A 57,671-nucleotide genomic window follows, 5' to 3' on the forward strand; every position below is an offset into this window, starting at 1 on the left:
AATCAAAGTTTTGCTTTTCCATATGGTCAGTTTAAAGTTAATCAACTTTTTACTGACACACTTTTTGTAATAGTCTCTATAGCGGTGACCAGCCCCCTTACCACTCGTCCCAATCCCCCTGCCTGCATTTAAGAAATTCCTGTATATTCAGCCCCCAATATCATATATAAATCTAATGAACAACAAAATCTTGATCGCTGCGGCCTGTATGGCGGTTACTACCGCTGTTGAGGCACAAACCAACCAATCATTAACCGTACAGGATTACGCACGTGCAGAAAGCATGCTGTCTTACAATACCGAAGCGCTGATCGACCGGAGCACTATTGTACCTAACTGGATGCCAGATGGTAAATTCTGGTACCGCGTATTAACCGCACAGGGAAGTGAGTTTATATTGGTTGATCCGGTGAAAGGTACCCGCGCACCGGCTTTTAACCATGAGAAATTAGCCGCCGCCATTGCAAAAGCAACCGGTAAGCCTTGCTCCGCCTCCATGCTGCCTTTCATGTCCTTTAACTTTTCGGCAGATGGGAAAGCCATTGTTTTCTCCTCCCGCGGCAAACACTGGAAATGCGGCCTGCAGCAATACAATTGCGAAGCAGATAACAATACACCCGTTATAACTAACAATAATGCCCTGCCATACAACCGCAGGAATCCTGCTCCCGGCAACGAAGTAGTATCGCCGGATGGGAAAAAAGCAGCCTTTATTAAGGAGCATAATTTATGGGTACGCGACCTGGCAACCAATCAGCAAACGCAGCTCACTACAGATGGGGTGCAGGACCTGGGTTATGCAACCGACAATGCCGGCTGGAGCAGCAGCGATAAACCCGTGCTGCGCTGGTCGCACGATTCAAAAAAGATTGCCACTTTCCGGCAGGATGAGCGTAATGTGAATAACATGTACCTGGTTACCACCAATGTGGGCGCACCCAGCCTGCAGGCCTGGAAGTACCCGCTGCCGGGAGATTCCACTATCATTACCATTCAGCGGGTGATCATTGACGTGGAGAATCCAAAGGTCATCAACATACAGGTAGGCCCGGATGCCCACCGCGGTACTTTAAGCGACGATATTTCCAGCAGCGGCACTTTTGATGATGTGGACTGGAGCGATGATAATACGCAGCTGGCATTCGTGTCTACCTCCCGTGATCATAAGGAAGAAAAGCTGCGCATCGCCGATGCCGCCACCGGCGCGGTACGTGAGGTGCTGGAAGAAAAAGTAGCTACGCAATATGAATCCGGCCAGGGCGCTATTAACTGGCGTTACCTGAAAAAGTCCAATGAAATTATCTGGTATTCTGAGCGCGATAACTGGGGCCATTTATATTTATATGATGCCGCTACCGGTAAGCTGAAGAACCAGGTCACCAAAGGAGATTGGGTAGTAACTAAGCTGATAAAGGTAGATGAGAAGAACCGGGAGCTGTATTTTATTGCAGATGGCCGTGAGCCGGGCAATCCCTATTTCAGCCATTTTTATAAAATAGGTTTCGACGGGCATCATTTAACATTGCTTACACCGGAAGAAGGCAACCACCAGGTAACGCTTTCGCCTGACAACAACTATTTTATTGACAGCTATTCACAGCCCAATATACCACCGGTAACTGTGCTGCGTAAAATGGATGGCAAGCTGGTAACCAACCTGGAAAAAGCAGACCTGAGCCGGCTCACCGCTGCCGGCTGGCATGCGGCCAAACCCTTCTCAGTGAAGGCGCACGACGGTAAAACAGAGATCTACGGTTTGCTGTACACCCCCTCCAACCTGGACCCGCAAAAGAAATATCCCATCATTGATTATATCTATCCCGGGCCGCAGGGCGGCAGCATTGGCGGCAACTGGTCGTTCGTAGCCTCCCGCATTGATCACCAGGCCCTGGCAGAACTGGGTTTTGTGGTAATGGTGCTGGAAGGCACCAGCAACCCGCTACGTTCCAAAAGCTTCCACGATATGAGCTATGGCAACATGGCGGAAAATACCCTGCCTGACCAGGTAGGCGGCATCCGTCAGCTGGCAGCGCAATACAGCTATATTGATACTTCCCGCATAGGCATCTGGGGGCATTCCGGTGGTGGTTTTGCAACTGCCTGCGCCATGTTCCGCTACCCGGATTTCTTTAAAGTAGGTATCTCCGAATCCGGCAACCACGATAACCGCAACTATGAGGATGACTGGGGCGAACGTTATAATGGCCTTACCACCAACTCCGATTACAATGCCCAGGCTAACCAGAACTACGCCGCCAACCTGAAAGGCAAGCTGTTACTGGTGCATGGCATGATGGATAACAACGTACCGCCCTACAATACCTTACTGGTGGTGGAAGCGCTGGAAAAAGCCAATAAGGATTATGACCTGATCATTTTCCCTAACAGTAAGCACGGGTATGGCGCCTATACCTATTATATGATGCGCCGCCGCTGGGATTATTTTGTGCGTAACCTGCTGCATGCAGAACCGCCAAAGGAATACGACCTGAAAATGAAGATGGACCCGCGGAATAGCTTTGGTACAAGGGATTAGAAAGGGGGAGAAGAATGTAAAATGTAAAATTTTAAATGCTAAATGTAAAAGTGGAATGCAGCGAATAAGGGACTGCATTCCACTTTTACATTTATCTCGTTCATAAAGTCTTGTCAATGGTCTCTATGAACCTCCTTTGTCGGTTTGAAATTTTACATTTATGATTTTACATTGATTTTCAACTACAACCACCCCATCCGTCGGGGCATCCGGCCGGTTGATCTTTTTAACACCGCTTTATACTGCCTGTGCCATATCTTTGCCCCTGAATTACCGATGTGCGATCATAACCTATGAAGAAGATTACACGAAAAAGACTGCTTCGTCTTATACTGATTCCTGTTGTTTGTGTGCTGGTGCTGCTGGGGATAGCAGCCGCCATTTTATACTCACAGCAACAACGCCTGGTTGGGTTAGCGGTAAAGGAGCTGAATAAACAGCTGCCTGGTGAGCTGGTGGTTGGCAGCAGCAATATCTCCGTTTTCCAGAACTTTCCTTACATCTCCATTGGTTTGCGGCAGGTGCGCTTTTACGGCAGCAAGCAGCAAACCGGTAAGCCCATCTATGAGGCAGAGCGTATGTACGTTGGCTTTAGCTTGCCCGACATTCTGCGCCAGCAATATCATGTGAAGGTGATCCGGTTAAAGAACGGTTCCCTGAACCTGGTAAAGGACAGGGCCGGCCGCCTGAATATTGTAGAGGCCAGCCGTATAGAGCAGGATACTACCGCTGTTACGGATACCACTGCAAGCCCGCTGGACCTGGATATTAAAAAAGTAGTGCTGCGCAATATGCGCATTGCTTACCTGGATAAACAAAGCGGGCAGCAGCTCAGCGTACAGATAGAACGTATACAATCCGCATTGCGGGCAGATAGCGCCCAGCTGCTGGCCGACCTGGATGGTAAAATGCTCCTGGACTTTACCCGCCCCGGTGATACCACTTTGTTCCGCCATAAAAAACTGCAAACCTCCATTAAGCTGACTTATAATAAATCCTCCCAAATGCTGCAGCTGCCAAAAGGTACCTTGCAGCTGGAAGATGCGGTGTTCAACATCACCGGCTCCGCAGACCTGCTGCATGGTAATGATGTGGACCTGCACATTAAAGGTGATAAGCCGGACCTTAAACAGCTGTTTGCCTTTGCACCGGAATCCGTAGCCAAACAGCTGGAGCATTTCAAATATGCCGGGCACCTGACTTTTGACGGTAAGGTAAAAGGTAAGCTGGCCGGCGGGCAAATGCCGCTGATAGAGCTGTCTTTCTCCTGTTCCGATGCCTGGCTGCATAATACGCAGGCCAATAAAAAGCTGGATTCCCTGGCCTTTAAAGGATATTATACCAATGGCGCAGCACGTTCCCTGAAAACATCGGAGCTGCGTTTGCTGAACATGAATGCACGTCCCGGGCAGGGCGTTTTCCGCGGCAATTTCATTATGCGCGATTTTACAGACCCCAAGGTGCTGATGCAGATAGATTCTGACCTGGAGCTGGGTTTTGTGGGCGATTTCCTGGGTATTGCCGACCTGCAGCGCATTACCGGCCGCATTTTGCTGAAAATGAACTTTAAGGAGGTGGTAGACCTGAGCGTGCCGGAACAATCCATGGGCAAGCTCACACAAGGTATTCAAAGTGAGCTCACCGTAAAGGGGCTTACTTTCCGCATTCCTTCATATCCGCATATGATAGAGCACCTGAACCTGCATGCGGATATGCGTAATGGTTTTGTAAAGCTGGATTCTCTCTCGTTTAACCTGGGGCATTCCGATTTTCACATGAATGGTTCTATCAGCGACCTGCCGGCCCTTTTTCACAAGCAGCAAAAGCCGGTGCTGGTTACGTTTAAGGCCAATAGCAATAAGATGATCATGAAGGAGCTGCTGGCCTTTGATACCGCTAAAATGCGCAAAGCGAAGGAAGAGATCTATGGCTTTAATATAGGCGCTTCGCTGGAAACCTCTGTGAATGAGCTGCAGCATCCCAATCCGCTGCCAAAAGGTAAGTTTAAGATAGAGCAGCTTCGCGCATCATTCAAACATTACCCGCATGCATTCCACGACTTTGGCGCAGAGCTTACCATCAATGATACCGCTTTGCTGCTGCGCAATTTTGCTGGCTTAATAGATAGCAGCGACATCCGTTTCAGCGGCCGTGTAATTAACTATGCCCTGTGGTTTAATAAGGTAAAGCGGGGTAGAACGCAGGTTGCCTTTGATTTTAAATCACAGCACCTGGCCATGAACGACCTGTTAGGCAGATACAGCCGCACCTACGTGCCGGCCGATTATCATAATGAAGTAGGCCGCAACATCTGGCTGCGCTCTAAAACAGACCTGCGCTATGATTCCGTATTCCGCTTTGCGAAAATTAAGATCGCGAATATTTCCGGCAGCCTGCAAAAACATGCCTTTGAGCTGGATAGTATTAGTGGCATTGTAAAAATAGGTGCAGATAATTTTATAAAGATAGATACGCTGAAAGGCAAGATAGGCCGCAGTGATTTTGACATTAACATGCGCCTGTATGCCGGTAAGGATACCACGCGCCGGAAAAGGGAGAATTTCCTGCGCTTTAATTCCCGCTTCCTGGATGTGGACCAGCTGACAAACTACCAGCTAACAGCTGCCAAAGAAGCTGCTGCGCCATCTATTTCCAACATGCCGGTAGCCACCAATGCAGTGGCCAAAACCTCTGCGCACGCCAAAGCCTTTAATATTTTTGAGGTGCCGTTCATTGATTTTAATGCCACGGTAAATGTGGGCAAGATCAAGTACCACCGTTTATGGATAAAGAACCTCTCTACCAATGCGCGGATGTTAAGCAACCAGCACCTGTACCTGGATACGCTGAACCTGGACATAGCAGAAGGTAAGCTGGCCGCCCATGCGCATTTCAACGGCAGCAATCCTGAGAAGATCTATTTAACCAGCAGGATCAACGTGCAAGATATGAACATAGAAAAGATGATGCTGAAGCTGGATTACCTGGGGCAGGATTATGTGATCAACAAAAATATCAAGGGCCGCCTCACCGGCCAGATCAAGAGCTACGTGCAGGTGCATCCTGATCTCACGCCGCTGATAGACCATTCCAAGGCGCAGCTGGATGTAGCTATTTACAACGGTGTGCTGATAAACTTTGCGCCCATGCAGGCCATGTCGTCTTACTTTAAGGATAAGAACCTGAACATGGTGCGTTTTGATACCTTGCGGAATAAGCTCACGTTCAAGGATGGGGCTTTATCCATCCCGGCTATGAATATTAATTCCTCCCTGGGCTTTATGGAAATTTCAGGGAAACAATCCCTGAACATGCAGATGGAGTATTACCTGCGCATACCCATGAAAATGGTCACCTCCGTGGGTTTCCGCATGCTGTTCGGTAAAAAGCAGGAAGAAGTGGACCCTGACCAGGTGGATGCTATTGAATACCGCGACAAGGATAAGAAAGTACGTTTTATGAACATTAAAATTACCGGTACGCCGGATAATTATAAAGTAGGTTTGGGTAAGGGTAAGAAAGCGTAAGCTGCTTATCTTACCTGCCCGATGCCGAACTGGTTGCCGGCGCGCACGGCCTTATTACCGCTGAACTGTACCTCTACCATTTTCTCGCTGGCAACGCTGTTATTAAATTCATCCGTTAGCGTTAGCAGCACCTTCCGTGTTTTTACATCAATCACTTCCCCGCTGGAAGGGTAGGCATATTTACCATCTATGCTGAAGGTAACCCAGCCGGGCATATCCTGCAGGGGAATGGTAGTAAGCTGCTGGTAGGGCGGTTTAGCACTGAATACGTGCAGGCGCATATTGTGGCCGTCGCATACCCACAGCTCTTTTTCATCCGGTGTAAGGCCAATACCATGGCTGGGATTGCCATGCCGCCGTACCGGTCCCATTTCCCAGCCTTCTACTACTACGTGCGCCAGCTTGGCGCCGGTTTTCAGATCGCCCACTTCAAAGCCCAGCAGGCTGTCAACGGTTACATATACACGATCTTCTTTTCCATTCACCGTGAAGGGACGTATGTTATTGGCAAAGGGGCCTGCTTTGCGGGCGAGGGTATGTGTTTTGGTATCCGCAATATATAACCAGGGACTGCCAATATCATCCATATACACCTGGTTGCCGGTAGCGCTGTAAATGGTGTTGTGTGCGCGTTTATATACTTCTATCTTTTTAATGATGTTGCCTGTTTTACAATCCACCACATTCCAGAAAGTATTTTCCAGTGAAGGCAGGTACATGGTAAGCCCATCCGGGGAAATAGACATACGGTCGCAGCCTTTTTCAAAAGGTTTTTCCCAGATTATTTTATCCGTAGTAAGATCTATGCGCTGCAATGATTCCAGCGTGCTTACATAAATGCTGTTAAGCGGAATGCTTACTGCTATGCCTTTTACATTGGATGGGGTACCATCCGGGTGCAGGCCTTTTGTAGGGATCCTTTTCACAAAACGGTGGTGCTCATTGATATCAAATACCAGTATGCCATGGCCGCCGTATCCCAGGTAATCGCGGATGCCGGGCGTAGCTACATAGAGGTATTGTTTGTTTTGTGCGCCGGCAGCAAAAAAGGAGAGCAGCAGCAATAAATAAAGGATACTTTTTTTCATAACCTGCTTTTGATGATACGTGGATGTACCGGTAAAATATCACATTTCAGGCAGGTTTTTATGGGAAAATAACATTCCACACAGGGGCGGAATGCTATTTATTTACATAGTAAACATTATTTGCGGCCCCCCAGGCGAAAACCGGTAACAGCATAAAAGTCTACTTCATTATCAAAGAAATAAGCTGCGTTCTTGTCATCATCAACAGTGGTCAGGAAAATATCGCCGTCTGCATCCTTGCCTATCCTGCAATCAAAGGTTTCATCCGCTTCTTTCTGATCGTTCTTATACAGCAGCAGCTGCACTTTGGCAGCGGTTTCGCTGCTAACCGTTACTATCAGTTTTCCGTGCTCCCCTTCATCATTGGGCAGGGCATGCGTGGAGGGCGGGTTATACTGCTCTACCTCGTAAAGGGTGTAAGTGCCGGCAATACCGGCTGGCGTGGGTACATCATCATGATCTTTCTTACAGGATACAAATGCAAGAATGGCCAATGCCAGAAAGGAGGTCATCAATTTTTTCATATGGTGTTGTTTAAAAGTGTTACTATCCTGCGCTTATAAGCGCGCGTGCATGCAGGTCTTGGGTTACCGGGTTACAGTACTGCTTGTGTGTTTGTTCCTATGCTGCAATTAAAAATAAGGGGCAAATATAATTTTTGCAGCAACAGGAACCAATAGGGGTAAGGCTCACAAGAAAAGAAGATGGAAAATAGTTGGTTTTAGACGGGCTGGTGTCTTTGGCCGCAAACAAACCCGGCAGCAATCACACCGCACCAAAAACCCCCTTTTAACAGGATTACCTGCTATCTCCTTTTACCCTATTTTAGATGCTATTATCAACCTTTTAACCTTATTGGATCATGAAAAAGAAAGCATCTCAAAAATTGCAGATCGTAAAGATCAAAATTTCCAAGCTGAGCAAAACCAATGCACCTGCAGAGAACAAACAACGTACTTTACCCACCACACAATTTATTTCCTGTGGTGAAACTTACTGGGTTTGCTAATTACAGCCTGAACACATTGAAGCTTTTAACAGGAAAGGTGAATGAGCAATTTTGTTCATTCACTTTTTCATTTAACGATCAACCCATAAAACCCCTTCCGGTACGTTTCTGAAACCGGTATGATCATTTCCCCGATCTTAATCCCATCCCGCTCTATAGCATCGATCTTATCAATAGCCACCATATAGGATTTATGCACCCGGCAAATAATGGCTGGCGGAATTTCCTGCTCAAACTCTTTGAACGTTTGCAGGGTCATAATACGTTTGTGCAGGGTATGAATACGGCGGTAATCCCGCATACCTTCAATGTACAGGATCTCCTGCAATAGTACTTTTTCAAGACGGTATTCTGTTTTTACAAAAATGAACTTCTTTTCCGGGGCAGCAGCCTGTTTGGAGAGGTTATGTTTCGCTTTTTCCGCAGCCTGCAGAAAACGTTCAAACGTATAGGGTTTCAGCAGGTAGTCGGTTACATTCAGGTCAAAGCCTTTGAGAGCAAATTCGTCATAGGCTGTAATAATGATCACTTCCAGCTGCAGGCGGGCGCTTTCCAGCAGCTGAATGCCGGAGAGCTCACCAATGTTAATGTCCAGGAACACCAGGTCAACCGGGGTAGCTTTCAGGAACACCAGCGCATCTACGCCATTATCAAAAACGGTTAGCAGGTTCAGGTACGGCAGCTTCTGAATATAGTTCTTCAGCCGTTCCTGTGCCAGGGGCTCATCCTCCACTATAATGCAGTTAATTTTCATGCGTATGCAGTATAAGGTTCACTTTATAAATGCCGCTCTGCCGGGTAATAGCTAAAGTATGTTTGTTGGGATACAGCAGCGCCAGGCGTTTTTGCAGCAGCGTATGTCCCAGTCCGTTAGCGCCCTTTTTGATATCAGAATCTTTTGCAGCCAATTCCTCAATCACTGATTGAGGAATTGTAATTCCTTCAGGAGAGGGGGCTAAGCTGTACCTGTTTTCGCAGTCAAATACCAGCCTGCCGTCCTCAATGCACAGCTTAATGCGGATGGCATTGGCCGTTCTTTCGTGGGTAGCATGTTTAAAAGCGTTTTCTATGTAGGGGATAAACAGCAGCGGCTCTATCATCAGGTTACCGGTTTCACCGGCCACCGTGTATTGCACATAATTCATATTGGCCGTACGGATCTTTTGCAGGGCAATATACTTTTCAATATAGGCCAGCTCTTTGGACAGCGGTATCTGTTCCGTTTTTGTTTCATACAGCATAAACCGCATAATGTCCGACAGCTTGTTCAGGTAAAGGGATGCCTGCGCAGCATCCTTTTCTATCAGCACATCTATATTATGAATGGTATTGAATAAAAAGTGCGGGTTCAGCTGCGATCTTACCAGCGCCAGCTCCGTTGCATGGTTCTTTTGCGTGAGCTCCTCTTTAATACGGATGTCGCCATACCAGGATATAAATCCCCGCATCACCAGGCCAATTACACCATGTATGCCGGCCAACAGCGCCAGGAAAATGGTCATCCACATCATTTCCCGCCAGTCTGCACGCCCGCCCCAGGTGCCGGGAATAGAAAGCATTAAAAGCGTAACAACAGCACTGCTTAACATACCCAAAAGGCCAAACAGCAATAGCGCCTGAAACCGTTTAGTTTGCAGGAAACGGGTAAACAGCAGACCATAGAAAAAATAAAAACCCAGCACCCCGGGTAAAAAGCTGAAAACACCCGCACCTGACACCAGCCATATGTACAGCATATCAGCAAAAGTTCTGTGCCCCCTGGTAGAAATGAGCATGAACAATGATACCAGCAATATATAAGTGAACCAGTATCCTAAATGCAGCAATATAACAGCGGACCTTTTCAAGCTTTCTGCTTTTTATAATAATACAATAACCAGCTTGCGATGGTAAACCCGCAAAAATAGCTGAGGGGTAAGGTATATAGCGCTGCAGCCGGTTGTTTGCCAATAAATTTGAGTGTTCCGTAAATGTAAGGAATAATGTAGCCATATTTCCACTTCGCCGCTATGATGGAAGCCGTTAGCAGGGCCAGCCCAATGCCCACCGGTACCAGGAAGTTCCTGAACTGAAGGCTTAATAAATATTGCAGCGCTACAATGGGCAGGCATGCTATAAAGAATTGACCGCTGCCCCGCAGGTAAGCTATCACCGGAAAGACTGCACCGGGAAAAGGTATCTGCCGGTTAAACAGGGCAGGTACTACCCCCGTAAGATAAATACCGATGTTGAACAGCAGGAAGAATTGCAGCAGCATTAGAAGGATCACCCCCAGCTTAGCGCTGAAAATTGTGTGCAGCTTTTGCGGGGTGCTGTGCACCAGCTTCCAGGCATTGTTCTTTACTTCCAGCTGGGTAATTAAGCTGCTCACCAGTATTACCCCCATGGGCAGTAACAATACTGCCATGTATTGCCAGTTATCTTTATACAAATGTTCCCAAACCTGGGGGGATGCATTAACCGCCGCCGAATCAGCCACATACAAAAGCCGCTGGAACAGTACAATGGCCGGGATAAAAAATGCGCCGCTTATGGTAAGCCAGGAGGCCAGGCTGTGGCGGGTTTTCAGCCATTCGCTTTTAAAGCTGTAAAAGAAGGATAATTGCATGTCAGTGATTAATAAGGTCCATAAAAGTGGCTTCCAGGTCATGGTGCTGCGTATGAATGCCATATACGTCAATGCCTGCCAATACCAGCTGCCGGTTAATAAGGGCTATCTTTTCTTTGCTAACACCCTGCATCAGCAGATGTCCGTTCGCTGCTGCAACATGTACTCCCTGTGCTTGCAGCAGCTGCAGGCTTTGGGTATTATTGTTAGTGCTGATCAATACCGGCGCCTGTTGGGTGCTGCGCATCAGCGTTTCCAGTGTATCCTGGAATAACAGTTTCCCTTTGTGAATAATACCGATATGTGTGGACAGCTTTTCAATTTCCGGCAGCAGGTGGCTGGATATAAGGATGGTAATGCCCTGTTCCCGGTTGATGGTTTTTAGCAGCTCCCGCATTTCAATAATGCCGTTGGGATCCAGGCCATTGGTAGGCTCATCTAAAATAAGCAGGGAAGGGCGGTGTAGTAAGGTCATGGCAATGGCCAGGCGCTGTTTCATACCCAGCGAGAACTGCCCGGCTTTTTTATGCCCGGTGTTAGCCAGGTCCACCAGCTGTAATACTTCGTGTATACGTTGGCTTGGGCAGCGGTAAATAGTTTGCAGCACCTGCAGGTTTTCCAGGGCGCTTAAATGGCTGTATAAAGAAGGGCTTTCGATCAAAGCGCCTACCTGCTGCAGTACCGCCATCCGGTGCTGCTCAAACGGCTTTCCGAAAATAGTAATGTGGCCCTGCTGTTTTTTCAGTAAGCCCAGCACCAGTTTCAGGGTAGTGGTTTTACCGGCGCCATTAGGGCCCAGGAAGCCGTAAATGCTGCCCTGCGGCACCTGCAGGTGAATGTTCTCCAGGGCGGTTTCCTGCCCTGTAAAGCGGTAGCTAAGTTGTGTTGTTTCCAGGCAAAAGGACATGTGACAAGGTTTGTACATTTCAAAAATAGCCGCTTTATGCAGCAGGCAGCCGCGTGTTTTGTCATATGCAGGGGTTTATCTGCAAAAGGGGTATTTTGTTCTGCAACGCATCATTAATTATCTTAGCCGCATGGCAACGATAGCAGATTTTGATAAGCTGGACATCCGCGTAGGTAAGATCATTACAGCAGAAGATTTTCCCGAGGCCCGTAAACCGGCCTATAAGCTCACCATTGACCTGGGCCCGGAGCTGGGTATTAAACGCTCATCCGCACAGATCACTAAACACTATGCCAAAGAAGCGCTGCCAGGTACCCTGGTATTATGTGTAGTGAATTTTCCGCCCCGGCAAATAGGGCCATTTATGTCAGAGGTGTTAACCCTGGGCGTGCCGGATGCCAATAACGAGGTAGTGCTCATTAAGCCGGAGCAGGAAGTACCCTTAGGTGGCAGATTGTATTAAAAGAGTTTAAACAAAACACTATCCCTGGCTGTTTATTGAGCATAACTGTTCCAAATAGTTTACCCCCAAAAAAATTACTATGGCCAGGTATGGTAACATTCTTTCCCTGTACAATTGCAGTGATACAGATGCTGCAAAGGTGATCCCTGTGCTGCAGAACAAACAGGTGATCTTTCAGCAGGTAGCGCACACCTTTTTTATAGAAAGCACCTCCAAGGACAATACAGCAGCCGTGGTAGACGGCATAAGGACATTACAGCTCAGCTTCACTTTTTTTCATGACAGCAATCCATTTAAATCAAAATTGTTTTACAGTGATGATATAGATCCGCAGGTGATTGCGGCTATCAACAAGATCTTATTTCAATAACCACCAAACCCCAGATATGAATTGTAAATATTATCTGCTGTTGTTTGCGCTGCTGCAGGCAGCTGCGGCTATGGCGCAAAAGAACGGATTCAGGGATTTTATACAGGTATATCCCGTGGGGGAGGATGCGGACATTAACTTCCGCACCAGCTACGTGAAGTATGAAAAAAATGTGCTGTTTGAAGCCAATCCCATTGTACGCTACAGTTTTTCCAACAACATTTTACAGGGCCTGGGAGACGGGAAACCACATGTACGGGCCTACTATGTTTCTTTTACACCACAGGTGCGCATGTACACAGAAAATTCCCTGCCGGTGAAAACACCCTCTTACCGCATCCTGCTAGGTACGCAGCAGGTATTCCGGCTGGGGGATAACCTTTTTACCATATCGCTTGAAAGCGGCCACTATTCCAACGGGCAGGCCGGCAGCGCATTTAGTGAGCAGTATAATGATGGCTCACCGCAAAGCGATAGCATTTACAGGCTCATTACACCTAATACCAACCTTTCCGCCATCCTGAACCGCAAAAGCGGCAACTTTTCCACCAACCTCACGGAGCTGGTATTTAACTACCGCATTAATAAGCTGGATGATGTAACCCCCAACCGTATTCACTCCCTGAAACTGGGCGCGCTGTTTTACCACGACCGTTTCCTGCAGCTGTTTAACTTTGGCGGTTTTTCTGATGCAGATATTAAGATCTATGGGCGGGTAAGATTGTTAGGCGGATATGAATACAGCATGGTAAGCCCCAAAGGCGTGCGGCATTGTTTTTTTGAAAATGCAGAATGGATCTTTGGCGCGCATAACTGGGTAAATCCCTTCCGGAGCGAAACCGGCTATCGCATTTATCCCTTTCACAACATGCGGACCCTTGGCTTTGTAGCCAAATTCATACACGGGCACGATAATTACAATTTCCGCTTTGTGGACTCCGGAACGCAGGGCAGCATAGGTTTTACCTGGAGTAATTTTCCGCCGTTCCCCATAAAGAATTTGGAGTAACGGAGCAACTACGTTTTCTGATAAAAGTCCGCCCCAACGGCTGTTTTCCGTGCACTGCCGCTGTAGCCATGTACCCAGCCCAGGCGCTGTATATCAAAGGCCAGCACTTTGGCATCGCTTTCTTCTTTTGCCAGGCCGGCATATCCTGTAGGCATTCCCACGTCTACTGCGGCTTTGAGGATATTCGCTCTACTGGGTGCTGCACTTACTACCGTTGTTGGCAGCAGGTTCTCTACCTTGATGCCCATTTTCAGGCTGATTGATTTTTCAATTTGGGCCAATGCTCCGTTCTTGAACTCAGGGGGATTAGGAAGCCCGTTTATATCATTACGTATATCCAGTAAAGTTCTTCCTTTGGTTACAATTGTTTGATTATTGGTTGATCCATGGTTTACCCCCGCATTCCAGTCTGCCTCCTTATTTTTATAAGCCACCCCTTTATCAAACCACTTACTGTAATGCTGCCCGGAGGCCCATCCTTTCCCTTCGGAGCTGGTATCATCCACAGGCTTTTGATTTTCATTGCCGGCTAAATGGTCCTGTACTCCTTTTGTAAATCCGCTTGTATAATCGCCATGGCCCATTAATACGCCGGCTTGTGTGTGCATAACATTGGCATCTCCGCCAAACTGTTCCGGTTTCAGGGAAGCGGGGTTTCCATGAACTTTCACTTCCACAATCCACTCAGGGTTTAAGTATTCCAGGAATAATTCCCTGTTCTTTACCACAGAACCTTCATAGTTATATTTTGCAGTTTTAGATGAGGGATCTCTTTTGAAGGTATCGCCGCTTACATCTTTATTGATGCCTGCCAGGTGCGCCGGGTTGTTCAGGGGAGTGTAATGGTTAATGAGCATTACCTGTTTTGGTACTTTAGCCAGGTCAATTTTAAGGCGTACGCCATCGGCTGAGGAAAACGGTTCCCCGTCATTACTATACACGGCTTTTTCCCGCGGGGAGGCTGAAAGGCTTAACCCGCGCTGGTGCAGGCCGCTTCCTTTCCAGTTATGCAGCACGGCCAGCTCCTGTACGCTTAGCGGGCCTTCCTTTTTACCCCGGATCTGTTCTATAACATCCTGCCCATCGCTGGGGTCCATCAGGTCTTTGGGTATACCCGCAGCTTTTGACAGCATTTGCCAGCGGCCGGTCATGCTGCCGGTGCTTAAAAATTCCATGAACTGGTAAAAGCTTTTCTCCACATAGGCATACCGCCGTGTAGGCACACCAATATTATCTTCTACATATTCTTTTTCAGGTTTATCAAAACGGCTATACTTGGTGCGCAGGTCTTCAGGATGGTCGTCGTCTACCAGATCCGGTAAATAACTTCCCTCGTCCGACATTAAAGTAGCTATTGTCTGGCTACTGCCGTTTTTCACCACGCGGTCGCCATGTTCATCTTTTTCACCTAATACCAGCTCCCCGTTGCTAAAGGGCGGTATTTTCCTTAATTCCGCAATAGGATCAAAACTTTGTAAAAGGGCCGGGTAATCCGTCATAACGGTTTTAACCCGCGTGTCCCTTTCCAGCTTGCCAGGTACACCTGTTACGCCTGTATTGGGCATGGTTGCCAGCGTACCGGTTTCAAAGAGCGCTTTTTTATCTTTAAATGCAGCCCGGATGGCTGCCAGCGCATCGCTTACTTTTTGTACATCCCTCGGATCAGCGCCATGTTCAGGAAAAACGCTTAGTTTTTCTTCATTCACCCGTTGTATAACAGGCTGCCGCTGAAGGGAAGTGGTGGATGTTGGTGCTTGCTTTATATAAGGCCAGGCTACTGCCGGCAGCTGCCGGCCATTTGAGCGTTGTTCCGCTGCTGCGCGGCTACCGGTATGGGCCGCTTCTCTATCGTTGTACTGCATAGGTAATTGAGGGATCTCTTTGGCCTTTAAGTTACGAATATTTAATCCTTCGCAAACTTTACCACCATTTCCACCACCTGGAAGCTGCTGCGGGCAGGCTTCTTCTCGCCCGGCACCACCAGCCGGAAAGGGCCTTTGTCCGCCGGCAGTGCATGCCCGTCTGTTTCATTGGCCAGTATCACCTGCCGGTCTGTAAAGCTGCTATCCAGCTCCGCCAGGGAAAACAGCACTTCATAACCATCCGCACATTTTACCATCAGGTATTTGCTAAGGTTCTTGCCCCGCAGCTGTTTGCCCATGGTAACGCCGGCTTTTTCCAGGATGGCCTGTATAGGCGTACCGGAATAGGAATGGTCTTTTCCATCCCGGTCTTTCAGATTCACGGTAATGCGGGGCCACTGTGCTAAGCTGTCAGCATAAATGGTAAGCGGCATTGTTACTTCCCCGGATACTTTTACAGCAGGCTTTTGCTGCGCCGGTACCGGTAATGCACATACGTTTAAGAACAGGAACAGGGTATATAATTTCATGACTATTGTTTTATAAATGGATCTGAAAACGGGTGTCTGTAATAAAGGATGAATCGGTAAGCATATGCAGAAAGGCCAGCAGATCCTGCTTTTCAGGCGTAGTTAATTCCAGCTGTATGCCCAGCAGTGTGTTGGCACGGTTGTTAAGCTAAAACGGTTAACAGCAACAGCTGCCGTGTAAGCTGCAGCTCATTTTCAATACCGGCCGTAAAGGTGCGGTCAGAGATGTTGCGTACCGGCTCTTCATTATTATACGAGTTATCCCGCCAGCCGCCGGCTTCTGTTTTAGTGCTTGCAAAATCATGGGGCAGGGGAAAGGAATCCCTTTTTAAAATGGAGGCGCCTGCCTGGGCAATGAGCAGCTTTTTGGTCATAGTCTGTTGTGATATTATTCGTTGTATTGTTAAATATATAACGATAAATATAGGATGATTTGGCGGGTTTTAATAGTCTATCATCTGAGTCTTCATTGTCCACGGTAACCTTTCATTGTTCTTTCAGCCAGGAGATCCTTGTAACCGTTCACATTCCTACTGTTCTTTCATCAGATTTGCAGGTTGTCCATTCTTACTTGCATTCGGTTGCAGTAAATAGATAAGCCCCCTATAAACCCCATATACTCCCCATGTACGCCCCCCATAAGCCCACCCTTATAAGAGGGGGCTTATCCCGTGCTTATTACCGGCTTACAGATGGTTTGCTCTGAGAAAAGATCTGGCCCCAAAAGCTCCGGGCATAAAAAAGGCCCGTAAACCGCAGTTTACAGGCCTTTTGTTTATATAAGCTTCCGTTTATGTTATTGTTTGGGGGCCTCTGCTACTTCAGGAAGAGATTTAGGCTCCTCGTTACCATGGTGGCAGGTATAGCAGGTAACGGCCATGGGCTGGTTACCTTTAAAATACTTTTTGTTGATCTTGGCGGTCATGCGCATCATGTCCCGCGCTACATCCTTGTGTTCATTGTCATCACTGGCAAAGTCCAGCTTTTGAGGATTATCTTTTTGCGGTGCATGGCAAAAACCGCATTTAACGCCCAGGGAATTTTTGAATGCCTTCATCACGTTGTCCAGCTCCTCATGGCTAATGTCTTTGGGCAGTACCTTTAAATTCTTCGCTTTGGGTGGGTCCTGTGGCAACGACAGGGAGCAAAGCGTTACGGCGATGAACAGTGTCATCAGCAATACAAAGCTTCTTTTCATAATTTCCTTATTTGATTTGACCTATGGAAAAGTAACTTATTAATTTTTTACGACTTTTAATAATAATTATGATGCCCGGTAAACATATACCTGAGCCGGGTTTGCATGGGGCCTTACTGCCTGTTGCCAGTAAAAGAAAATATATATTCGCGTTCCCAACCCATAAACCTTGCGCTTTGGAACAACAATCTTTTGCAGCATACATCAAAGACTATACGAAAGCAGAACACGCGCAGCTGGAGAAGCAGCTGATAGGTATGATACGCAGCATACGCAGCACGGAACATTACCTGGTGCTGCTGGAAATGTTCCACGGCTACTACCATTCGCTGGAGCTTAAAATGGATCAATATTTGACCAATGAAAAAATACCGGACCTGGCCGAAAGGAGGAAGTCCGCTGCTATTTTACAGGATATACGTGACCTGGGCGGCCTGCCGCCGGCACAGGTGTTAACGGCCGTTATCCCCCGTATCCAATCATATCCGCAGGCTTTGGGCGCTGCCTATGTACTGGAAGGCTCTACTTTAGGAGGGGTGATCATTGCCAGAATGATCCGGGAACAGCTACAACTATCCTCGCCGGAAGGTTTTACTTTCTTCAACGGTTATGGAGAGGCTGTGCAACAAATGTGGAGAAAGTTCCACAGCTATATGAATGCTATAACGGAGGAAGCAGCACAACAACAGGCAGCAGATGCTGCCAGAGAAACATTTTTAAAATTTAACGACTGGACTAAGAGATATGAGTCAATTCTCAAAGTATGATTCGGAATTCTGCGGAAACATCCCGATCCATATCATTAACACCATCCAGGAATATGGGGTATTACTGGTGCTGGACAAACAAACCCTGACCATTGAACAGGTAAGCGAAAATGCAGCTGAAATATTCCAGGTACCTTTCCGCGACCTGCTGGGTAAAACCATTAAAGAGCTGATAGACGCATCTGCATTTACCCTGCTTGAAAAACAGGTGCAGGATAACAATAGCATTAAGATCAGCACCGTCTGGAAGCTGGGCGCCCGGGACCACTTTACCATCCTGCATGTGCGGGAGGATATGGTGCTGGTGGAAATTGAGATTGCACAGGCGCCGGCAGCAGGCGGCGCTACCTTTACCGCTTTGTACCAGCATATCCGCAATTCCATCGACCTTATAGAACAGGCAAAGGATGTACATGAGCTGTGCAGGATAGCTGCAGAGGAGCTGAAAAAGATCACCTGGTTCGATAAGGTAATGATCTATGCATTTGACCAGGACTGGAACGGGAATGTGCTGGCAGAAGCTATGGAGCCGGATATGGAATCGTACATTGGTTTTACCTTTCCTGCATCAGATATTCCAAAACCCGCGCGTGACCTGTATTTGCGCAACCCCTACCGTTTTATACCGGACCGTGAGTTCAAACCCGTAAAGCTGTACCCTGTTATTAATCCCATCTCCCGGTCATTCCTGGATATGTCTGAATGTAACCTGCGGGGCGTGGCCGCCGTGCATGTGGAGTACCTGAAGAACATGCATGTAGTGTCGTCCATGTCAGTACGCTTAATTAAAGACAATGCGCTCTGGGGCCTTATTGCCTGCCATCATAAAACCGCCCGTGTTATTGACGGGGAAATGAGGGCGGTAATGGAGCTGTTTTCCAGTGTGATCTCCGCACGTATCAATGCACTGCATCACCAGTCGTTCAGTGATCTTAGCTCCCGCCTGAATAGCATTTACATGCAGCTGATAGAAAGTATTTACCAGACAGATAACCTGGTATCCAGCCTGCTGAGCGCAGAGCCGCATGTAATGAAGCTGCTGGATGCTACCGGTGTTATTGTTACCTATCATAACCGCAGCCATAAAGCCGGCGAGGTGCCGGATGCCGCCCAGCTGGAAGACCTGCTGTTATGGCTGCATATAAAGGACCTCAAAAAAGTATTTTATACTGACTCACTGCCATCCATATACGATATTACGGAACAGTACCGGGAAATAGCCAGCGGTATGCTGGTAATACCTATACGGCCGGAGCAGGATGAATACATTATCCTTTTCCGCAAAGAATTTATCCGTACCACCAACTGGGGCGGCAACCCGGATGAACGTATGTTCTTTGATGAAAACCCGCAGATCTATCATCCCCGCCATTCCTTTAAACTATGGCAGGAGCATGTGAAGGGTTTTTCCAAACCCTGGCTGCAGGAGGAGATCCTGGCCGCAGAGAACCTGCGCAGCTTTATTTTTGAATTTCTTACACGCGAGCATTCGAAGGAGTGATATATGAAAGGAACGCAGCAACATTTTGTAGTGGCGGTAGGCGCATCTGCAGGAGGCCTGGAGGCCATCCAGGAATTCTTTGATCACATGCCTCAAACCGGCAACCTGTCTTTTGTAGTGATCCAGCATTTATCGCCGGATTACAAAAGCCTGCTGGTAGAGCTGCTGGGCCGCAGAACCCACATGAAAGTAGTGGAAGCATCCCAGAACCTGCCGGTAATGAAGAATTATATTTATGTAATTCCCAATAACAAACAGATCCGCATACAGCGTAATAAGTTGTTGCTTACAGAAAAAACGCACGATAAAGTTCCCAACAATGCGATAGATGTGTTCCTGCATTCCCTGGCGGAGGATAAAAAATACAAGGCAGTAGCCGTTATACTCTCCGGTACCGGAACAGATGGCACCAAAGGTATCAGCTCCATTAAAGAGAACGGGGGCCTGGTACTGGTGCAGGAGCCTGCTACGGCTAAGTTTGATGGTATGCCCAACAGCGCCATCAGCTCCGGTAATGCAGATGTAGTGGCCTCACCAGCCGGCATTGCAGAAGCCATTGTGAAAGAGATCCATCAGATTGATGCAGATACGCTGGTGAAAGACCCGGACGACCAGACACTGAACCATATTTTTGAGCTGATACACCATACAGCCGGGCAGGATTTCCACTACTATAAAACGCCTACCATTCTGCGCCGTATCAACAAACGTATGACACAGCTGGGTATTAATGATCACCTGCAGTATGTGCAGTACCTGGAGCTGCACCCGGATGAATGTAAGGAGCTGGCGCATGATTTCCTGATAGGGGTAACCCGTTTTTTCCGCGACGGGGACGCCTTCCAGGTATTACGGCAAAAAGTGGTGCCGGAGCTGATAGCTAATGCAGAAGGGGAGCAGCTGAAGATCTGGGTAACTGCCTGCAGCACCGGGGAAGAAGCCTATTCCATAGCCATAGCAGTGGATGAGGTGCTGGAAAGCGCCGGCAGCAGGCTGCAGGTAAAAATATTTGCATCAGATATAGATGCCGCTAACCTGGATATTGCTTCCGCAGGCATGTATCCATTATCTATTGACAAAGATGTACCGGCCCCGCTGCTGGAAAAATATTTTATACGCAAGCACAAGGGGTACCAGATAACCCCGCGTATCCGCAAACAGATCGTATTTGCGCGGCATGATATTACCAAGGACCCACCCTTTATAAAGAACGACCTGGTAAGCTGCCGCAACATGCTGATCTATATGAACAACGTGCTGCAGGAACGCATTTTTTCTATCCTGCATTTTGCGGTGAGTAAGAACGGCTTCCTGTTCCTTGGCCCCAGTGAAAACCCGCCTTACGCCAAGGGGCCCACCATGCAGCAGATCAGCGCCAAATGGAGGATCTTTAAAAAGCTGTCGGATATTAAACCCCGCATGCATTTTGGAGAGCCATTAACCAGCCTGTTAAAAATACCGCGTGAAGAAATTAACGCTGTTAATGGTGATAAGAGCTTTGATACCAAAGGACAGAAAGCGCTGTGGGCCGACCTGCGCAGCGCGCTTACAGAAGATCTGGGGCTGATAGCGCTGTATATAGACCGCAATTTCGAGATCCGCGAAACCATGGGTAATTATGAGGACCTGCTCACTTTACCCAAACGCATCCTGAATCTGAACCTGATGCGTATGCTGCCGCAGGACCTGGCCATTATGCTGAACAAGGAAGTGCGCAAAGCCTGGAAGCTGGAGGAAAAGGTGCACCTGCACAACGTAACATTTGGCAGGGATGGTAATACCCGGGCCGTGGATGTGCTTATTAACCCTGTGGCAAAAGCCGCTGACAGCGATTATACCCTGGTGGTGCTCAGCAGATCATCCGTACTGCAGGAGCATGGCAGCGTACAACACGCCGGCGCGGAGCCATTTATGGACACCGACTATGTGCATAGCCTGGAGCAGGAGCTGGCAGAAACCCGCAAAAGCCTGCAGCTGGCGGTAGAAGACCTGGAAACCGCCAACGAGGAGCTGCAAAGCTCTAATGAAGAATTACTTTCTTCCAACGAGGAGCTGCAAAGCTCCAATGAAGAGCTGCAATCCCTGAACGAAGAATTATATACGCTTAATACAGAACACCAGGTTAAGATCAAAGAGCTGATAGAGCTGTATGATGACCTGAACAACTATTTCCGGAGCACCGACATTGCGCAGATCTTCCTGGATACACAGCTGAACATCCGCAAATTTAACCCCGCCTCTGCCAGGATGATCAATTTTATTGAATCAGACCTGGGCCGCCCCATTGCCCACATCTCCAGCAACATTAAATATGATCAGCTGCTGATGGATATTAGCCTGGTGCAGCATAGCCGCAAGGTGGTGGAAAAAGAAATAAAGCTGCGGGAAGGCCAGAACTTCCTGATGCGTATAATGCCGTACATAACGCGGGATGAAAAGTATGCAGGCATTATTATTACGTTTGTGGATATTACCATCATCACTAACCTGAATAATATTATCCGCAGCGTATTTAATGCCAGTACCAGCGCAATACTGGCGCTGCGTACAGTGTACGATGCAGGAGGCAATATCAGTGATTTTATAATAGACACTGCCAACAACCGCGCGCACGAACAGTTTGCCGACCCGGAGAACCCGCTCACGGGCAAAAGCCTGAAAACGGCGCTGCCATTGCTTGCATCGCCGGAGCTGTTTAAGGAATATTTAAGCGCATCAAAGAGTGATGTTATTGCACACAGGGACGTGTACCTGGAAGCGCAGGAAAAATGGTTTGAGCTTACAGCCGTGAAAATGCCGCATGGACTGGTAGTTACCTATGCTGATATTACCGATAAAAAGAAAGGCGAGCAAAAAATAAGACGCAGCTACAGCGAGCTGAATGAGGTAAAAGAAAACCTGAAAAGGCTGAATACTGAGCTGGAAGACAAGGTGAAGGAAAGGACCCGGGAGCTGGCCTTCAGTGAAGAACGTTTTCGCCTGGTGGCCCGCGCCACCAATGATACCCTGTGGGACTGGGACCTTACGCGCGATAAGATCTGGTGGAGCGATTCCTTTACAAAAATGTTCGGGTACAACATAGAGAACATGAGCCGTACCCGCTGGCTGAGCTATATACCCGCAGAGGAACGCAGGCAGGTGCAGGACAGCATATACGGCGCCATTAATGAGAACAGCAGCCAGTGGAGCCGGGAATACCGTTTTCGCCGTGCAGACGGGGAGTATGCGCACATCCTGGACCGCGGTTACATATTGCACAATGAGTTTGGCGTGCCTTACCGCATGCTGGGCTCTATGCTGGACCTAACCGCCCTACGCAAGGCAGAAAAAGAAATAGCCTCCAACATTGCAGAAAAAACTTTCCTGGCAGAATCCATGCCGCTGATCGTATGGACCGCCGATAACGCCGGCAATGTAGATTTTGTGAACCAGCAGTTTGAATATTATACCGGCCTGCATTACGATGAAGCGCTGGGCATGAAATGGCAGAAGGTGATCTATGAAGATGACAGCAAACGCCTGATGGATACCTGGAAAAAGGCCGCAGTCACACAGTCGGACTTTGAGTGCGAGCTGCGCATACGCGTGGCCAACGGCGATTTCCGCTGGAACCTGCTGCGCGCAAAAGCCCGCATGGATGAAAAGGGAAACCTCATAAGCTGGGTAATTACCAATATGGATGTGCATGAGCAAAAGGTGATGAATGAAGTGCTGGAAGAAAAGGTAGAGAAGCGTACCCGCCAGCTGCAGGAAATGAACCGGGAGCTGGAATCCAGCAACAATGATCTGCAGCTGTTTGCCTCCGTAGCCTCCCATGACCTGCAGGAACCGCTGCGCAAGATCCACATGTTCTCCAAAATGGTGAAGGACAAACATGAGGGCAATTTGCCGCAGGAGTCGCTGGTGTACCTGAATAAGATCATGCAGTCTGCTACGCGCATGAAAGCGCTGGTAAATAATATCCTGCATTTTTCCAAGCTCTCTGCCGACAGCTCCGGTTTTGAAATGACGGACATTAACCAGGTGCTGCGGGAAGTGCGGGAAGATTTTGAGGTGATCATCAAGGAAAAAAATGCCAGAATTATTGCAACGGGCATTTGCAATCTGGAAGTGATACGCTCCCACATACAGCAGGTGTTCCAGAACCTGATAGGCAATGCGCTGAAATTTAACCGCCCGGGCGTGCCGCCGGTGATACGGATAAGTGCCTGCCGCGTAGCAGCCTGCGCGTTTGACGCACCGGAAGATGATAACGGCCGCTGGTGCCACATTGAGATCCGCGATAACGGCATCGGGTTTAATGAGCAGTTCAAGAGCCGCATCTTTGATCTTTTCCAGCGCTTAAACCCCAAGGACAAATACGAAGGCACCGGCATAGGCCTGGCCATTGTTAAAAAAATAATAGAAAAACATAATGGGCTGATCACCGCTGACAGCACAGAAGGAGAGGGATCTGTATTTTCCATCATCCTGCCATTGGAGCAGGAGCAATAAACAGCCACAATGATAACGTCAAAGAAAATATTATTAGCAGAGGATGATGAAGATGATAAAATGATCTTTAGCGAAATACTGAATGAGCTGAAAGCCACTAACGATTTTCATTTTGATGCCGTGGACAATGGCCTGCAGATCCTGCAGCTGCTAAAGGATGATACCCAGCTGCCGGACCTGGTAGTGCTGGACCAGAACATGCCGCAGATGAATGGAAAGGAAACCCTGCAGATCATCCGGGATGATGCACGTTTGCATCACATACCCGTGGTTATTTACTCCACCTATAACGATAGCCGCCTTTCCAGCGAATGTTTCAGCATAGGGGTTACCCAGATCATTACCAAGCCTGATTCTTTTGAAGGGTTCAGGGACATGATAGTAACGCTGGTGGATAAATATCTGCCAAAAGCATAAAAGCGAAATGCAGCGGAACAAGTCCGCTGCACTTCTTTTTTACACTTAAACTCCGCTTCTTATTTAAGCTCTTCAGCCGGTGCATTCCATATGCCGGCAGCGGCAGTTTCCTTTGCATAGGTTGCAAAATCTTTGGCAGGGCGGCCCAGTACCCGTTCTATATCCCCGCTTACAGAGGCATTACGGCCGTCCAGCACTTCTGTAAATAAATAACCCAGTAACGCAATCACATCTGCCGGTACTTCATACTGTTCCATTACAGCGGTATAATCGGCTATAGGCATATATTCATACCGGATGCTTTTGCCGGTAGCTTTGGCTATCATCGCGATGGCTTCCGCAAAGCTATACATCTCAGGACCGGTTACCTCGTACAGCTGTCCGTAATGCCCGGGCTGTGTAAGGGCGGCTACTGCTACATCTGCAATATCATCTGTATCTACAAAAGGCTCTCCTACATCACCGGCAGGCAAGGCTACATGACCGGCCTGTATAGGCTCCAGCAAATAACCTTCGCTGAAGTTCTGGCTAAACCAGCTGGCGCGTACAATAGTCCAGTTAATACCGCATTGCATTACTATCTGCTCACAATCCTGCGCTTCCTGCTCACCGCGGCCGGATAATAATACTACGTGCTGAATACCTTGCTGTGCTGCCTGTTGTGTAAAAGCGCGGATAATGCTGGTAGCGCCGGGCACTGCCAGGTCGGGCTGAAAACAGATGTACACAGCCTGTATATCTTTTAAGGCAGGGGCCCAGGTATCCGGGTTATACCAGTCAAAAGGAATGCTGGCTGAGCGGGAGCCTATACGTACCGGCCAGTCCATTTGGGTTAAACGGTTTACAATACGGCTGCCGGTTTTACCGGTACCACCTGTTACCAGTGTGTGTGATTTGGGCGGGAGTTGTGTGTTCATGATCTGCTTTTTTTTCTCAAAGCTAGAACCGGGGGCAGGGAAGAAATAGAACAAAACCGACAGGAGGGGAACAAACATTTTATATTCCGCTGCCACAGCAGTTTACAGGCGGCTGTCGGTTTTGTTCTATTTTAAAAAAGCGGTGTGTTACACATTTGCAGTATCACTTAAAACAACCGCTTTATGAACATTCATAATCTTATACTCTGGGCCACAGCCACGCTTACCGCGTTGATCGCCGGCCTTTTTTATGCATGGTCCTGTTCTGTAGTGCCGGGTATTGCCCGCCTTTCCGACACACAATACCTTAGCTCTTTCCAGATGATGAACCGGGCTATCCTGAACCCCGTGTTCTTTATGAGCTTTATGGGCACGCTTATCTTATTACCGGTTTGCACTTTTATGCAATACAGCCAGCCGGTAAGCCTGCGGTTCTGGTTACTGCTGGCTGCTACCATCCTGTATGTATTTGGTGTGTTTGGCGTAACCATGTTCGGGAATGTGCCTTTAAATAATGCGCTGGATGCTTTTAATATACCGGCTGCTTCCCCGGCAGAATTAGCTGCCATGCGCCTGCGTTTAGAAGGGCCCTGGAATAGTTTGAACACCATCCGTACCCTGGTAAATATTCTTTCACTGATGCTGGTTATTGCAGCCTGCATGGTATATAGAGAAAAAGCATGAAAAAGATCCTCCTTCCGCTATTGGTGATCATGCTGTTGCTGCTGCAATCCTGGAAATGGGAGCCGGCTGCTGATAAGAGCGTACTGCTGCCCGTTTTATCCGCCTATCATATTTTTGAAGGCAGCCCGGCTAATCTTGTACCTGCAAAAGAATACACGCCCTACGAGCTGGCCACCACCTTATTCTCCGACTACGCGGAAAAACAACGCCTGGTAAAAGTGCCTGCCGGTTTCCGCCTTACGCCGAATGGGGATCAGCTGCCGGATTTCCCCGAAGGCGCTATCCTGGTGAAAACCTTCTTTTATTACACTGATAAAAGAGATACTGCCAAAGGCAGGCGTATTATGGAAACCAGGGTGATGATAAGAACGGCGGATGCCTGGCAGGCCGGCACCTACCAGTGGAATGCAGCACAAACAGATGCAGTACTTATTACAGGCGGTGCAACGGAAAAGGTACAATGGACCAATGCCAATGGGGAACAACAATCCGTACGGTATGAGATCCCGGACCAGCGCAGCTGCAGATCCTGCCACCAGGGCAATGGTATGCTGCTGCCTATAGGGCCTAAGCTGCGCAACTTAAACCGTACAGTGCTGCGTAACGGTAAAAGTGTGAACCAGCTGCAATACTTATCCCACGCGGGTTTGCTGCCGGAGCTGGATATAGCTGTTATTACCGCTTTGCCGTCCTGGGATAACGAACAGGTGCCGCTGGCAGAAAGGGCCCGCGCTTACCTGGAAGTGAACTGCGCCCATTGCCACCGCAGCGGAGGCTGGGCAGCCCGTACCGGCCTGCGGTTTTCTTATGAGCTGTCATTTGAGGATACGCATATAGAAAGGAATGGCAATAGAATGGTGCATAAAGTAGCACAGGGGCAAATGCCCAAAATAGGCACTACCATTGTGCATGCAGAGGGGCTTGCGCTGATCCGCAGCTACATTAACGGGTTGCAGCAGCAATAACTTTTTTTATGATCGCCATCTGACCTGTTTCAAACAACCCCGTTCTTTTGAGCGGGGTTTCCCTTTTGGAGTGCAGCCGCTTCCATTAGCAAAAAGGGGAAATCCGGCCGTAAAGCCCCCCTCAAATTGTCGGATTTACACCCGGAACAGCTGGTAATGTTCAGATATCTTTGTAGGGTAATAATTTAAGATATCGCAAACCTAATAATCATTATAACTGTTATGAGAAAAGTAGTTTTATTAATGCACGTATCCCTGGATGGTTTTGTTGCAGACACTAATGGCGGCATGGACTGGATCCAGCATGACAGCGAGATCTTTCAATATGTAACGGACAAAATGGAGGATGTAGATGCCGCCATTTACGGCCGCACCACCTACGGGATGATGGAAGGTTACTGGCCCACGATACCCAATGATCCTAATGCCAGTGACCTGGACCGCCACCATGCAGCCTGGGTAGAGGAAGTGCAAAAAATAGTTTTTTCCACCACACTGGAAAAAGTAACCTGGAATAATACTACCTTAATAAACGGAAACACTGCCGCGGCAGTAGCCAAGCTGAAACAACAGCCCGGCAAGAACCTGATGATCTTTGGCAGCCCGCGTTTAACACACTCTTTTATGGAGCTGGGGCTGATAGATGAATACCTGATCAATGTGAATCCTGTGTTACTGGGTACAGGTATCCCCTTATTTAAGGATGTGCAGCAAAAAACAAACCTGCAGCTGTTAAGTACTGTTACCTTCAAGACCGGCGTAGTGGGCCTGCATTATGAGACTAAGCGCGGCTAAGCCATTCACCTGTTTTACCTAAACCACAACATACCATGAAAATTATCAAGCGTATCTTACTTGTTATTGCGATCCTGATCGCTATTCCCCTGATCATAGCCCTGTTCATCCGCAAAGATTATACGGTGGAAAGGGAAGTGAATATTAACAAACCTGCCGGCGAAGTTTTTGATTATGTGAAGTACCTGAAGAACCAGGATACCTATAGCGTATGGGCCAAAATAGACCCTGCCATGAAAAAGGACTACCAGGGCACGGATGCTACGCCGGGTTTTGTATACCGCTGGGATAGCCAGAATAAGGACGCAGGTAAAGGTGAGCAGGAAATAAAAAAGGTAATGCCCGGGCAGGTGGATTATGAGATCCGTTTTATAAAACCACTCCCCGGCAAGGCCAGCGCCTTTATGAGCGCCACCCCTGTATCCGGTTCACAGACCACGGTGAAGTGGGGTTTTAGCAGCAGGATGGCTTACCCCATGAATTTAATGCTGCTGATGAACATGGAAGACATGATAGGTAAAGACCTGCAAACAGGGCTGAACAACCTGAAAGCCATACTGGAAAAACAATAAGTTTATTATTCACCCATAAAAATATTTACAATGGCAGCCGTTAATCCTTATCTCACCTTTAGTAACAATTGCGCAGAAGCATTTGATTTTTACAAGGCGGCATTTGGCACAGAATTTCTGACCCGCATGTTGTTCAGTGACATTCCTGATTCCAAATACGATGAAAAGGAAGGAAAGAAAGTAATGCACGTAGCATTGCCCATAGGACAGGGTACTATTCTTATGGGCAGCGACAGCCCTGCTGAATTTGGCCAGCTGCGGGAAGGGGATAACCTTTCTATTGCTATCAGCGCCGCCAGCGAAGAAGAAGCCAAAAAATTATTCGACAGCCTTTCTGCCGGTGGCAAAGTAACCATGCCGCTTGAAAAAGCCTTCTGGGGCGCACTATTCGGCATGTTCACCGACAAATACGGTGTGCAGTGGATGGTGAATTATGACTATGAGCAGAAAGGATAGTGAATGTAAAATGTAAAATCATAAATGTAAAATGTAAAAGTGGAATGCAGCGAATAAGCGACTGCATTCCACTTTTACATTTAGAATTTTACATTCCTTACGGCTGCCCGGTAACCTGTTTTACCGGCTTGCCTACGCAGCCATTAGGCATTTGAATACGCAGCATGGCGGCAATGGTGGGCGCAATATCTGTCATGTGTGTAATGTCGTTGCTGGCGCCGTGTTTTACATGCCAGCCCATGAACACCAGCGGAATGTGCACATCATACGCATTCCAGTTACCATGGGTAGTGCCTGTGGTGGCGCCCTGGTACCAGCCGGGTTCCGGCACTATCATTACAGAGCCTGTGCGTTTAGGATTATACCCGTTTATGATCATGCTTTTAATAGGCTCCGGTATGGCGCTGCTGCCAATATTATCCACATCCACGGCAAACTGTACGCCCGGTTGTTTCAGCAGCCATTTCACAGTTTCCTTTTTTATGGCATCATAATCCAGCTTCGCGGAATCAATGCGGCTTACGTTAAAGTTCACATGATAGTTCCAGAGGCCGCGTACCAGCCCGCCGGTGCCGAATTTTTCTTTCAGCAATCCATCCAGCTCATTTTTGTTAACCAGCAGGCCGCCGGGTATATTATGCTCTTTCATAAAACCTACGGCATGTGCCGCACCATGATCGGCGGTGAGGAACACCAGGTATTTACCTTTGCCCACGCGCTGGTCAAGATAGGTGAAAAAGGCCGCCAGGTCTTTATCCAGGCGCAGGTAAGTATCTTCCACCTCTATAGAGTTAGGGCCAAACTGGTGGCCTACATAATCTGTAGAAGCGCAGTTGATGGTCAGGAAATCCGTAGCGGCGCCTTTGCCCAGGTTATAACCTTCTACGGCTGCCTTTGCAAAATCCAGCGTAAGCGTGTTACCGGATGGTGTGGCGCGCAGGCTCACCGGGTTCTTTGGATAGATCTCCGGCATGTTATGCGGGAACACAGGTGCTGTTTCACCGGTGTAGGTGCCTTCCCATTTTGAATTATCTGCGCTGCTTTGCAGGTAGGTGTTAATGGGATACAGTGTTTCCCAGGGTTTGGACATAAGCTGTGCGGGCTCTTTTTTTGCATTGAACTTTTGCACCCACTCCGGCAGCTCTTTCATGTAATAGGTGCTGGTAATAAAGCTGGCGTTGCTGTCGTCCAGCCAGAAAGCGCCGTTGGGCGTGTGCCCGGCAGGCAGTATGGAGGCGCGGTCTTTCAGTGATACGCCTACTACTTTAGAACGGAAATTGGTGGCCAGGCGTAGTTCATCGGTAATAGTAGAGGCCAGCAAATTACGCGGCGACATTTTACCGGCTGCAGAGCTGCTGCCTACGGATTGTACGGCGGTATCTTCCGTGCAGTACCAGTGACGCCCGGTAAGCTGGTCTGTCCAGTCATTACCGGTAATACCATGAATGGCGGGCACGCTGCCGGTGTACACGGTGCTGTGGCCTACTGCCGTAAAAGAGGGCAGGTGGCTGATGTAGGTGTTCTCACAGGAGAACCCTTCTCCCAGCATCCGTTTAAAACCGCCGGCGCTATACCGGTCATAGTAGCGGTATAAATAATCCCAGCGCATCTGGTCTACCACAATACCCACAATCAGTTTGGGCTGCTCATTGGCCTGCGCCATAACGGCGCCGCCCTGCATGAGTGCAAAGGCGCCTGCCAGTAACATGGCGGAAAATGGTTTGCTCATTCCGTACGTAATTTAAAAGTTGCAAAAAGATGTGCAAATATGCAGATGCGCAAAGTAATTAAAAAAATGACTGTACATCAGCATATTGGCTCATTAATACATCAGCGGTATCTGCACATTTGCATATTTGCACATCGGCACATTAATACAGGTTATTCTGCGTAAGCTCCGGGTTCAGATCTCTTTCTGTTTGTGGAATAGGCCACCAGTAATCCCTTTGCGGGTTAAAGGCGCGTTTTTCCAGGTACTTGCCGCTCCAGCTGAAAATGCTGGTGTTCAGCTCTGTTTGCGCGGTCTTCCAGCGGCGTATATCGTTGTAATACAATCCTTCGCCGGCCAGCTCAATGCGTCGCTCATGGTGTATTTCAGTGCGCATCTGCTCTTTGTTTAAACCGGCAGTTATATGCGGCATCTTCACCCGGTCGCGCAGGGCGTTCAATGCATCATACACGGTAGCATCCGGCCCGGCTGCTTCATTCTGCGCTTCTGCATACATCAGCAGCACATCGCCTAAACGCAGTACAATAAAGTTAATGTCCGACTGACCATCCTTCAGATCTGATTTATCGCTGGGCGGTGTAATGCTGTCATAGATGCTATACTTTTTCATGCCATAACCGGTGCTGGCAAAACGGGTAGAATCTATTTTTTTGCCTTTATACACGTCACCAGGGTAGGTGAAGGTAGCATACAGGCGCGGATCGCGGTCCTTGTACGGATTGGCGGCATCATAACCGGATGCAGGATCGGAAGTAGGCAAGCCGTTTTTCATGTAGTAGGCTTTGGCCAGGTCCAGCAGCGGTGCATTGGTATTGTACTGCGTGCAGATCAGGTCAAAGGAGCTGCCCTGGTTCGGAAAAATGTACTGCACATCAAAGATCACCTCTGAATTATTTTCATTGGGCTGCAGGAACAGGCTTCTGTAATCGCCAAACAGCTTGTAGTTCAGGTTCATTACAGCTTTGGCTGCCGCCGCTGCTGCCGTCCACTTGGCTACATCGTTCGTGGTGTTTAAAAGCGGGCTGGCCTCATACAGCAGCGCTCTGGCCTTTAAAGCCATGGCTGCGCCTTTGGTGGCCCTGCCTTTGTTGGTGCCGGTATAGGAGGCCGGCAGCACCAGCGCTGCGCTGTCCAGGTCTGTTATTACCTGCGCTATTACTTCTGCGCGGGGTGTACGGGGCAGCTTACCCTGTGTTTCTTTATTGGGCGGGTCCAGGATCAGGGGCACATCGCCATAATAGGTCTGTAAGGTAAAGTAATAGAGTGCGCGCAGGAACTTAGCTTCCCCCTTCATGCGGGTTTTGTCGTCTTCGTTCATCTCCGGCACTTCATCCACCTTAGCCAGGAAGGTGTTGCAACGGCCTATGCCGGTATAACAATCGCCAAAGCGCGCAGTAACAATACCGCCGGTGCTGGCATTCTGCTGCCCGGCTGCAATAAAGTTAAAGCTCATGGTATTGCTGTAGTTGTAGGCGTTGGGCGAAAGGGTTTCGTCCCACAGGGCCGTGGCAGATCCGCCACCGCTGTTCTTACCGCCATAAATACCATCATTGCGCAATACGGAGTAACAGCCGGTAAGGCCTGCTGCTGCGGCTTCCGGGGTGGTCCAGAAGGTAGCTTCCGTATAACGGTCGTGCGGGGAGGTATCCAGCAGGCTTTTATTACAGCCCATTGCCAGGAAACCTGCACCAGCCATTAAGAGAAATATCTTTTTCATCAGTTTGTTTTTTCGTGGTTTAAAAAGTAACATTCAGGCCGCCGTTATAGGTTTTCAGCATCGGGTAGCTGTACAGGTCTGATTGATCCAGCACACTTTCCGGGTCAAAATCCTTGTACTTGGAAAAAGTGAGCAGGTTCTGCGCATTAATGAATACAGATACCTTGCTGATCTTTGCTTTGGATAACCAGCGCTCAGGCAGGGCATAACCCAGCTGTATGTTTTTCATACGTACGTAAGCGTTATCCCGTAACCAGAAGCTGGAACGCTGAAAGTTATCGGCATAGCCGGTGCTGGTAGTAACGATAGGCAGGCGTGCGTTGGGATTCTCAGGCGTCCATGCATCTGTTTCCCATTCTTTGGTGGCATTGGCGCCATTGTAGAAGGGGAAGGCCAGGTTGGCCACCGGTAATACTTTTACGCCGGAAATACCCTGGAAAGCGGCGCTGAGCGAAATACCCTTATAACCCAGGTTAAATCCAAAACCAAAAGTGAACTTGGGTACAGAGGAGGAAGTATTCACCAGCACACGGTCATCACCGTTTATAATACCATCGTTATTTACATCTTTGAACTTGATGTAACCGGGTTTGGTGTTCACGCTTTGTTTGGCGCTGTGGTCCACCTCTTCCTGCGACTGGAACAGGCCTTCTGCCTGCAGCACATAGAATGCATCAATAGGGGAGCCCTCTTTTAAAATAGTGCCGTTTGAGTTATACACTACTTCACCGTTCAGGTCTACAATTTTATTCTTGTTATAGGATACATTGCCATACACGCCATAATCCAGGTTGCCAATATTGTTCTTGTATTGCAGCACTACCTCTAAGCCGGTATTATCCACCGCGCCAATGTTCTGCTGCGGGCCGGTAAGGTTGCCTATCTGCGCGGCAATGTTCACTGCGCGCAGGATACCGGTGGTGTGCTTTTTATAGGCATCTACGGTTAAGGATATACGGTTGCCCCAAAGATTAACATCGGCGCCTGCATTATAGGTAGTGGTGGTTTCCCAGTGAATGGTAGGGTCCACATACTTTTTGGTAGCGCCGCCGGAGTTCAGGGTGCCGCCAAAGCTGTAATCTTCTCCCAGCTCCACGCTAGGCAGGTAGCTGTACAGCGGTACGGCCTGGTTGCCCATAGAGCCTACGGACACGCGCAGCTTTAACTGGTCTATGAAGTTGGACTGGAAGAAAGATTCCTTATCAATACGCCAGCCGGCAGATGCGGAGGGGAAAAAGCCCCAGCGGTATGAGCCTGTTGGGCTGAAACGGGAAGATCCATCGCTACGGAAAGTAGCTTCCAGTAAATACTTGCCGTCAAAATCATAGTTCAAACGGCCAAAGTAGGATTGCAGCACATCGCGGGTATAGTTACCGTTGGTGGCATTCCACACGGTACCGGCATCAAAGGCGTCCAGCGTGCCATCCAGGTAACCGTACATGCTGGTGCCCCAGGAATCGGAATCAAAATTATCGTAGCTGGAGCCCAGCATTAATGCTACGTTGTGTTTTCCTGCAAACTGGTGGTTCCAGTTCAGGGTGTTGTAAAAGTGGATGTTGATGTCGTTATAATCTGTTCTTTGTGAGCGGGGCGCTGTGGCCGGGCTGTTCCAGTTAATAGCGGCGCCGGTTTTAGGGTTAAAGGTTTGCATACGGGGCGTGAAGCCGGTGAGCAAACCATCGTATTTATCAACCCCGAATTTGATATTGTACGTAATGTTGAACGGCAGCTTGTATTCTGCAAAAACAGTGCTCAGGAAACGCTGTACCGTTTTGGTCATTAAACCATTATAGGCCAGCATACGCGGATTTTCCCAGTTGTTGCGGCCCAGGGTCCTGAGCCAGGAATTGCCATAGCGGCCATCCTCCAGGGTATCTGATAAAATGGGCAGCGCCCTGGCCAGGTACGACCAGGTAGAGGTATAAAATGGCGTGGTGTAATTGCGGTAATAACCATCCATGGTAACGCCTACTTTCAGCCGCTCATTTACATTCATAGATGCATTGATGCCTATGGAATATTTATTTTCATTGTTGCCGGGGCCAAAGAGAATACCATCCCTGTTCAGGTAACCAATAGAAAGGCGGTACTGGTATTTATCCGTACTACCGGCTACGCTGAGGTCATGTTTTTGTATAACGCCATTCTTCAAAGCAATATCATACCAGTTGTTGGCAGGGTAGGTGAAGTGGTCGGTGGCCATGCCTGCCTGGTATTCTGCAATGTCGGCATCTGCATACTCCGGCGCTTTGCCTTCATTTTTGTTGGCCTGGTTCTTCAGCTTCATGTAGGTAATGGGATCATCAATAATATCCGGCAGGTAGGTAGCTTTTTGCTGACCGTAATAGTAGCTGTAGTTTACACGGGAAGTGCCTTTACCTTTCTTAGTGGTCACCAGCACTACGCCGTTGGCAGCGCGTGAGCCGTAAATGGCTGCGGCCGCATCTTTCAGCACGGTTACGCTTTCAATATCCGCCGGGTTCAGCTCGTCCATGGAATATTCAATACCATCTACCAGCACCAGCGGGTCGCTGTTATTGAGGGTGCCCACGCCGCGTATGCGAATGGTGCTGCGGTCTACACCGGGCTGGCTGTTGCTGAGGTTTGCAAATACACCGGGCACGCCCTGTAAAGCGTTACTCACGTTGGTGAGGGGCTGACCTACCTTGTCTACCATTTCCACGGTAGTAATAGCGCCGGTTAAGGTAGCTTTCTTTTGCGTACCATAACCTACCACCACCACATCGTTCAGCTTTTGTACATCTTCTTCCAGCTTTATTTCCAGCGGGGTGGTGTTAGTTACCTTTACTTCTTTGGGCAGGTACCCGATAAAGGAGAATTTAAGCGTGGCATCTTTGGCCGCGCTGATCTTAAAAGAGCCGTCGGCTGTACTGGCAGTACCGCGCGAAGTGCCGGCTACCTGTATGTTTACGCCGATCAATGGCATGCCATTAGCGGCAGTGATCTTTCCGGTAATAGGCAGGTCTTGCGCCTGCAGGGATAATGCAGTAAAACATAAGATCCCCAGTAGCAACACCCGGCTTTTTAACCGGCTTGATGTGTGGAATCGTAAGAGCAGTTTCATAAACGTTTATTATTAGATAATGGTGAAAACGATTTTAATCGCGTCGCCTCGCGGCTCCCCGCAATGACGTTACTTCGGTAACCTGTTGGGATAGTCGGTGATGATGCCGTCAGCACCAAGTGCTTGCAGGTGTTTCATCTCATCGGTTGTTTCTACTGTCCAGGGGACAATCTTAATCCGTTTGGCATGACATTTATCCACCAGCTCTTTGCTAACCATATGGTATTCCGGGTTATAAAAGAACGGTGTGAATCCTAACTGTTGCAGGTGCTGTTCAAAAGTGTGCTGTTTATCGGAAGTAAGAAAACCCAGTTTTATTTGCGGGTGTGTGCGGTGCAAGATCTGCAAGGGCCGCATGTCAAAAGACTGTATGAACAAACGTTTGCCTAGCGGCGCCAGCTGTTTTACCGCCATTAGCTTTTGCAGGTATTCTGCCGGTGCAGGTTGTTCCTTACCATCTGTTTTTTCAGAAGATTTAATTTCCAGCAGGTAATATACCGGTGGCAGCTTATGCGCGGTGGTATAGGCTTCCACGGAATCTATCATATCAGACAGCAGAGGGGCGTAGCTGCGCATACGCTGCTGCTCCGGGAAGGCCGGATAAGGTTTTTCGCCGATAATAAAGGGCTTGATATCCGCATAGTTCATGTTATAAAAAATGTACTGGCTGCGTTCTGCGGATGTTATATCACTGCCATCCGGTTTAGTGGTGTAGGAGGGCGTAAAGGAGGCATCGTGGTATACCACTACCTGCCCGTCTTTAGTAATGTGCACATCAAACTCAATGGTGTTGGCGCCGGTTTCAATGCCGGTGATCATGGCAGGAATAGTATTTTCCGGCATGAGCCCGCGGGTGCCGCGGTGGCCTACTTTATAATACCCGGGTAAATCGCTGCCGGCAGCGGTGGTGGCGTGTTGCGTTGTTTTACAGGCCGTAAGGTAATAGCCGCTCAGGGCCAGTGCACAGCCCATAACGGCCATGCTGGTACGCTTTTTCATCTGCTTTATGTTTTAATAAATGGGTTGAATGCTATGTACCTGGTTTGGAATAGTTCTATGCTATTGTCTGGCTGATATTCACATGTACAGTGCATGCGTTTAAACGCTATGCGTTGATCCGTTTCCGTTAATTATAGTCCCCCCAAAGTACTGCTCGTATATTCGTATATGTTTGACGTGTTTATTTTATGAACAGGTATAAAATGGCTGCCAGTACAGCGCCAATAACAGGCCCTGCAATGGGCACCCAGGCATAAGCCCAGTCGCTGCCCTGTTTCCCTTTTATGGGTAACAGCATGTGCATAATGCGGGGGCCCAGGTCCCTGGCCGGGTTAATGGCATAACCGGTAGTGCCGCCTAACGACAAACCAATAGACCATACCAGCAAAGCCACAGGCAGCGCACCCAGGGAGCCCAGCCCTACAGGCGTTTTATCGGGTCCCAGCTCTGCGTTTGTGAAATAGAAAATGGTAAACAGCAGTACAAATGTGCCGGTGATCTCACAGATCAGGTTACGGCCAATTTTACGTATAGCCGGCTCTGTGCAGAACACGGCGCGCTGTAAACCTGCGTCGGGCGTTTCATCCAGGTGGTCTTTATAGTTAAGCCATACCAGGAAAGAGCCTGTCATAGCGCCCAGCATTTGCGCGGCAATAAAGGAGGGTACGCGGGCCCACTCAAATTTACCGGCTACTGCCAGTGAAATGGTTACAGCTGAGTTTAAATGTGCGCCGCTGTAAGGTGATGCCAGCACTACGCCTACAAACACGGCGAGCGCCCAGCCGGTGGTGATCACGATCCACCCACTGCTGTTGCCTTTTGTTTTATTAAGCACTACGTTCGCTACTACGCCGTTACCCAGCAGTATCATTAATGCAGTACCAAGGAATTCCGCTAATAAGGGATGCATGTTATTGGTTGAATTTAGTTTTTACATAACGTTTATTCTGCTGCAGCGGCCCATACCTTGGCCGTTTTTACTGCGCGGTTCCAGCCTTTGATCCACTCTTCGCGGTGGGTTTGTTCTGTGGCGGGTGTAAAGGTCTTATCTACCTGCCACTGGCTGCGGATCTCTTCCAGGTTTTTCCAGTACCCGGTGGCCAGGCCTGCCAGGTAAGCGGCGCCCATGGCGGTGGTTTCGGTAATACGCGGGCGCACTACTTTGGTGTTCAGGATATCTGCCTGGAACTGCATCAGCAAATTATTGCCGGTAGCGCCACCATCTACACGCAGCTCTTTAATGCTGATCTTTGCATCTGCTTCCATGGCTTTTAATACTTCCATGGTCTGGTAGGCAATGCTTTCCAGCGCTGCCCTGGCAATGTGCGCGGCAGTGGTGCCGCGGGTCATGCCTCCCAGGGTGCCCCGTGCATGCTGCTCCCAGTGTGGCGCGCCTACACCTGCAAAGGCAGGCACCAGGTATACGCCTTCATTTTCTTTGGTGCTGGCAGCCAGCGCTTCTACTTCTGATGAGGCGCGGATAATGCCCAGCCCATCGCGCAGCCATTACACAATAGCGCCGGCAATAAAAATGCTGCCTTCCAATGCGTATTGCACCTGCCCATCCACTTTCCAGGCTACGGTAGTAACCAGGTTGTTGCGGCTGTTGGTGGGTTTTCCCCCAATGTTCATAAGCATAAAACAGCCGGTGCCGTAAGTATTCTTTACCATACCGGAGGCAGTGCACATCTGCCCAAAAAGAGCGGCATGCTGGTCGCCGGCAATACCGGCTATGGGTATTTGTTTGGCAAACATACCGGGCGTGGTTTCGCCATATACTTCGCTGGATTCTTTTACTGCTGGCAGCATAGATGCCGGTATATCCAGCAGCTGCAAAAGTTCGTTGTCCCATGCCAGTGAGTGAATGTTAAACAGCATGGTGCGGGAGGCGTTGGTAACATCTGTGGCATGTACGGCGCCATGGGTCAGGTTCCATATCAGCCAGCTATCTACGGTGCCAAAAGCCAGCTCGCCTTTGTTGGCGCGGTCGCGTGCGCCGGGCACATTATCCAGGATCCATTTTATTTTGGTACCGGAGAAATAGGCGTCTATTACCAGGCCTGTTTTTTCACGGATCATTTTTTCGTGGCCGGCTGCTTTTAATGAATCGCAATAAGCGGCGGTGCGGCGGTCCTGCCAAACAATGGCGTTATGTATAGGTTTGCCGGTAGCGCGGTCCCATACCAGGGTGGTTTCCCGCTGGTTGGTAATGCCAATAGCGGCTATGTTGCCGCCTTCCAAACCCGCTTTGGCTATGGCTTCTGTGGCTACGCCTATCTGGCTGCTCCATATTTCTGCCGGGTCATGCTCCACCCATCCGGGCTGTGGGAAAAGCTGGGTAAATTCTTTCTGCGCTACGGATACAATGGCGCCGGAATGGTCAAATAAGATGGCTCTTGAGCTGGTGGTTCCCTGGTCCAGGGCCATAATGTATTTGTTCATGTTTTTCCTGTTTATCTACGTGGCTATTTCAGTTTATAATGGAATACGTGTATGCTATGCTGTTATTTTATGTGTTGTGTTGCTGCGCTGCAGCAGGTAATGCTGTGCCATGTTTTTAAAGGCCTGTACCTGCGCCTGCTGCCAGCTGCTGTCTCTCCCAAGCTCTGTGGCCATAAGGGCGGCTACCTGCGGGGCCATATCAATGGCTGCCTGCGCATCCAGGAACAGCGCCCGTAAGCGGCGTGCCAGCACATCTTCCACAGTGCGGGCCATTTCATTGCGTACGGCCCAGATCACCTGCGCTTTAATGTAGGGCAGGCGGGCATCCAGGGGCTGGCCAAGCTCCGCTTGCTGTGCTATCAAGGTTTGCAGCAAAGGTGCATCACTACCATATACGTTTAATGGTTCCGTGTTGGATGGATGTTCCGTATAACCGTGAATGTGCAGGTCTTTGGTTTTGCATTCCGCAGCCGGCAAACCGCCGGTGGTAATGGCCTGGTTCACGGTATCCTGCGCCATACGGCGGAAGGTGGTCCACTTACCGCCGGTAATGGTAATAAGGCGGGAGGGAGCTACCAGTATTTTATGGCTGCGGGAAATTTCCTTGGTGCTGCTGGTGTTCTTTTGCGGCGCGGCTAATGGGCGCAGGCCGGCAAACACGCTGAGCACATCGCTCCTGGCTGGCGGACGGGAGAGGTATTTAGCTGCTGTTCTTAAAATAAATTCTATTTCCTGTTCCAGGGCAATGGGTTCCATGCTGTGTTCATCCAGTGGTGTATCCGTTGTTCCTAATAATACTTTATTATGCCAGGGCACGGCAAAAAGTACGCGCCCGTCATCTGTTTTAGGGATCATAATGGCGCTGCTGCTTTGCAGGAAAGATGCATCCAGCACTACATGCACGCCCTGGCTGGGCCTTACCATGGGGCGGGCCCCCGGGTTATCCAGCTGCAGGATCTCATCTACAAACACGCCGGTAGCATTGATCACTATTTTGGCAGGAAAGTTATATACGTCGCCGGTTTCCAGGTCTTTGGCCTGCACGCCGTTAATGCGGCTGCTGCCATCTTTATGCAGGCCGGTTACTTTAAAATAGTTCAGGAGCACCGCGCCATTCTCTGCTGCGGTTTGGGCTATGTTCACGGCCAGGCGCGCATCGTCAAACTGCCCGTCGTGGTATACAATGCCGCCTTTTAATCCACGCTGCTGAATGTTGGGCAGCTTGCGCAGCGTTTCACTTTTACCAATGTGGCGGGAGCGGCCCAGGCTCAGGCGGCCGGAGAGCAGATCGTATACTTTTAAACCAATGGTATAAAAAGGACCCTGCCACCAGGTATATTGTGGAATAATAAAGTCCTGGTTATGGGCCAGGTGCGGGGCGTTGGCCAGCAGCAGGCCTCTTTCATAGAGGGCTTCCCGCACCAGGGCCACATCGCCCTGGGCTAAGTAACGTACGCCGCCGTGTACCAGCTTGGTGCTGCGGCTGGAGGTGCCTTTGGCAAAATCAGCCTGCTCCAGCAATAAGGTTTTATAGCCGCGGGTAGCTGCATCCATGGCAGTACCCAAACCGGTAGCGCCGCCACCAATGATCACCAGGTCCCACTGTTGTGCCGGCGTTTTTTTGATCTCTGCTATAGCGTCTGTTCTATTCATTTTATAATGGACTTGCTTTTGTATGCTTTCAGTTCGTATCAAATTGAATGCAAAATAAAACAAATCGAAACCAAAATATAAAATAATATGAAAAAGCAAAAATATTTTGTTTGAGCGGAAATTATGGCGGTTCTGCCAGGTAATTTTGTTGATAATGAACGATTTAATCAAAAAGGTTATTTGGATGAACGTTTCTTATTGTTTTTATTTGTGTTTCATTTGACCATATTAAATAATTATTACGAAATAAATTGAAACATAAAAAGCCGCATATTTGTGGGGTGAAGGGTATAGCGGGGTCTGCAAAAAATACGTGACAACAGAGCTGAAATGCTTTAATTTTAGGGGGTATGTCTATGATCAATATTGCTGAACGTCATAAGTTTATACTGGATAAGCTGTACGAAAAAGGTTATATCAGCGTGGTAGACCTGTGCAAAGAGCTGGATGTATCCGGCGTAACCATCCGTAAGGACCTGAAACTGCTGGAAGACAGGGCCCTGTTATTCCGCTCCCATGGCGGGGCTATGGTGAACAATCCTTATACCAACGATAAGCCGGTAAATGAAAAGGAAAAGATCCGCCGCGACGAAAAGCAATATATAGGCCAGGCTGCTGCTGCATTAATAGATCCTAATGATGCGGTGATCATTGCTTCCGGCACCACGGTGCAGGCCCTGGCCCGTAACATTCACGTAAAAGGCCACCTTACGGTAATTACTGCTGCACTGAACGTGGCGCTGGAACTGCTCCGCTTCCCGGAAATAGAAGTGATACAGCTGGGCGGCCTGCTGCGCAACAGCTCATCTTCCGTTACCGGCCCTTATGCAGAAAAGATCCTGGAAGATTTTTCCTGCAGTAAATTATTCCTGGGGGTAGATGGGATTGATACGGAATTTGGCCTTACCACTACCAACATCATGGAAGCGCACCTGAACCAGAAAATGATAGCCACTGCCCAGAAAACCATTGTGCTGGCAGATTCCAGCAAATTCGGGAAAAGGGGTTTTGGCCGCATTTGCGGGCTGGAAGAGGTGGATGAGATCATTACAGATAAAGGCGTATCCTCACACATATTAAAAACCATGGAAGATATGGGCATTAAAGTAACCCTTGTTTGATGTCGCAAAGCACCTCTATAATGTCGCGTTAACAGCCCATATAATTAACTGCATAGGCCTAGCTTTACACCATTACTAACTAATAACCATTTATAATGGCAGCAGTGAGCCCTTACCTGACCTTTGACGGTAATTGCGAGGAGGCGTTTAACTTTTACCGGTCTGTGTTTGGCGGCCAGTTCTATCAGAAAACCCGCTTAAATGAAGTTGAAGATGAAACCTATTTGCCGGAGCATGAGGGGCAGAAGATCATTTACATTTCCTTACCTATTGGCGCCCGCACCGTGCTAATGGGCAGCGACCGGCCCGCGGACTTTGGCGACGGCATTACCGGTGAAAAATTTTCCATTGCCATCAGCGTTAACAGCCGGCCGGAGGCCTTTCGCCTGTTTTACCGGCTTTCTGCCGGAGGCCATGTTATATGCTCCCTGAAAGAAGTGGTTGACGGCAGCTGGTTTGGCATGCTGGCAGACCAGTTCGGGGTGCAGTGGCTGATCAAGTATGAGGCTAACGGTTAAGCAGAAAGCATAAAGCATAAAGCGTGCTTAGGTACTCCTTTGTTCCATCATGCAGCTACATCCTGATCATACATCGTACTTCCTGCTTCATCTCATCATTTTATCATATAAAACGCGCGCCTGCTCATACGCCGCTGCAGCGGCAGGCCGCTCGCTTGCGCGGATATTATTCTGCTTCATTTTCCAGCATTGATCTACTGCTTTTCTGCACCAGGCAGCGCTTTGCGGCACACATACAGGTTTGCCGCCGATGGTTACAAACACAGGATTGGTATGCGAGGTATACAGGATGCGTAAAGCTATCCAGGCTGATTGCTGCGGGGTATAATCAAACTGTATGTTTTTCCATTCCCCGTTTGCCGTGATCTGTGCGGTATCTACTGCTACTCCGTTCACCACCAGCTCCACACCCACCTGCCGGCTGCTGCCAATGCGCGCATGCTCAATATGCCAGTAGGGTGATTGCAAAGGACGATCTGCAATGTGTTTGCCGGCAACATCCTGCTGTGCGGGTAACAGTGCGGCTACCTTAGCGCTGATATGTAAAGCCTGCGGGGCTTGCAGGTTTAGCACGCTGCTATCTGTACCTGCTTCCAGGCCATTTACCTTAAAGTCAATAATGTGCGAGCGCCCGTCAGATACATAGCTGCGGCCCTGTTTAAGCGCCTGCACATAACCATCATAGCTTAAAGGGCCATTGGGTTTGAAATAGCTGCGGGCAATGCCTACCCGCTCATCAAAAATGCAGGGAAAATCCGTTTCGCCGCTCAATCTAGTACGGAAACCGCAGTTCAGGGCATGGTACCACATGTTCAGCTCCCAGGGAACCGGTGTATCTCCTGCGCTGTAAAGGTCCACCAGGCCCTGTGTTACAGTTACCACATATTCATTGGCCCCAATGCCATCCATTTTAGGTAATACATAATTAGGCAGCTCCTGTGTAGGCTGTGTGGGTTCCAGCCCCCAGCCGGAATGTGCATAACCGGTAGCGGCGCCTTGCTTATGCGCCCATTGCAATACAGGGGCGGTCCAGCTGGGCCAGTCTTCAATAATATGGGTGCCGGGATAATCATCTTCCTTTAACCGTAACAGTACCAGGTGGCCGCAGTGGGAGGAGGGGAAGCCGGATACCTCTACATCATACCGCATAATATTGGCGTTAGTGGAAAGCGTATCTGCCTGGCCGGTAAAATATTGTTTCTGGTGATACCAGCCCGGGCCCCAGGCCAATACAGCTGCTACATTCAGATCTTCGCCCACTACCTGCCGCCACATATCAATGGGCGCCACTCCTTCTGCCGGGCTTTCATAATGGCTGCAGCCGGCTGCATGCACATGATGATCGGCGCTGTACCATCCCAGCTTGGCCATATCGATCCAGCGCTGCAGCTGAAAGGATGCGGTAATGGAATCTTTACCGGATGGTATAATTAATTCTCTGGTCTGGCTTTTATATTCCGGCCCGCGGGTAAAGGTTACGTGGTAGCGGCCGGGCGCCAGCATAATATGCTCCCCGCTGCTGCGGTACACCTGTGGCTGGAAAAAGAAATCCGGATACTCATCATAGGCGGCTACCCGCCGGGAGGGCAGGGGGTAGAGGCCAATGAGCGCTTGGGAAGGTTCCTGGTATTCATCCTGCGCCAGGCTTAAACGGTAGTTCCCGTCCATATCATAGGGCACGCGGTTAATACCATCTGTAATGGTAAAGGATGCCATGGCCGGGCTGCCATCATCATCCTGCACCTGCAGCACCACTTTTACGGCCGGGCGTATGTTAAACAGCACGGGTATGCTGTTACGGAAACCAATATCCTGTGTGCCCTGTCCAATGTGAAAGCCCAGGTCGGCCTCCTTAGGACCAGCCTCTTTGCTGTACACCTGCACTACGGCGTATTCCAGCGGAAAGCCGGACAGGTTGGGCAGCAGGGGCGGGTTGCGGTACAGCTGTATTTCCAAAAAACGGTTCTGCACCTGGCCGGCGCTTAGCTTGTGGGCCTCCGGTACCGGGCGGTCTGTGAACGTGGCCATGTGTAAGGCCGGCAAAGCATTGGCGCTGGCGGGTTCCAGCCGGGCAGTAACGCCGGCCTGGTTAAACACTTTTACCAGGAAGCTGGTCCACCCGCTTTGTGTAAGCACTGCTTTGGCCTGGCCCCGGCGCACTTTTACCCGCGCTTCCGGGTTAATATCCACCATGGCCAGGCAATAGGGGTCTAATATTTTTTGTATCTGTATGGCAGTAGCCGGTGTAAGCGCTTTTTGCTGTAAGGCATGCAGCTGTTGTACTGCTGCCGGCGGCAGGGCGCTGCCCAGGAAAGCCAGGGCCTCCTGCAGGCGCAAAGCCTGCGCCAGTAAGGGCTGCGGTGCAACATCTTCAATAATATCTGCTGGTGGTGCTGCATGTTGGGCAAATAAGCAAAGGGGCAGGCAGCTGGCTATGAGGAGGAGAACTTTCATAATGGAAGTGGTTACGCTTACCAAAAATGGTGAAAAAAGGCCGTAAAGTCAAGATGGGGCGGACGGCTAAATAATTGGTTACGTTATAATTATATTTCTTTCATCATATTAATATTGGCAATCAAGCTGTCTTTAGCTACTTTTGTGCATTGCAAAAAACAAACTGTCAAATCTTCTCATACCGTCACACATGTACGATATCTGTTGCGTAGGGCATATCACCTTAGATAAAGTAGTTACCACCAAGTCCGTAGTGCATATGTCCGGTGGCACTTCCTTTTACTTTTCCAATGCCATCCGGAATATGGATGTTAAATACACCCTGGTTACCGGGCTGGCGGAAAGTGAAATGCATGTGGTAGAGGAGCTGCGGGCTAAAGGCATCGAGGTATTTGTAACGCCCAGCGCACATACGGTATACTTTGAGAATATTTATCCTGAGAACCAGGATCACCGCACCCAGCGCGTGTTACAGAAAGCAGATCCGTTTACGGTAGAACAGCTTTCTGCCGTGCAGGCCAGGTATTACCACCTGGGGCCTTTACTGGCTGATGATATGCCGGTAGCGCTGATAAAAGCCCTTTCTGAAAGAGGTAAAATATCCCTGGATGCGCAGGGTTACCTGCGTAAGGTGGAGAACAGGAATGTAATCCCAATTGACTGGCCGGCAAAAAAAGAAGCTTTACAGTACATAGATATTTTAAAGGCCAATGAGCATGAAATGGAAGTGCTTACCGGTCATAAAACCGTGCCTGAAGCGGCCCGGGTACTGGCTGGCTGGGGTGTAAAGGAAGTAGTGATAACCCTGGGCAGCATGGGTTCGGTGATATACCATAACAATACATTTTACCATATTCCCGCATACAGTCCTACCACGGTAATAGATGCTACCGGTTGCGGGGATACCTACATGGCGGGTTATTTATACCAGCGCAGCAAAGGCGCCGGTTTTAAGGAAGCAGGCGAGTTTGCCGCTGCCATGGCCACTTTAAAAATTGAATCCTCCGGCCCCTTTACCGGTACCCCGGAAGATGTGGAAGCCCTGCTGGCCAACAGCCAGGAGCGCGTAATTGCCACCCGCTAACATTCTCCTTTTACAGCAGTTTTGCCATGCAACTTTTTGGGCGGGGGAAGTGGCTAAATAAGCCGGGATCTCCCCCTTTATAAGTCGTAGTTACACCCTGCCGGTTCTACAGGCATTACGTACTTTTGGAATGCACCCAAAACGAACATCCATGCAAAATATCACCATCACCCAAACAGATAAGCTGCTGGAATTAAAGGACGGCTGTATGGAGGAAGTAAGGTTCCTGAACGCCCGTGTGAACAAGCTGTTATTTAATGATGTGGGCCTGATCGGCGCTAAGATCACCGATGCCAATTTAAGCGACCTGGAAATTGAAGGCGCACAATTAGGCGGCGCCTATATACACAATATAGGTATGCCGCCCAAAGGCCATCCTTTCTATGACCCTGCTGCCAAACAACGCCCCCTGAAGTTTGAGGACTGTTACCTGGCCGGCAGCGAGATCATTAACTGCAACCTGCAGGATGTGCAGATCCGCGACTGTAATACGCAGGGCATGACCATAAACGGCATACCTGTGCAGGAGCTGCTGGCCGCCTACGAAAAACAGAAAGCCTAGATCACGGGCGGCAGTTTGGATAATATCTTACGGTCAATGTAAAACGTGCCAAAAGGTATGACACAGGCCAGCAGCACTTTCCAGGTAGTGGTGCGGAACTCCCATTTGTAGGCAATGCCCACACTGAGCGTATTAAGCACAAAGAACAGGAACAGCAGCCCGTGAATGGGTCCCATGGTTTTTACCAGGGCAGGATTGCCGTACGCATACTTCAGCGGTACGCCTATAAATACCAATACCAGCAAAGAGATACCTTCCAGGAAAGCAATAACACGCAGCCTTCCGAGTTTTGTTCTTAACAGCATAATTAAAATGTTCTGAGATAAGGCCGCTGCGCTAATGGCGAAAACGGCCAGGGTATAGCAATAAAAATAATCAGCAGGGCCAGCGCAAACCATAAGGTCATGGTTTGGAACTTAGCCGCAGGTGTATCTTTCCGTTTAGCTACAGAGGAGCCGATGGTAATGCAAACAACGGCCAGCGTCATAAGGATGATATGGATCAGCCCAAAGAACAGGAATTCAAAATGCTGAACGGCCTCATGGTAATGCGACCTGAAATAGGCTACAAACGGGCTGTTGAAATACAGTACATATCCAATGGCCAGCTGTATATGCGCCACAGTAGCCGTTACATGGCGTATGGAATTATCTGCCGCGGTAAAGGCCGTTTTACCAGCCCAGCCTTTTATACCTTTCAGCAGGGCATATACTAAGCACCCCAGCACCAGCCAGCGTACAACGGAATGAAAGAATAACAGGTACGGATACATGCACAATATTTATGCAACAAAGTTCCGGTTTAGCGCTGCCTGCTGTTAGGACGAAAACTGTTAATTACAGGACTTTTCAATCACCCTGCGGAACTGCGTGGGCGTGCAGCCTTCATACTTCTTAAACAGGCGGGTAAAGTAAGAGGGATCATCCAGCCCTACAGCAGTAGCTACTTCCTGCACACTCATTTCACTTTGGTTAAACAACACTTTTGCTTCCAGGATAATAGCCTCGTCTATCCATTTGGTGGGGCTTTGCCCCGTAATGGCTTTTACAGTTTTATTAAGATGGTTAGGGCTGATGTGCAGCAGGGCGGCATAATCCGTAACCCTGTGTGTATGGCGGATGTGGGTGAAGATCAGCTCTTTGAACTTCCGGGTAATATGCAGGGCAGCCCCGGGCAGCTCATTATTCACCGGCTGGTAGACGCGGTTCACTTCGCACAGCAGGGTGGTTAAATAAGTTTGAATAATATCCGGGTGCTGCAGGCCATGCTGCATATAATCCAGCAGCAGGCGTTCAAAAAGCTGCAGCACAAATTGCGTGGTAGCTGCAGGCAGCTGTATCAAAGGGTTGCCCCATACTTTCAGAAATTCAAAAGCCTGCAGCACAGCAGTTTTACCATAAGGGCCGGTAAGCGTATCATTATGGAAGTTGCAAAGGAAACCGGTATTTACATCGCCGGGCTGAAAGGAAAATACCTGCCCGGCCGGCACAAATAATATTTCATTGGGGTGTAAGGTATATTCGCGGCTGCCTATTTTCATTATCGCTTCACCGGAGGTAAGGAATAAGCAGTTGTGCGTGGTACCACGGCTGGCCGCTACAGGGCGCTGCACCAGCCGGTACATTTCTTCTATTTTTACAATAAAGAACTTATCGCTGCCGGGCTGCAGCATTTTGTCCAGCTCCTGTTTGGGCTGCATATATGCGGCTGTAAATGCCGGCGGATCATATACTTTAATAGATTTTGTCATAGTACTGTAGGCATACTAAAACTGATGACGATTGAGCAGGATGGTTTATTTTAGTACTTCAATTGTTTTTTTATGCTGGATAACACTGTGCTGCTGGAGAGTTTAACACAACATGACCGCTTATCCATACGGGTAACGGCCAACTGCCATATACAGCTGCCGCCCGGTGTGCTGCAAAAGCTGCTAACGCCACACAGAAGCCGCTTGTACTCCTTTATTCTGCTGTTGCAGGGTGGGGGCGTGCATGCGCTGGACCTGCAGGCGTACCCGTTGCAGGCCGGTCAGCTGCTGTTTGTATTACCACAGCAGCTGCATCATATTTCGCCGCGCAAGGAGCCGGTGCAATCCTTTAACCTTACGGTAGATGAGCGCTGTTTATCACTGCTGCCCAAAACATTCCTGCTGTTGTTAAATCCCTTGAACAATCCTGTGCTTACGTTTGATGCGCCTTCGCTTGAACGGGTAAAGGCGCTTTTTCAAACCTTACAGCAGCTGTTAGCCAACCGGCAGGCCAATATGGACCTGGTGCTGGCACATTTAAATACCCTGCTTACAGAATTTAACCACACTTATTTTACAAATAATGAGCGTCAGGAACAGGAGGGCAATCTCTCTAAATTCATTGACTTTAAACGTATGGTGGAAGAGGAGTTTATGGAGCAGCCGGCTGTGCAAACGCTGGCGGCCCGGCTTTCTTTAACCACAAATGGTTTGTACAATATTGTAAAACAATATGCCGGTGTATCCCCCAAAGAATTTATGACCAACCGGCTTATTATTGAAGCGCAGCGTAAGCTGTATTACGCGGAAACTACGGCTAAGGAGCTGGCCTATGAGCTGGGCTTCAGCGACCCCGGATATTTTTCCCGCCTGTTTAAAAAGAGTACTGGCAAAAGCATTACACAGTTTGTTAAAGAGATGCAGGATCTGTCCCTGATTTAAGGTGATTTGTCCCACCCTTTCCATGGCGCCCGTACGAACTTTGCCCCGTACTAAATTATTACGCCATGAAAAAAGCATTGATCACCGGGGCCAATAAGGGTATTGGTTTTGAAACTGCTAAGTACTTATTACAACAAGGTTATTACGTATACCTGGGCTCCCGCAACCCCGCACTGGGTGAGGCTGCAGTGGCACAGTTGCATGCTGCAGGGCTTACAAGCTGTGAATACATAACATTGGATGTTACGGACGCAGCTTCCGTAGAGCAAGCCGTTATTACTTTGAAGGATAAAACTACGGTGCTGGATGTACTGATCAACAATGCCGGTATACTGGGGCAAATGCCTGCACCTGAAGGTGAAGCAGGTATCCTAAATGCACAGCAGGCATTTAATACCAACTACTTTGGCGTGATACGCGTTACCAGCGCTTTGCTGCCTTTGTTGCAGCAGGCTGCACAGCCCAGGATCGTGAATGTAAGCAGCGAAACAGCTTCCCTTACCCTGCACCAGCAACCGGCCTGGGAGTATTATGGATTTAAGGATGCGGCTTATGTACCTTCCAAAACAGCGCTGAACTTTTATACCATTGCGCTGGCCTTTCAGCTAAAGGATACTGCATGTAAAGTGAACAGTGTGTGCCCGGGTTTTACGGCTACGGATCTTAACAACCATACCGGTGTTAATAAAGCATCAGATTCCGCTAAGATAATAGCACATTATGCGATGCTGGAAGAAAATGGACCCAGCGGGCAATTTTTTAATGCAGCTGGTAGCATACCCTGGTAGTAATGGCTGTAACCCGCTACGGTATTGCAGTATAGCGTCCCGGAACATATACGTTCCGGGACGTTTTTATGTTAGCCCTGAATAAAATAATAGCATAATCCATCAATATAAAAGGTTTGTCTATTTCCAGAACCCGCGGTTCCTGATACTTTTATTGTACGTAATGAATAACAACCTGGCGAATGCAAACTTTAGGGGGTCATCAACCATAATATCAATAGCATAAGGACATCCGGCGTTATGAAGTACCTTTCTGCGAGTGCACAGCTCCGGGGCAGGACTTCCATGTTTTGAAAATAAAACTTACAAAAATGCACTCTTTACCTAAGCGCACTTCACAGTACGCGTATTATTCCAATTATCTCCGTACCATTACAAAAGTCAGCCTGGTGGCTCTGTTCACCATTTGTTTGCTGCACTTTTCTACGGTTACACAGGCGCAATCCATTACCGTACAGGGTAAAATAACAGGAGGCGGTAATCCCTTACCTGGCGCGGTGGTACGCGTACAGGGCGGTACAACCGGCGCTACTACTGATGCAGGCGGCTTGTATAAGCTGAATGTAAGCAGTGATGCCACGCTCATTTTCTCCATGTCCGGCTATAAGTCACAAACAGTACCGGTAGGCGGCCGCACGGTGATTGATATGGCGCTGGAAGTAGATCCTAAATCACTGGAAGAGGTAGTGGAAGAAGGATATGGTACACAAAAGAAAGTGAACCTTACCCGCGCAGTAGCCACCGTGGATGGTGCTGAGCTGCTGAAACGCCCTATCACCAATCCATCTGCCATGCTGCAGGGCACCATGCCCGGTGTGCAGGTAGTGCAGGGTACCGGCGAGCCGGGTAATGAAAATGCGTATATCCGCATCCGCGGTAACGGCACCTTCAGCGGCGCAGGCGTAGATCCGCTGGTGTTGATAGATGGGGTAGAGGGGAAGCTCTCTGACCTGAACCCGAATAATATCCAGAACGTATCGGTATTAAAAGATGCTGCCTCCGCCTCCATTTACGGTGCGCGTGCAGCCAACGGCGTTATACTGGTAACCACCAAACAGGGTGTGGAAGGCAGAATGCGGGTGCAGTATGATTTTAACTACGGTATTTACAAACCCACCAAGCTGTTTGACCTGATCACCAACTCTGCGGAGTATATGGAGCTGTTCAATGAAGCGCGTATTAATTCCGGACTGAACTCCGGTTTATATACGCAGGAAATGATAGATACCTATAAAAATGCCACCGACCATAACCTGTACCCGAACACGGATTGGTTAAGCCTTATTTTCCAGACCGCACCGGTGCAAACGCATAACCTGGGCTTTAGCGGCGGCCGCAATGGTACGGTGTACGACGCCTCTATCGGGTATGTGAACCAGGATGGTATTATGAAAGGCTTTAACTATAAAAAATACAACGCGCGTTTAAATATATCTTCCAAAGTAAATGACCGCATCCGTTTTGGCGCTAACATCGCCTTAAAATATGGCCACCGCGAAGCGCCAGTATTTGGTTCGGAAGATATGTTCCTTTCCGCTATGGCGCAGGCGCCCACTTACAGCCCTTACCTTTCTGATGGCAGCGGGCATTATACTTACAAGGCATACGACCTGGAATATAATAACAAGAACCCGGTGGCGCTGCTGGATGGTAAGATCAACCATAACACAGATGATTATGCAGTAATGGCGCAGGGCTGGGTAGAAGTAGAGCTGCTGAAAAATTTAACCTGGTATACCAAAGCAGCTGTGAATGCGAATTTTGATAAGTACCATGATTTTCGTCCGCCGCTGCAGCTGTATAACTTCCGCACTAACCAGTTCATGGCTACACTGGACCTGGGCGGCGGCCTGGAAGTGCAGGACCAGCAGAACATTTACACCAACCTGTACTCTTACCTGAGCTACGACCGCACTTTTGGCGCGCATAATTTTAAGCTGCAGGGCGGTTACAGCGCAGAGCAAAGCACGTATCAATATTTGAAAGCAAGCCGCAAACAATTCTCTACGGATAAGCTAACAGAGCTGGATGCCGGCAGCCCGGCCATACAGTATGCCAATGGCACGCAAAACGGATGGGGCCTGCTCTCATTCTTTGGCCGCTTTGATTATAACTATAAAGAAAAATATTTGTTTGAGGCCAACATGCGTTATGATGGATCATCTAAACTTACACCCGGTTCCCGCTGGGGCGTGTTTCCATCTTTTTCCGCAGGCTGGCGCTTAACAGAAGAAGAGTTTATAAAAGACCTGGACCTTGGCTGGCTCAATAACTTTAAGCTGCGTGGCTCCTGGGGCAAGCTGGGTAACCAGAACATTGGTAACTACCCTTACCAATCCATCCTGAACTTTACCGGCAACTATTCATTTGACGATGCATCCCTTACCTCCGGCGCAGCACAGCTGAACCTGGCCAACCCGGCTATTAAATGGGAAACCACCACCATTACAGATGTGGGTTTGGATATGACCTTAATACAGGGGCTGAACGTAACGGCAGACTGGTATAAGAAACGCACTACGGATATTTTACGCCCCTCACAGGTTACCGGGGTAGTGGGTTTAAATGCACCTACCATTAATGATGGTACTATGGATAACACCGGTGTGGAATTAGGCATTTCCTACAATCATCTTATAAAAGAAGGCGCGTTAAAAGACCTGAACTATACTATTGGCGGCAACTTTGAGCATTACAAGAATAAGCTGGTGCGTTATGGCCAGCGTGATATTAACAGCAGCGGCTACCGGATTCGTGATGAAGGTTTGGAGTATGATGCATATTACACGCTGGACTGGATCGGCATTTTCCAGTCAGCTGATGAAGTGAAAAATTCTCCCAAACAATTTGGCGATGATACCCAGCCCGGCGATCTGAAGTACAGGGATGTGAATGGCGATGGTGTGATCAATAATGACGACCGCACTTATATAAAGGGCAATTATCCTAACATCAACTACTCTTTTAACCTGGCATTGCAATACAAAGGTTTTGATTTTTCTGCTATGGCACAAGGTGTAGAAGGCACCAGATTCTTTGTAAGCGAATGGGGCACCATTCCTTTTGTACAGGGCGCGCCGCCCACCACCGACTGGCGTAACCGCTGGACCCCGGAACACCCATCCACCACTATGCCGCGCATTTACTGGGGCTGGGGCGCACCGGAAAAAATACGCCGCGCATCTTCTTATTACCTGCAGGATGCTTCTTACTTCCGCCTGAAGAACCTTACCATTGGTTACACCATTCCGGCTAATATTACCAGCCGCATAGGTATTGATAATGTGCGGGTATATTTCTCCGGCGACAACCTGCTTACTGCCACCAAATACCGCGGCCTTGACCCGGAACGTGCGGGCAGCGGCAACTTTGTACAGTATCCGCAGAATAAGATCTATTCTTTTGGTTTAAATGTTAAGTTCTAAGGTTATGAAAAAATACACCATCTATATATGCCTGCTGCTTTCGTTAATGGGTACGGCCTGTAAAAAATACCTGGATCAGAACCCGAAGGATGCGCTGGCATCCGGTGATTTCTGGCAAAAGAAAAGCGATTTTGATCAGGCGCTTGCAGCAGCTTACTCCTCCCTGCAGGCAGCTGAATTTGCAGTTGAATTACCGGTGTGGGATTGTTTTACAGACAATGGTTATGCGCAGCACAACTCCGGTTCTGCCAAAGAAATTGTATCCGGCAGCATCAGCTCCACTACCGGCGGTTATATACCGCAGCTGTATAAGGATGCCTATGCTGGCATTGCCCGCATCAACATTTTTTTGATGCAGCTGGCTAAATATACCGGTCCTGATTTTCCTGATGCCGACAAGAAAAAGTATGAGGCAGAAGCCCGTTTTTTACGCGCGTATTTTTACTTTCAGCTATATAATATTTATGGCGATGTGCCGGTGGTGCTGGAACCGCTGTCGCTGGAAACACAGAACCAGGCTAAGGTAGCTGCCCCGGATGTGTTAAAGCAGGTACTGGCTGATGCAGATTTTGCCATTGCCAACCTGAATGCAGCGCCCTATTACCAGAATGGCGGCCATGCCTGTGTATCATCTGCCCAGGCGCTGAAAGCGCGTACGCTTATTTTTGCGGCTTATGGTACTAACGGCACTCCTGATGCGGCCTTGCTAACGCAGGTAAGAGATCTTACATTGCAGATCCAGTCACAGTATAAGCTGAGCGCTAATTTTGAAGATGTGTTCCGCGATGCCAGCCAAAAGGGTAATACAGAGATCATTTTCTCTATAAATTTTTTAGCGCCTAATAATACCGCTCCCTGGGATATGTATTATGGCGACTGGCTGGTAGCCAGCCCGCTGCAGAATTTTGTAAATGATTTTGAATGTACGGATGGTTTACCGTACGGCACCTCACCGCTCACCAATCCTGCTGCACCGTTTGAGAACCGCGACCCGCGTTTGAAGAAAACCGTGTTTGTAGATCATCCTGATTTTGGCGGTGGTAAAATTCATACGCCTTCCAACAGCCGGCCTACCGGTTATGGAGTAATGAAATTCCTGGTGCCGGAAAATATTCCGTATGGATTTTCTACCTTAAGCCAGCAAAATGCAGTGGTGTTCCGCTTAGCTGAAATTTTGCTGATGTATGCAGAAGCGCAGAATGAGCTGGCAGGGCCGGATGCCACGGTGTACAAAGCCATGACCGACCTGCGTGCGCGGGTAAGCATGCCGGCTTACCCCGCTGGTTTAACCAAAGACCAGATGCGCCAGCGGATCCGCCATGAAAGAAGGATAGAGCTGGCATTTGAAGGCCTGCGTTATTTTGACCTGCGCCGCTGGCATACTGCCAGCACCGTGCTGAATGCGGTGAAAGATGGTATTAACCCTTATCACTACGAGGATAAGTTTTACCACTGGCCTTTGCCGCAGCCGGAGATTGATAAGAGCGGGGGCGTGCTGGTGCAGAATCCGGAGTATAAGTAAAGGAATGTAAAATCTTAAATGTAAAATGTAAATGTAAAAGTTGGGTGCAGTCTATCGCTGCATTTAACTTTTACATTTGGCGTTTATCTGGGTCATAAGTCTTTTAAATGGTTTTTATGAGCCTCTTTTGTTGATTTAGAATTTTACATTTTTAAAGAAGAATGTAAACGTTGGATGCGGTCCATCGCTGCATTCCACTTTTACATTTAACATTTTACATTTGAAATTTTACATTTTTTCAAACAAAGTTCCACTATAATGATCCGACAACTTTTTACCGCTGTAATAACTTGTGTATGTTTACCCATTGCGTTATTAGCCCAGCAGCAGCCCTTGCGCCTATGGTATACCCAGCCTGCCGTGGCCTGGGAAGAAACCATTCCTTTAGGCAACGGCCGTTTAGGTATGATGCCGGACGGCGGTGTGCGCAATGAAAAAATTGTGCTGAATGATATTACGCTGTGGTCAGGCGCACCGCAGGATGCTAATAATTATGAAGCCTACAAACTGCTGCCGCAGATCCGGCAGCTGCTGGCGGAAAATAAGAATGATGAAGCGCAGGCGCTGATGGATAAATCATTTGTGTGCACGGGGAAGGGCTCCGCAGGCCTGCCATGGGGCTGTTTCCAGGTGCTGGGTACTTTAATGCTGGAATATGATCATAAAACGGCGGATACTACCGCTACCCATTATGAAAGAGAGCTATCTTTAAACAACGCTGTAGCCGCTACCAGCTATACATTAAACGGGGTTACTTATAAAAGAGAATACTTTACCAGTTTTGGGGATGATGTAGGTATCATCCGCCTTACAGCCAGCAAACCCGGACAGCTGAATTTTCGTGTATCCATTGACCGGCCGGAGAATTTTGCAGTAAGAACCGAAGGTAAAGAACTGCAAATGAGCGGGCGGCTGCCCAGCGGTACTGATACACCCGGCATGCGTTACATAGCCCGTGTACAGGCAAAGCTGAATGGCGGTACTTTAACTACAGCACAAAACGCCCTGGTAGTAAAGAATGCTACAGAAGTAACCCTGGTACTTTCCATGGGCACGGATTTCCGTAACCCCGGTTTTATGGCAAAAACAAAGCAGCTGATGGCCGCTGCAATGCAAAAACCTTACACCGCGCAAAAGCAGCAGCATATTACCAACTATCAGAAATTATTTAACCGCGTGCAAATGCAGCTGGGCGCCACGCATGCAGAACAGCTGCCTACGGATGAACGGTTGGCCGGCTTTCATGCCAACCCCAGCTCAGACGATGCGCTGCCGGTATTGTTTTTCCAGTTTGGCCGTTACCTGAGCATAAGCAGCACCCGCGTAGGTTTGCTGCCGCCCAACTTACAGGGCCTGTGGGCTAACCAGGTACAAACACCCTGGAATGGCGATTACCACCTGGATGTAAATGTGCAGATGAACCACTGGCCGGTAGAGGTAAGCAACCTGCCGGAGCTGGACCTGCCGCTGGCAGCGCTGATAAAGGGTTTGGTGAAACCCGGTGAAAGAACGGCCAAAGCCTATTACAATGCAGAGGGCTGGGTGGCGCATGTGATCACTAATGTATGGGGCTTTACGGAACCCGGCGAAAGCGCCTCCTGGGGCGCCACCAAATCCGGTTCCGGCTGGGTATGTAATAACCTGTGGGAGCATTATGCATTTACTAACGATAAAAAATACCTGCAGGATATTTACCCGGTGCTGAAAGGTGCGGCGCTGTTCTACAGCAGCCAGCTGGTAACAGATCCTAAGAGCGGTTACCTGGTGCTGTCGCCCTCATCCTCCCCGGAAAATAGTTTTGTAATGCCCAATGGCAAACATGCCGCCATCTGTGTAGGGGCTACCATTGATAACCAGATCGTGCGTGAGTTATTTACCAACGTTATAACGGCTACGAACGTACTGGGTATTGATGCGGCGCTGCGCACGAGGCTGGAAGCGCAGCTGAAAAAGGCGGCGCCCATAGGCCGTATAGGCAGTGATGGCCGCCTGATGGAGTGGATGGAAGAATACCCGGAATCAGAGCCACATCACCGGCACCTGTCGCATTTATATGGCCTGTTCCCCGCGCCGTTAATTACACCGGAAGGCACGCCCGACCTGGCCGAAGCCTGTAAAAAAAGCATGGAGGCCCGCGGCGACGATGGCCCCAGCTGGTCTATTGCATTCAAACAATTGTTCTGGGCCCGCCTGCATGATGGTAACCGCGCATATAAATTATTTGCAGACCTGATGCGGCCTACCCTGAAAACCAATATCAACTATGGCGCAGGTGGTGGTACCTATCCGAACATGTTCACCGCAGGACCGCCGTTCCAGATAGACGGCAATTTTGGCGGCGAAGCCGGGCTGGCAGAAATGCTGCTGCAAAGTCATGCCGGTTTCATTGACCTGCTGCCTGCCATCCCGGACCAGTGGCGGTCTGCCGGCAGCGTTAGCGGCCTTAAAGCCCGTGGCAACTATACCGTTAGCATGACCTGGAAAGATGGCAAGGTTACCCGTTACACCATAACATCGCCCAACCCGCGCAAAGTAAAGGTGAAAGTGAATGGGGAGATCAGGGAAGTAATGGCAACAAAAATTTAGTATCTTGAACGTCTTAACCAAGGATAGGAATAACCGTCAAAAACATGCAGGTAAAACATTTAGCCACGTTATTAGCGGCACCTTTTATAGTGTGCGCGGCACAGGCCCAGAACATTAACATTCCCGTTCAAACCGCGCATAATGCGCTGGTATTGCAGGTGAATAACAGCAAGGATCTGAACACTATTTATTTCGGGGAAAAGTTAGCAGATGTTAATGAGTATGACCAGGTACCGGGCGTATACAAACAGGCCGGTGATTATACCGGTTTGCTCAACTCCGCTTACACGCCATCCGGCTCCCGCAACCTGGTGGAACCTGCCATTACCGTAACGCATGCGGATGGCAATAATTCCCTGGACCTGAAATATGTAAGCCATACAGTTACCAAAACAGATGATAATGTTTCCTTACTTAGCATTGTGCTGAAAGACCCGGTGTATGATTTTGAGGTAACACTTTTTTATAAAACCTATTTTAAGGAAGATGTGGTAGAGCAGTGGAGTGCCATCCGACATAAAGAAAAAGGCAGCGTGGTGCTGCACAAATTTGCCTCTGCCAACCTGCACCTGAAAGCAGCAGATGGTTTCTGGCTTACGCAGTACCATGGCGACTGGGC

General features: G+C 48.9%; 45 protein-coding genes and 2 pseudogenes (1 of these 47 running past the window's edge). 25 read left to right on the top strand and 22 right to left on the bottom strand.

Annotated elements, in window-relative coordinates; translation table 11 throughout:
• Positions 1–175 precede the first annotated feature (175 nt).
• Positions 176–2,536 carry a S9 family peptidase gene (locus KVT36_RS27110; RefSeq protein ID WP_254640226.1) on the top strand — a complete coding sequence of 787 codons (2,361 nt, stop codon included), beginning with the start codon at positions 176–178 and terminating at the stop codon, positions 2,534–2,536.
• Positions 2,537–2,829: 293 nt separating this feature from the next.
• Positions 2,830–6,063 (top strand): AsmA family protein, encoded by a 3,234-nt coding sequence (locus KVT36_RS27115; RefSeq protein WP_217606577.1) that lies wholly within the window; start codon positions 2,830–2,832, stop codon positions 6,061–6,063.
• 5 nt (positions 6,064–6,068) lie between these two features.
• Here KVT36_RS27115 and KVT36_RS27120 read toward each other — a convergent pair whose 3' ends face one another.
• Both KVT36_RS27120 and KVT36_RS27125 read right to left on the bottom strand, forming a co-directional pair.
• Positions 6,069–7,151, bottom strand: a complete 1,083-nt coding sequence (locus KVT36_RS27120; protein ID WP_217606578.1) for a YncE family protein — start codon at positions 7,149–7,151, stop codon at positions 6,069–6,071.
• 116 nt (positions 7,152–7,267) lie between these two features.
• Positions 7,268–7,675 (bottom strand): hypothetical protein, encoded by a 408-nt coding sequence (locus tag KVT36_RS27125; RefSeq protein ID WP_217606579.1) that lies wholly within the window; start codon positions 7,673–7,675, stop codon positions 7,268–7,270.
• A 338-nt stretch (positions 7,676–8,013) separates the two neighbouring features.
• Between KVT36_RS27125 and KVT36_RS27130 the strand changes: the two genes are divergently transcribed.
• The gene (locus tag KVT36_RS27130) at positions 8,014–8,160 is read left to right on the top strand and encodes a hypothetical protein (RefSeq protein ID WP_156093029.1); all 147 of its coding nucleotides are present in this window, start codon (positions 8,014–8,016) and stop codon (positions 8,158–8,160) included.
• 67 nt (positions 8,161–8,227) lie between these two features.
• Here KVT36_RS27130 and KVT36_RS27135 read toward each other — a convergent pair whose 3' ends face one another.
• From KVT36_RS27135 to KVT36_RS27150, 4 genes are read right to left on the bottom strand one after another with little or no spacing between them, the layout of a single operon-like run.
• Positions 8,228–8,914 (bottom strand): LytTR family DNA-binding domain-containing protein, encoded by a 687-nt coding sequence (locus KVT36_RS27135; RefSeq protein WP_217606580.1) that lies wholly within the window; start codon positions 8,912–8,914, stop codon positions 8,228–8,230.
• On the bottom strand, positions 8,904–10,007 hold the full coding sequence (locus KVT36_RS27140) for a sensor histidine kinase (RefSeq protein ID WP_217606581.1): 1,104 nt from the start codon (positions 10,005–10,007) through the stop codon (positions 8,904–8,906). The genes KVT36_RS27135 and KVT36_RS27140 overlap by 11 nt, the downstream gene beginning before the upstream one ends.
• Positions 10,004–10,768: an ABC transporter permease gene (locus KVT36_RS27145; protein ID WP_217606582.1), complete on the bottom strand. Its 765-nt coding sequence runs from the start codon at positions 10,766–10,768 to the stop codon at positions 10,004–10,006. Before KVT36_RS27145 ends, KVT36_RS27140 begins: the two co-directional genes overlap by 4 nt.
• Before the next feature lies 1 nt (position 10,769).
• A complete protein-coding gene (locus KVT36_RS27150; protein WP_217606583.1) occupies positions 10,770–11,675 on the bottom strand; it encodes an ABC transporter ATP-binding protein in 906 nt (301 codons plus the stop codon).
• Between the two features lie 130 nt (positions 11,676–11,805).
• Between KVT36_RS27150 and KVT36_RS27155 the strand changes: the two genes are divergently transcribed.
• The 3 genes from KVT36_RS27155 (at position 11,806) to KVT36_RS27165 (ending at position 13,517) form a co-directional block, all read left to right on the top strand.
• Positions 11,806–12,138 (top strand): tRNA-binding protein, encoded by a 333-nt coding sequence (locus KVT36_RS27155; protein ID WP_217606584.1) that lies wholly within the window; start codon positions 11,806–11,808, stop codon positions 12,136–12,138.
• A 79-nt stretch (positions 12,139–12,217) separates the two neighbouring features.
• The gene (locus tag KVT36_RS27160) at positions 12,218–12,508 is read left to right on the top strand and encodes a hypothetical protein (protein WP_217606585.1); all 291 of its coding nucleotides are present in this window, start codon (positions 12,218–12,220) and stop codon (positions 12,506–12,508) included.
• Positions 12,509–12,524: 16 nt separating this feature from the next.
• Positions 12,525–13,517 (top strand): hypothetical protein, encoded by a 993-nt coding sequence (locus KVT36_RS27165; protein WP_217606586.1) that lies wholly within the window; start codon positions 12,525–12,527, stop codon positions 13,515–13,517.
• 8 nt (positions 13,518–13,525) lie between these two features.
• Here KVT36_RS27165 and KVT36_RS27170 read toward each other — a convergent pair whose 3' ends face one another.
• The 4 genes from KVT36_RS27170 to KVT36_RS27185 form a co-directional block, all read right to left on the bottom strand.
• Entirely contained in the window at positions 13,526–15,379 is a 1,854-nt protein-coding gene (locus KVT36_RS27170) for a hypothetical protein (protein ID WP_217606587.1), read from the bottom strand.
• Between the two features lie 41 nt (positions 15,380–15,420).
• On the bottom strand, positions 15,421–15,909 hold the full coding sequence (locus KVT36_RS27175) for a molybdopterin-dependent oxidoreductase (RefSeq protein ID WP_217606588.1): 489 nt from the start codon (positions 15,907–15,909) through the stop codon (positions 15,421–15,423).
• 143 nt (positions 15,910–16,052) lie between these two features.
• Positions 16,053–16,283, bottom strand: coding sequence for a hypothetical protein (locus KVT36_RS27180; protein ID WP_217606589.1), 231 nt, complete (start codon positions 16,281–16,283; stop codon positions 16,053–16,055).
• Positions 16,284–16,705: 422 nt separating this feature from the next.
• On the bottom strand, positions 16,706–17,107 hold the full coding sequence (locus KVT36_RS27185) for a c-type cytochrome (RefSeq protein WP_217606590.1): 402 nt from the start codon (positions 17,105–17,107) through the stop codon (positions 16,706–16,708).
• Positions 17,108–17,283: 176 nt separating this feature from the next.
• Here KVT36_RS27185 and KVT36_RS27190 point away from each other — a divergent pair, with 176 nt between their 5' ends.
• Genes KVT36_RS27190 through KVT36_RS27205 form a run of 4 tightly spaced genes read left to right on the top strand, consistent with a single transcriptional unit; the run spans position 17,284 to position 24,286 of the window.
• The gene (locus KVT36_RS27190) at positions 17,284–17,874 is read left to right on the top strand and encodes a biliverdin-producing heme oxygenase (RefSeq protein ID WP_217606591.1); all 591 of its coding nucleotides are present in this window, start codon (positions 17,284–17,286) and stop codon (positions 17,872–17,874) included.
• Complete coding sequence (locus KVT36_RS27195) at positions 17,852–19,375, top strand: GAF domain-containing protein (RefSeq protein WP_217606592.1); 1,524 nt, start codon at positions 17,852–17,854, stop codon at positions 19,373–19,375. Before KVT36_RS27190 ends, KVT36_RS27195 begins: the two co-directional genes overlap by 23 nt.
• Positions 19,376–19,378: 3 nt before the next feature.
• Positions 19,379–23,869, top strand: a complete 4,491-nt coding sequence (locus KVT36_RS27200; RefSeq protein ID WP_217606593.1) for a chemotaxis protein CheB — start codon at positions 19,379–19,381, stop codon at positions 23,867–23,869.
• A gap of 9 nt (positions 23,870–23,878) precedes the next feature.
• Positions 23,879–24,286: a response regulator gene (locus KVT36_RS27205; protein WP_217606594.1), complete on the top strand. Its 408-nt coding sequence runs from the start codon at positions 23,879–23,881 to the stop codon at positions 24,284–24,286.
• 59 nt (positions 24,287–24,345) lie between these two features.
• Here KVT36_RS27205 and KVT36_RS27210 read toward each other — a convergent pair whose 3' ends face one another.
• Positions 24,346–25,203 carry an NmrA family NAD(P)-binding protein gene (locus tag KVT36_RS27210; RefSeq protein ID WP_217606595.1) on the bottom strand — a complete coding sequence of 286 codons (858 nt, stop codon included), beginning with the start codon at positions 25,201–25,203 and terminating at the stop codon, positions 24,346–24,348.
• Between the two features lie 183 nt (positions 25,204–25,386).
• On the opposite strand from KVT36_RS27210, the gene KVT36_RS27215 reads away from it, so the two are divergent.
• The 5 genes from KVT36_RS27215 to KVT36_RS27235 all read left to right on the top strand — a co-directional run bounded on the left by KVT36_RS27215 (position 25,387) and on the right by KVT36_RS27235 (position 28,675).
• Complete coding sequence (locus KVT36_RS27215; protein WP_217606596.1) at positions 25,387–25,887, top strand: DUF1772 domain-containing protein; 501 nt, start codon at positions 25,387–25,389, stop codon at positions 25,885–25,887.
• Complete coding sequence (locus KVT36_RS27220) at positions 25,884–26,852, top strand: hypothetical protein (RefSeq protein WP_217606597.1); 969 nt, start codon at positions 25,884–25,886, stop codon at positions 26,850–26,852. The genes KVT36_RS27215 and KVT36_RS27220 overlap by 4 nt, the downstream gene beginning before the upstream one ends.
• Positions 26,853–27,074: 222 nt before the next feature.
• Positions 27,075–27,647: a dihydrofolate reductase family protein gene (locus KVT36_RS27225; protein WP_217606598.1), complete on the top strand. Its 573-nt coding sequence runs from the start codon at positions 27,075–27,077 to the stop codon at positions 27,645–27,647.
• A 35-nt stretch (positions 27,648–27,682) separates the two neighbouring features.
• Positions 27,683–28,219 carry an SRPBCC family protein gene (locus tag KVT36_RS27230; RefSeq protein WP_217606599.1) on the top strand — a complete coding sequence of 179 codons (537 nt, stop codon included), beginning with the start codon at positions 27,683–27,685 and terminating at the stop codon, positions 28,217–28,219.
• A gap of 30 nt (positions 28,220–28,249) precedes the next feature.
• The gene (locus KVT36_RS27235) at positions 28,250–28,675 is read left to right on the top strand and encodes a VOC family protein (RefSeq protein ID WP_217606600.1); all 426 of its coding nucleotides are present in this window, start codon (positions 28,250–28,252) and stop codon (positions 28,673–28,675) included.
• A 97-nt stretch (positions 28,676–28,772) separates the two neighbouring features.
• Here the strand turns inward: KVT36_RS27235 and pafA are convergent, their stop codons facing one another.
• From pafA to KVT36_RS27270, 7 genes and pseudogenes are all read right to left on the bottom strand, one after another.
• On the bottom strand, positions 28,773–30,404 hold the full coding sequence (gene pafA, locus KVT36_RS27240) for an alkaline phosphatase PafA (RefSeq protein ID WP_217606601.1): 1,632 nt from the start codon (positions 30,402–30,404) through the stop codon (positions 28,773–28,775).
• A gap of 142 nt (positions 30,405–30,546) precedes the next feature.
• A complete protein-coding gene (locus KVT36_RS27245) occupies positions 30,547–32,121 on the bottom strand; it encodes a RagB/SusD family nutrient uptake outer membrane protein (RefSeq protein WP_217606602.1) in 1,575 nt (524 codons plus the stop codon).
• Positions 32,122–32,140: 19 nt separating this feature from the next.
• Positions 32,141–35,206 carry a TonB-dependent receptor gene (locus KVT36_RS27250; RefSeq protein ID WP_217606603.1) on the bottom strand — a complete coding sequence of 1,022 codons (3,066 nt, stop codon included), beginning with the start codon at positions 35,204–35,206 and terminating at the stop codon, positions 32,141–32,143.
• A gap of 69 nt (positions 35,207–35,275) precedes the next feature.
• Positions 35,276–36,205, bottom strand: a complete 930-nt coding sequence (locus tag KVT36_RS27255) for a glycerophosphodiester phosphodiesterase family protein (RefSeq protein ID WP_217606604.1) — start codon at positions 36,203–36,205, stop codon at positions 35,276–35,278.
• Between the two features lie 181 nt (positions 36,206–36,386).
• A pseudogene (locus tag KVT36_RS27260) lies at positions 36,387–37,121 on the bottom strand (MIP/aquaporin family protein); the annotation flags it as partial.
• A 26-nt stretch (positions 37,122–37,147) separates the two neighbouring features.
• Positions 37,148–38,647, bottom strand: a pseudogene (gene glpK / locus KVT36_RS27265) (glycerol kinase GlpK).
• A 54-nt stretch (positions 38,648–38,701) separates the two neighbouring features.
• Entirely contained in the window at positions 38,702–40,300 is a 1,599-nt protein-coding gene (locus KVT36_RS27270) for a glycerol-3-phosphate dehydrogenase/oxidase (protein ID WP_217606606.1), read from the bottom strand.
• A 350-nt stretch (positions 40,301–40,650) separates the two neighbouring features.
• Here KVT36_RS27270 and KVT36_RS27275 point away from each other — a divergent pair, with 350 nt between their 5' ends.
• Together KVT36_RS27275 and KVT36_RS27280 are read left to right on the top strand one after the other, a co-directional pair.
• Positions 40,651–41,421: a DeoR/GlpR family DNA-binding transcription regulator gene (locus KVT36_RS27275; RefSeq protein WP_368670052.1), complete on the top strand. Its 771-nt coding sequence runs from the start codon at positions 40,651–40,653 to the stop codon at positions 41,419–41,421.
• 95 nt (positions 41,422–41,516) lie between these two features.
• Positions 41,517–41,939, top strand: a complete 423-nt coding sequence (locus tag KVT36_RS27280; protein ID WP_217606607.1) for a VOC family protein — start codon at positions 41,517–41,519, stop codon at positions 41,937–41,939.
• 87 nt (positions 41,940–42,026) lie between these two features.
• Here KVT36_RS27280 and KVT36_RS27285 read toward each other — a convergent pair whose 3' ends face one another.
• Entirely contained in the window at positions 42,027–44,393 is a 2,367-nt protein-coding gene (locus tag KVT36_RS27285) for a CehA/McbA family metallohydrolase (protein ID WP_217606608.1), read from the bottom strand.
• A gap of 190 nt (positions 44,394–44,583) precedes the next feature.
• Here KVT36_RS27285 and KVT36_RS27290 point away from each other — a divergent pair, with 190 nt between their 5' ends.
• Positions 44,584–45,477 (top strand): PfkB family carbohydrate kinase, encoded by an 894-nt coding sequence (locus tag KVT36_RS27290; RefSeq protein ID WP_217606609.1) that lies wholly within the window; start codon positions 44,584–44,586, stop codon positions 45,475–45,477.
• Between the two features lie 151 nt (positions 45,478–45,628).
• A complete protein-coding gene (locus KVT36_RS27295; RefSeq protein ID WP_217606610.1) occupies positions 45,629–46,039 on the top strand; it encodes a hypothetical protein in 411 nt (136 codons plus the stop codon).
• Here the strand turns inward: KVT36_RS27295 and KVT36_RS27300 are convergent.
• From KVT36_RS27300 to KVT36_RS27310, 3 genes are read right to left on the bottom strand one after another with little or no spacing between them, the layout of a single operon-like run.
• Positions 46,036–46,344, bottom strand: a complete 309-nt coding sequence (locus KVT36_RS27300; protein ID WP_217606611.1) for a DUF3817 domain-containing protein — start codon at positions 46,342–46,344, stop codon at positions 46,036–46,038. The two genes, KVT36_RS27295 and KVT36_RS27300, sit on opposite strands and share 4 nt — an antisense overlap.
• A gap of 2 nt (positions 46,345–46,346) precedes the next feature.
• Positions 46,347–46,811 (bottom strand): hypothetical protein, encoded by a 465-nt coding sequence (locus tag KVT36_RS27305; RefSeq protein ID WP_217606612.1) that lies wholly within the window; start codon positions 46,809–46,811, stop codon positions 46,347–46,349.
• A gap of 60 nt (positions 46,812–46,871) precedes the next feature.
• A complete protein-coding gene (locus KVT36_RS27310; RefSeq protein WP_217606613.1) occupies positions 46,872–47,789 on the bottom strand; it encodes an AraC family transcriptional regulator in 918 nt (305 codons plus the stop codon).
• A gap of 72 nt (positions 47,790–47,861) precedes the next feature.
• Here KVT36_RS27310 and KVT36_RS27315 point away from each other — a divergent pair, with 72 nt between their 5' ends.
• The 6 genes from KVT36_RS27315 to KVT36_RS27340 form a co-directional block, all read left to right on the top strand.
• A complete protein-coding gene (locus KVT36_RS27315; RefSeq protein ID WP_217606614.1) occupies positions 47,862–48,731 on the top strand; it encodes an AraC family transcriptional regulator in 870 nt (289 codons plus the stop codon).
• 65 nt (positions 48,732–48,796) lie between these two features.
• Entirely contained in the window at positions 48,797–49,519 is a 723-nt protein-coding gene (locus KVT36_RS27320) for an SDR family oxidoreductase (RefSeq protein ID WP_217606615.1), read from the top strand.
• 311 nt (positions 49,520–49,830) lie between these two features.
• Positions 49,831–52,944 carry a TonB-dependent receptor gene (locus KVT36_RS27325; RefSeq protein ID WP_217606616.1) on the top strand — a complete coding sequence of 1,038 codons (3,114 nt, stop codon included), beginning with the start codon at positions 49,831–49,833 and terminating at the stop codon, positions 52,942–52,944.
• A gap of 4 nt (positions 52,945–52,948) precedes the next feature.
• Positions 52,949–54,466, top strand: a complete 1,518-nt coding sequence (locus tag KVT36_RS27330; protein WP_217606617.1) for a RagB/SusD family nutrient uptake outer membrane protein — start codon at positions 52,949–52,951, stop codon at positions 54,464–54,466.
• A 258-nt stretch (positions 54,467–54,724) separates the two neighbouring features.
• Positions 54,725–57,052 (top strand): glycoside hydrolase N-terminal domain-containing protein, encoded by a 2,328-nt coding sequence (locus KVT36_RS27335; protein ID WP_217606618.1) that lies wholly within the window; start codon positions 54,725–54,727, stop codon positions 57,050–57,052.
• A gap of 44 nt (positions 57,053–57,096) precedes the next feature.
• A protein-coding gene (locus KVT36_RS27340; RefSeq protein WP_217606619.1) for an alpha-galactosidase crosses the window boundary here: on the top strand, positions 57,097–57,671 show its 5' portion. It continues 1,612 nt past the right edge of the window; only the first 575 of its 2,187 coding nucleotides appear in the window; it begins with the start codon at positions 57,097–57,099; its stop codon lies off the right edge, out of view.

This window comes from Chitinophaga sp. GbtcB8, from assembly GCF_019091455.1.
Taxonomy (GTDB): domain Bacteria; phylum Bacteroidota; class Bacteroidia; order Chitinophagales; family Chitinophagaceae; genus Chitinophaga.

Excerpts from the sequence above, each read along its gene's own strand:
- pafA (WP_217606601.1), bottom strand. The coding sequence starts at position 30,404 with ATGAGCAAACCATTTTCCGCCATGTTACTGGCAGGCGCCTTTGCACTC.
- KVT36_RS27200 (WP_217606593.1), top strand. The coding sequence starts at position 19,379 with ATGAAAGGAACGCAGCAACATTTTGTAGTGGCGGTAGGCGCATCTGCA.
- KVT36_RS27150 (WP_217606583.1), bottom strand. The coding sequence starts at position 11,675 with ATGTCCTTTTGCCTGGAAACAACACAACTTAGCTACCGCTTTACAGGG.
- KVT36_RS27165 (WP_217606586.1), top strand. The coding sequence starts at position 12,525 with ATGAATTGTAAATATTATCTGCTGTTGTTTGCGCTGCTGCAGGCAGCT.
- KVT36_RS27290 (WP_217606609.1), top strand. The coding sequence starts at position 44,584 with ATGTACGATATCTGTTGCGTAGGGCATATCACCTTAGATAAAGTAGTT.
- KVT36_RS27235 (WP_217606600.1), top strand. The coding sequence starts at position 28,250 with ATGGCAGCCGTTAATCCTTATCTCACCTTTAGTAACAATTGCGCAGAA.
- KVT36_RS27120 (WP_217606578.1), bottom strand. The coding sequence starts at position 7,151 with ATGAAAAAAAGTATCCTTTATTTATTGCTGCTGCTCTCCTTTTTTGCT.
- KVT36_RS27310 (WP_217606613.1), bottom strand. The coding sequence starts at position 47,789 with ATGACAAAATCTATTAAAGTATATGATCCGCCGGCATTTACAGCCGCA.
- KVT36_RS27320 (WP_217606615.1), top strand. The coding sequence starts at position 48,797 with ATGAAAAAAGCATTGATCACCGGGGCCAATAAGGGTATTGGTTTTGAA.
- KVT36_RS27195 (WP_217606592.1), top strand. The coding sequence starts at position 17,852 with ATGAGTCAATTCTCAAAGTATGATTCGGAATTCTGCGGAAACATCCCG.
- KVT36_RS27325 (WP_217606616.1), top strand. The coding sequence starts at position 49,831 with ATGCACTCTTTACCTAAGCGCACTTCACAGTACGCGTATTATTCCAAT.
- KVT36_RS27285 (WP_217606608.1), bottom strand. The coding sequence starts at position 44,393 with ATGAAAGTTCTCCTCCTCATAGCCAGCTGCCTGCCCCTTTGCTTATTT.
- KVT36_RS27280 (WP_217606607.1), top strand. The coding sequence starts at position 41,517 with ATGGCAGCAGTGAGCCCTTACCTGACCTTTGACGGTAATTGCGAGGAG.
- KVT36_RS27295 (WP_217606610.1), top strand. The coding sequence starts at position 45,629 with ATGCAAAATATCACCATCACCCAAACAGATAAGCTGCTGGAATTAAAG.
- KVT36_RS27255 (WP_217606604.1), bottom strand. The coding sequence starts at position 36,205 with ATGAAAAAGCGTACCAGCATGGCCGTTATGGGCTGTGCACTGGCCCTG.
- KVT36_RS27160 (WP_217606585.1), top strand. The coding sequence starts at position 12,218 with ATGGCCAGGTATGGTAACATTCTTTCCCTGTACAATTGCAGTGATACA.
- KVT36_RS27250 (WP_217606603.1), bottom strand. The coding sequence starts at position 35,206 with ATGAAACTGCTCTTACGATTCCACACATCAAGCCGGTTAAAAAGCCGG.
- KVT36_RS27130 (WP_156093029.1), top strand. The coding sequence starts at position 8,014 with ATGAAAAAGAAAGCATCTCAAAAATTGCAGATCGTAAAGATCAAAATT.
- KVT36_RS27175 (WP_217606588.1), bottom strand. The coding sequence starts at position 15,909 with ATGAAATTATATACCCTGTTCCTGTTCTTAAACGTATGTGCATTACCG.
- KVT36_RS27245 (WP_217606602.1), bottom strand. The coding sequence starts at position 32,121 with ATGAAAAAGATATTTCTCTTAATGGCTGGTGCAGGTTTCCTGGCAATG.
- KVT36_RS27305 (WP_217606612.1), bottom strand. The coding sequence starts at position 46,811 with ATGTATCCGTACCTGTTATTCTTTCATTCCGTTGTACGCTGGCTGGTG.
- KVT36_RS27275 (WP_368670052.1), top strand. The coding sequence starts at position 40,651 with ATGTCTATGATCAATATTGCTGAACGTCATAAGTTTATACTGGATAAG.
- KVT36_RS27115 (WP_217606577.1), top strand. The coding sequence starts at position 2,830 with ATGAAGAAGATTACACGAAAAAGACTGCTTCGTCTTATACTGATTCCT.
- KVT36_RS27230 (WP_217606599.1), top strand. The coding sequence starts at position 27,683 with ATGAAAATTATCAAGCGTATCTTACTTGTTATTGCGATCCTGATCGCT.
- KVT36_RS27270 (WP_217606606.1), bottom strand. The coding sequence starts at position 40,300 with ATGAATAGAACAGACGCTATAGCAGAGATCAAAAAAACGCCGGCACAA.
- KVT36_RS27185 (WP_217606590.1), bottom strand. The coding sequence starts at position 17,107 with ATGAAAAGAAGCTTTGTATTGCTGATGACACTGTTCATCGCCGTAACG.
- KVT36_RS27330 (WP_217606617.1), top strand. The coding sequence starts at position 52,949 with ATGAAAAAATACACCATCTATATATGCCTGCTGCTTTCGTTAATGGGT.
- KVT36_RS27110 (WP_254640226.1), top strand. The coding sequence starts at position 176 with ATGAACAACAAAATCTTGATCGCTGCGGCCTGTATGGCGGTTACTACC.
- KVT36_RS27145 (WP_217606582.1), bottom strand. The coding sequence starts at position 10,768 with ATGCAATTATCCTTCTTTTACAGCTTTAAAAGCGAATGGCTGAAAACC.
- KVT36_RS27335 (WP_217606618.1), top strand. The coding sequence starts at position 54,725 with ATGATCCGACAACTTTTTACCGCTGTAATAACTTGTGTATGTTTACCC.
- KVT36_RS27180 (WP_217606589.1), bottom strand. The coding sequence starts at position 16,283 with ATGACCAAAAAGCTGCTCATTGCCCAGGCAGGCGCCTCCATTTTAAAA.
- KVT36_RS27220 (WP_217606597.1), top strand. The coding sequence starts at position 25,884 with ATGAAAAAGATCCTCCTTCCGCTATTGGTGATCATGCTGTTGCTGCTG.
- KVT36_RS27315 (WP_217606614.1), top strand. The coding sequence starts at position 47,862 with ATGCTGGATAACACTGTGCTGCTGGAGAGTTTAACACAACATGACCGC.
- KVT36_RS27135 (WP_217606580.1), bottom strand. The coding sequence starts at position 8,914 with ATGAAAATTAACTGCATTATAGTGGAGGATGAGCCCCTGGCACAGGAA.
- KVT36_RS27215 (WP_217606596.1), top strand. The coding sequence starts at position 25,387 with ATGAACATTCATAATCTTATACTCTGGGCCACAGCCACGCTTACCGCG.
- KVT36_RS27155 (WP_217606584.1), top strand. The coding sequence starts at position 11,806 with ATGGCAACGATAGCAGATTTTGATAAGCTGGACATCCGCGTAGGTAAG.
- KVT36_RS27170 (WP_217606587.1), bottom strand. The coding sequence starts at position 15,379 with ATGCAGTACAACGATAGAGAAGCGGCCCATACCGGTAGCCGCGCAGCA.
- KVT36_RS27210 (WP_217606595.1), bottom strand. The coding sequence starts at position 25,203 with ATGAACACACAACTCCCGCCCAAATCACACACACTGGTAACAGGTGGT.
- KVT36_RS27125 (WP_217606579.1), bottom strand. The coding sequence starts at position 7,675 with ATGAAAAAATTGATGACCTCCTTTCTGGCATTGGCCATTCTTGCATTT.
- KVT36_RS27205 (WP_217606594.1), top strand. The coding sequence starts at position 23,879 with ATGATAACGTCAAAGAAAATATTATTAGCAGAGGATGATGAAGATGAT.
- KVT36_RS27300 (WP_217606611.1), bottom strand. The coding sequence starts at position 46,344 with ATGCTGTTAAGAACAAAACTCGGAAGGCTGCGTGTTATTGCTTTCCTG.
- KVT36_RS27225 (WP_217606598.1), top strand. The coding sequence starts at position 27,075 with ATGAGAAAAGTAGTTTTATTAATGCACGTATCCCTGGATGGTTTTGTT.